Genomic DNA, 56,307 nt, shown 5'->3' on the forward strand with positions numbered 1-56,307 from the left:
CCATACCATATATTATTGATATGGACTACTTCTTGTACTACATCTCTGTTTGTTTATCTAAAGCTTTTCAAAGAACTTGCCTTCAAATCTTGTGTTGAAAACGGTTGCAAAGGTAAGTCATATTTTCGAAACCACCAAATTTTTCAGAAAAGTTTTTCAGAAAAATTTTTCAGCGGCGGTCCGAAGCGCGTCCCCCTCCGAGCTCACCCTTTCTCGCTCCCTTGCAGCATGCAAGGTAAGATACTCAGTGAAGCGCCTCCGGAAAGACATCCGGCTTACACTCTGTCATCAGAATTTCATTTCTTCAGTGCGTTTCCCTCTCGAAAGCGGTTGCAAAGGTACAGACTTTTCCGAAACCTGCAAGTGTTTTACAACACTTTTTTATAACATTTTTATCAATTTTTTTTCAACAGACTGATAGTCTGACGAATAAGAATAACTATTTTCCCTACTTCCCGTTTTCAAGGGACAGACCGTACACCTATATTTAATGGATTCCCTTCAAAAAAACGTCCGCACGTTCCAACCGAAACGTGCGGACGTTTTCATCCGAACGAACGTTCGTTTGAATGAAAACAAACGTTCGTTTTTCGAGCCCTACCAACAAGCTGGTTACCAGGCAGATGGGAATCAGTCGATATTCGTCAGTTCCGTCAGTTGCCCGGTCACCGAATCCATGATGAAACCGCGGACAATCAAATCCTGCGGAACCAGCGGATGATGTTTCACCAGGTGTACACTCTTACGTACCGCTTCTTCGGTATCGTTGAAGCCGCTCAACCAGGAACGGAGGTTGATGTCGCAATACTCCATCATGTCCAGGTGGTCCTGCGACACGCCCCGCTCACGCATGTGCTTCAGCATCAGTTCGCTGTCCATGTGCTGTACCCCGCAGTCGGTATGGCCGATAATCATGATTTCCTGCACGCCCAGCTCGTAGATGGCCACCAGCAGGCTGCGCACCACACTTCCAAACGGATGCATGACGGTACCGCCGGCGTTCTTGATGAGCTTCACATCGCCGTTCTTCAGGCCCAGTGCCGCGGGGAGCAGCTCTACCAGGCGGGTATCCATACAGGTTACGATTGCTATTTTCTTGTCCGGGTATTTGGTGGTGATGTATTTCTCATACCCTTTCTCTGCCACAAAGGCTTCATTGAATTTCAGTAGTTCGTCTATCATCTCAATCAGTTTTAATTAATGCCATCTGTCTTGCACGAAAGATGTTGTTCTCTGCCAACAAATTTACAACGGATTCTGTTTCTGCAAGCAAAAAATTATCTGTATTTTTGTGCAAATGACTCAAACGAATCAAACTATGGCAAAAGAACTCGAACTGAAGTACGGTTGTAACCCCAACCAGAAACCTGCCCGTATCTACATGCAGGAGGGAGAACTGCCCATCACCGTATTGAACGGACGCCCGGGATACATCAATTTCCTGGATGCCCTGAACGGATGGCAGTTGGTCAAGGAACTGAAAGAAGCCACCGGAATGCCGGCTGCCACTTCCTTCAAACACGTCAGCCCGGCAGGCGCCGCCATCGGCCTGGAACTGGACGAAACAATGAAACAGATTTATTTTGTGGGTGATTTGCCGCTTTCACCGCTGGCCAACGCCTACGTACGCGCCCGTGGAGCCGACCGCATGTCATCCTACGGCGATTTCATTGCCCTGAGCGACGTGTGCGACGAAGCCACGGCCCGTTTCATCAACCGCGAAGTTTCCGACGGGGTCATCGCGCCGGGATATACCGACGCAGCGCTGGAAATCCTGAAAGCCAAGCGGAAAGGTACCTACAACGTGATACAGATTGACCCGGACTACCGCCCGGCCCCCATCGAGCACAAGGACGTATTCGGCATCACCTTCGAGCAGGGACGCAACGAAATCAAACTGAACGGAGCGGAACTCTTCGAAAACATCCCGACCCAGAACAAGGACTTCCCCGAAGCGGCCCGCCGCGACCTGATGATTGCCCTGATTACCCTGAAATACACCCAGTCGAATTCCGTATGCTACGTAAAGGATGGACAGGCCATCGGCATCGGAGCCGGCCAGCAGAGCCGCATCCACTGTACCCGTCTGGCAGGAAACAAGGCCGACATCTGGTACCTGCGCCAGCACCCGAAGGTACTGAACCTGCCCTGGGTAGAGAAAATCCGCCGCGCCGACCGTGACAACACCATCGACGTATACATCAGTGACGACCACGACGACGTACTGGCCGACGGCGTATGGCAACAGTTCTTCACCGAGAAGCCGGAAGTGCTGACCCGCGAAGAGAAACGTGCCTGGCTGGACACACTGACCGGCGTATCGCTGGGCTCGGACGCCTTCTTCCCCTTCGGCGACAACATCGAACGCGCCCACAAGAGCGGTGTAACCTATATCGCACAGGCCGGCGGCTCGGTACGTGACGACCATGTCATCGCCACCTGCGACAAGTACGGTATCGCCATGGCGTTTACCGGCATCCGCCTGTTCCACCATTAACAGGCCCTATACAAACGAGACTCCCCCGGGAAAGGAAGCGGTTCCTTACCCGGGGGAGTCTTCGTACATGGCCTTCGGCCGCTACGCGATTCAGAACTTATATGCGCATGTCAGATAAAAGGCCAGGTTATACGGATGATGACCGGAAGCAATCTTGATGAAGCTGAAGTCACCGTCAAGACCTACCGTCCAACGGGGAAAGTCCATCGCTACCCCCGCCTGTACACCGGCATCCAGCCGGTCCAGTCCGTCGGTCTTGACACCGTTCAGGTTCGAGCTTCCGAAGGTATTCCACGAAGTCGTCATATCGTCCACCTCGTATTCCGTCTTTCCGTTCACGCCGTATGCCAGGTAAGGACCTGCCGTAAACACCATGTCAAACGAAGAGACAGTCCCTACATGGAACGCAGCCAGCAGCGGCATCTGGAAATAGTTCTGGTTGACCTGCACGTCCTGATTCAGGCGTTCGGCCTTGGCACCTTTCGATACCCACGACAGTCCGGTCTGGAAAGAGACCAGTCCACTCAAGGGGACATCGATGCCGATTCCTACTTTCGGGCTGAATATCGGATTGGTATGGTCGGAGCCTTTTCCCATCCAGGTACTCATACCCAAACCGAGTTCCATACTCCAGGTTACTTTTGTCTGTGCGGCGACAGTCAGCGTACACAGTACGCCCACCATCAGGAGAAGTAATTTTTTCATCATGTCTTTCTTTTTTCGTCATTTCAGACAAAAATAAGAAAAATCCGGCACATGCCTCTCTTTCTACCTGTTTTTTCGCAATGAAAAGAATAAATCAGAATTCATAATCGATTCCGATGGAAATGTTTTCTCCATCGAGGTCTACACCCAGTCCATTTTCACCCCGGAAATAATCGTCGCGGAATCCAGCAAAACCAATCTTGGAAATCAGACTGAAATGATTGTTCAACTTAATGGAAATACCCGGTTTCACACCAATCTCAAAACCATTATAGTTATCCATATCCTTTACCGCTGTAGTAGAAAAACCGAATCCCATATCAAGGAACAAACGGACAATCTTATTCTCGTAGAACGAAAAACGGGCATAAGGTGCCAAAGCAAACGAATTAAGGCTGGTGCCGTCTTCATATGAATGAGAAAAGACCAGCTCTCCTCCCACAGCCCATCTGCTGTTCAGATTATAACCGAACTCCGGAGCGATAGAAAACTTAGTACGGTCTGCGTCATCATTTCTCCAAAGGCTGATACCACCGCCCAGATACATCTCCTGTGCCTGTGCTGCCAATGCAGACACCAACATCACTAATACAAACAAAAACTTTCTCATAAAAACTAATTTAAAGATTAATATTAAAAATAAAATACACTTCTGTCATTTTCCCTTATGGCGATTCGCCCGCTGACGGCGGTATTCCGCTTTCATCTTGGCAGAACCCGAACCGTGAAGCCCCGTAATGTAGGTCTTCTTCTTGGCCTTGGTCTTTACTTTCTCTTCTTTCTTTCCGGCCGGCGAGGATTTGCTTCCCTTGAAGACAATCCCCTCGGTCATAATCTTTTCTATATCCATAAATCTATATCGGCTAATTGTTCGGAATCAATTGAAATACACGACTTCCACCTGACGGGCGGCGGCAAACTCCTTCAAGAGGTCGACCATGTACCGCACATCGGCTTCCAGCCCTTCCTTTCCACGGTAACTGTTCATGATGGCCAGCAGGTGAGTGGTGTCACCGGTCAGCTTGGTACGTTCGTTATCGCTGGTAGGAGTCCCTACCCCACCCACCGCATCGCGGTAGACAGGCATCCCTTCGATGTTCAGCTCCCCGCGTCCGATGCCTTCATACGGCTCGCCGGCCTTTCCGATGCCCAGCACCAGGCGGTCGCCCACAATCTTGTCGAGGTCAAACCCGCCGATGGAGTGTCCGCTGTAGATGGAGGCCAGATTAATCAGGTCCACCAGCGTATCGATCTGATACAGGGGAAGTCCGCGCAGGATGCGCCGGCACAGTGCCTCGGACGAGGGACGGTAGCGGCTGGGGTCCTTGCCACATTTCTTATAGGCCTGGCGGGTAGCCTGGATGGCAGGCATATCCTTGATGGAATCGACAGTATACCGCTGGCGGTAGAGTTCCGTAAACTCCTGGATGCGTTTCCACAACGGCTCGCTGTAGGCCGAATTCGTCACTTCGGCCAGTACGGCGGCTCCCTGGAACGAAGGCCAGGCGGCTTTCAGCTCCGGAGAGACTTCTAATGTAATCTTCTTCATACTTCGTTGGCGTTTAGAAAGGATGCATCAGCAGAATTCCCGACAGGATACGTCCGGAGCGGATACCTTGCCGGCGTGCGGAAAAGAACCTGTCGTTCTGCCGATAGGTACAGATACCGGCTACCGAGACCTGCGCCTCGGGAACCCCCTGTTCCAACAGCTGCAGGCGGTTGGCCTCCCACAAATCCAGGTGCCACTTCGAGTCCCGGCGTGCAATGCGCTCCATGGGGAAGCCGGCCTCGCAGAATGCCTGATAGACTTCATCGCCTACCTCGAAGGCGTCCAGCGAAATGCCGGGACCGATGCAGGCCACCACATCTTCGGGACGGGTGCCGTACACCTCTCCCATCTGCCGCAGGGTCTTACCGACAATCCGTGCCACGGTACCCCGCCATCCCGCATGAACGGCGGCCACCGCCCGCAGGCGCCGGTCGTAACAAAGCACCGGGATACAGTCGGCCGTAGAGATACACAGGCACTGCCCGGGAATACGGGTCATCAGGGCATCCACCCCTTCCAGCGCCTCCGTGCGGGCCGCATCGGGCAACTGCAGGAAAGCCTCATCCACGGTACGTACCTCTGTACCGTGTGTCTGGTGAGGGATGAGCAACGTTTCCGGCCGTTGCGGCAGCAGGCCGCACAAGAGTTCCCGGTTCCGGGCCACCGCCTCGTGACGGTCGCCGCAATAGCCGTTGCAGTTGAACGAGGCATACGCCCCTTCGCTGAACCCTCCATGCCGGGTGGTCGAGAAACAGAAGATGTCGGTGTAAGGTTGCATCGCCCCATACACCAACATCCGGTTATCTGCTGAAAAATGATTCATGATTATTTCTGGGGTTCGTCCTCCCAATCTTCTTCTTCGTATTCGTATTCGAAATCCTCGTCGTCCGCTTCGTCCTCGTATTCAAACTCGAAGTCCTCGTCTTCGCCCATATCCTGCAGTTCCTGCTGGAGCTCGGTCAGGTTCTTGGCACGATGGACAATCGCCTCCCGACGGACCGCTTCCAGTTGGTTGCTGTCCTTGTTGAGTTCCGTCCACAGGATGTCCTTCAGTTCGGATATGCCCAGTCCGGTAATGGAAGAGATGAATACATGCGGTATATCTTGAGGCAATGTAGGTTCCAGCATCGCAATCAGCTCCTCGTCCAGCATATCGCTCTTGGTGATAGCCAGCACCCGCTGCTTGTCGAGCATCTCCGGGTTGAAACGTGCCAGCTCGTTGAGCAGCACCTCGTATTCCTTGCGGATATCGTCCGTATCGCCCGGCACCATGAACAGCAGCAGCGAGTTACGTTCGATGTGGCGCAGGAAGCGCAGGCCCAGCCCCTTCCCTTCGCTGGCCCCTTCGATGATACCCGGGATGTCGGCCATCACGAAGGACTTCCCTTCGCGGTAAGAGACGATACCCAGATTCGGTTCCAGCGTAGTGAACGGATAGTTGGCAATCTTCGGACGGGCCGCCGACACCGTAGAAAGCAGCGTAGACTTTCCGGCATTGGGGAATCCCACCAGACCTACATCGGCCAATAGTTTCAGTTCCAAGATAACGGTCATCTCCTGCATGGGTTCGCCCGGCTGCGCAAAGCGGGGAGCCTGGCGGGTAGCCGTCCGGAAGTGCCAGTTGCCCAGTCCTCCGCGTCCCCCTTTCAAGAGGATGACCTCCTGTCCGTGTTCGGTAATGTCGCATACATACTCGCCGGTTTCGGCGTTGTAGGCCACCGTTCCGCACGGCACTTCAATGATTTTATCTGCACCGTCTTTTCCGAAGCTCTTGTTCTTCGAGCCGTTTCCTCCGTGTTCGGCGAACACGTGGCGTTCATACTTCAGGTGCAGCAATGTCCAGTAATTGCGGTTACCCCGCAAGATAACATGACCTCCTCTACCACCGTCGCCACCGTCAGGGCCTCCATTGGGCATGTATTTCTCACGACGCATGTGTACCGAGCCTCGGCCTCCTTTACCGGAGCGGCAGTAGATCTTTACATAATCAACAAAATTCGATTCAGCCATAATGCTAGTTCAATAATTACGTTCGTATCCCTACGAAACAAGTAAACGGTCGGTTTATATTTACGATAAAAGATAAAGAAGAATAAAGAACCTTATATCCGGACAGACAGAAGGCTCTCCATTCTTCGTATATATGATTCAATCAGAGTTTATCGATTGCAGTACAGATATCGGCAAAGATACCTTCCATGGTACCCAGACCATTGATGTGGCAATACTTGCCATCATTCTTGTACCAGTCAATCAACGGAGCTGTCTGTGAATGGTAAACGACCAGACGTTTCTTGATGGTTTCTTCATTATCGTCAGCACGTCCACATTCCTGACCACGCTTGATAAGACGGGTCATCAGTTCATCTTCCGGAACTTCCAGGTCAAGCATGACAGACACTTCCTGTCCGCGTTCCTTCAACATCGCCTTCAGCGCATCTGCCTGAGCGATGGTACGTGGGAAACCGTCGAAGATGACACCTTTACTGTCCTTAAAGCTATCGAATACACTAGCCAGAATGTCAATCATCAGGGCATCCGGAATCAGCTGTCCGTTATCGATGTAGCCTTTAGCTGTCTTACCCAGTTCGGTACCGTTCTTGATTTCGGCACGCAGCACGTCGCCTGTAGAGATGTGGTTCAATCCGTATTTCTCCACGATACGGGCACTCTGAGTTCCTTTTCCGGAGCCCGGTGCACCAAAAATTACAATATTCAACATTTTTACCTTAATTATTATATAGTGAGTATTAGTCTTCTACGATGTAGATATCCCGGAAATTACGTCCGTAACCGTCGTAATCGAGTCCGTAGCCAACGATGAAATCGTTCGGGATATTCATGGCCACATAATCAATCTTCAGGTCTACCTGCAGCTTGTCGGGTTTCACCAGCAGCGTAGCGATACGGATGTCCTTGGGATTCTTCGCGCGCAAGGTTTCAAGCAGCCGCTGCATGGTCAGGCCGGTATCGACAATGTCTTCTACAATGACGACGGTACGTCCGCTGATGTCGTCGTTCAGTCCTACCAGTTCCTTTACCCGGCCGGTAGTGGAAGTCCCTTCATACGAAGCCAGCTTCACGAAAGAGATTTCGCAGGGAATGGTCAGCCGTTTCATCAGATCGGCGGTAAACATGAATGACCCATTCAGGACGCTCACGAACAAGGGGTCGCTTCCGGAAAGGTCACGATTGATTTCATCGGCCACACGGGCAACCTCTGTCAGAATCTTCTCTTCCGGAATGAACGTGGTAAACCGTTTATCTTTAATCTGAATAGTATCCATAGATCTATGTTGTTAATAAATTGGTGCAAATTTACGAATAATCTGCCAAACCTCCACACGCTCACGACGGTTTTAAATATATTTTCTAAGGAAACATAAAGACAGTTCAATCCTTTTTTCGTACTTTTACCGTCAAATTAGCTAGTTGAGAGAACAATGAAAATATTAAGCTGCAAACAACAACGCGAAGCTGATGCCTATACCATCAGCCATGAATCCATACTATCCATCAACCTGATGGAAAAAGCGGCCAGCCTGATTACTGACGCCATCTGCCGGCGTTGGGACAAAGCCCGCCGCATGATTGTCTTTGCCGGTGCCGGAAACAACGGCGGCGACGCCCTGGCTGTGGCCCGCATGCTGTTCCTGAAACATTATCCGGTGGAAGTGGTCTTCTTCAACGTGACCGGAAAAATCTCCGAAGAATGTCTTACCAACATCCGCCGGCTGAAAGAATGCGGTTTCGCCAACTTTACGGAAGTGAGCTCCCAGTTCGACCCGCCGAAACTGACGCGCAACGACATCGTGATAGACGGCCTCTTCGGAGCCGGACTGAACAAGCCTCTGAGCGGCGGCTTCGCAGCAGTCGTACAATATATCAACGCGTCGCAGTCGACCGTGGTCTCCATCGACACCCCCTCGGGACTGATGGGCGAAGACAATACCTACAACGTACGCCAGAACATCATCCAGGCCGACCTGACCCTGACCATCCAGCTTCCGAAGCTGTCCTTCCTCTTCGCCGAGAACGAAGAATACGTGGGCGAATGGGAAGTGCTGGACATCGGCACCAGCCAGGAATTCATGAAGAACGTCACGACTCCCTACTACATCACCGAAGAGGCGGAAGTACGGAGCCTTATCCGTCCCTATAAGAAATTCGCCCACAAGGGCATGCGCGGACACGGACTCCTCATCGCCGGTTCATACGGCATGGGTGGAGCCGCAGTCATGGCAGCCCAGGCCTGCATGCGCTCCGGTATCGGACGCCTGACCGTCCACACACCTATCTGCAACCACAACCTGGTTCAGACCCTGGTTCCGCAGGCCACGGTGGAAGACGACCTGCACGAACGGTTCTTTGCCGAACCGACCGACCTGGACAACTACCAGGCCATAGCCATCGGTCCGGGACTGGGACAGGAGGAAATCACCGCCAAGACCACCATCGAACAGCTGGACAGCTGCTATGTACCGACGGTACTGGACGCCGACGCCCTGAACAACCTCAGCGTATACCGGAACTTCCTGAACCGCGTCCCGAAACAAGCCATCCTGACCCCACACGTCAAGGAGCTGGAACGCCTGGTAGGCCGGTGCAGCAACAGCTACGAACGCCTGAGCAAGGCCAAGGAACTGTCTTCCTACCTGCAGTGCTACATCGTACTGAAAGGAGCATGGACTACCATCATTACACCGGAAGGAAACTGTTACTTCAATCCGACCGGCAATCCGGGCATGGCCACCGGAGGAAGCGGAGATGTGCTGACCGGTATCCTGCTGGCCCTGCTGGCCCAAGGCTATCCGCAGGAAGCAGCCTGCCGCCTGGGAGTCTATGTACACGGACTGGCAGGCGACATCGCCCGCGAACGGCAGGGAGTCATCAGCATGAACGCCGCCGACATCATCGAGGCTCTGCCGGAAGCCTGGAAAAAACTAACCGAAACGAAATAAACCTCCGACCATGAAGAAAGGAATCATCGCGCTAAGCCTGCTGGCAGCTACGGCCGCCACTTATGCCCAAGACCCCTACATACCGGGGAAAGGAGAAGGAATCGCTTATTTCCTTCCGAAAACGGCATTGGAAGTACGTGTCATCGCCACCAAAGTAACGTATCAGCCGGGAGAGTTCTGCCAATACGCCAACCGTTTCCTGCGCCTGAACAACGTAACCGCCCAACCGGAAACCTATTGGAAAATCAAACAGATAGAAGTATGTTCAGTGGGAGTACCCGATTCGACCAAGGCCTATATCATGAAACTGAAGGACAAGGACCTGGCCTCGAACATGGAACTGACAGACGACGGCATCATCAAGGCCATCAACACCTCGGCCCCCGCCACGGAAGAGACTCCCTACAAGCTGGAAAAACCCCAGCGGCATCCCAACGCCCGGAAATACCTGACGGAAGAAATCCTGATGGCCGGCTCCACCGCCAAGATGGCTGAACTGACCGCCAGGGAAATCTTCAACATCCGCGAAAGCAAGAACCTGATTCTACGCGGGCAGGCCGAAAACATGCCGAAAGACGGCGCTTCCCTGCAACTGGTCATCGACAACCTGAACCAGCAGGAACAGGCCATGACGGAAATGTTTACCGGCATCAACGACCGTGAGGACCAGGTGTTCACCGTACGCCTGTCGCCGGAGGAAGGGCTGAAGGACCGGATTGCCTTCCGCTTCTCGGAAAAGCTGGGTATCCTGACCCCGGACGACCTGGCCGGAGAACCGATTTATGTGAACCTGACCAGCAAAACCGCCCTGGGCACCCAGGAAGAAGGAAAAGGGAAACAGCCGAAAGGAGTCCTCTACAACATTCCAGGGAAAGCCAACGTCAGCGTCAGCTTCGAAGGAAAGACGGTTTTCGAAGAGGAACTGCCTGTCACCCAACTGGGGTACACAGAAGTCCTGACCGACGGGCTCTTCGACAAGAAGGTCAACACCCGCGTCGTCTTCAATCCGAATACCGGCGCCATCGTGAAGATAGACAAGGACTGACAACAGTCCACCAGACATAAAAAAGGCAGCCGCGCCACAGTCCGGGTAAAACCTGCTGTAGCACGGTTGCCTTTCTGATATACAGCCACCGGCCGGTTCCGCCGGCCGCCGGCTGTGTACCGTCGGTTTATTTCTTCATGTTCGCCTCTTCCAGGCCGTAGTGCTTCTTGGCATCTTCCTGACGAAGCATCAGGGAAATGAGGATGGCACAAGCGCCGAACAGGGCAAAGATGGTCATCGGTACGGTGTAATTATAGCCTGTCACCACACCGGCTTCATTGTATTGGGTAGCAAAATCGTTGATAACCCATCCTATCAGCAGCGGAACCATGGCCAGACCGATGTTCTGGATGTAGAAGATGATGGCATAGGCCGAACCCAGCTGCTTCATCGGGATAATCTTCGGAACGGAAGGCCACATGGCGCTCGGTACAAGTGAAAAGGCAATACCCAGGATTACCATCACTACCACCGCAAACCACCAATAGTTCATCACCGGCAAGGCGAAGAGCACGTGTACCACCGTCAGCATGACCGAACCGATAATCATCAGGGTAGCTCCCCGACCGATACGGTCGTACAGGGTTCCGAAGACAGGGGTCAACAGGATGGTACCGAAAGGCAAGAGGGCCGGAATAAGCCCGGCAAAAGATTCCGGTACGTTATATTTGAAAATCATCAGCTTGGTAGCGAATTTCAGGAAAGGGAACACCCCGGCATAGAACATCAGGCACAACAGGGTAATCAGCCAGAAACCTTTGCTGCAGAAAATCAGCTTCAGGTCCGACATCTTGAAACCTTCTTCCTCGGCAGTTTCGCCGGCCTCCTGACGGGCAGCCTGTACGGAAGCGTCTTCCTTCTTGTCCATCACACAATATACCAGATAGCACAAGAAACCGATACACAAGGTAATGGCACCGAAAAGTACCGGATAGGAAACCTCGCCCATCATCCGGGCCACCGGCAGACTGACGCCCAGCGCTACAGCCGTTCCGATACGGGCCATCGCCACCTGAAGTCCCATGGCCAAAGCCAGTTCCTTACCGGCAAACCATTTGACAATGACCTTCGATACGGTAATACCACTGATTTCGCAGCCGACACCGAAAATGGAGAAGCCCAACGAAGCCACGACAACCTGCAGGTTCATACCCAGGAAAGTGGCATCGCCGAAGTCGCTGGCCAGCGCATACCATTTGATCAGCGCACCGGCAAACATCAGTCCGGAAGACAGGATACCGGTAAAACGGATACCCATCTTATCCAGAATCAGACCGCCGAAGAACAGCATCAGCAGAAAAACATTGATGTAACCATAGGAGCCGGAGAAGAATCCGTATTCCGTACTGGACCATCCTTCGCCCGAAGCAATGGTAGCCACCGTCTTCTCTACCACCTGCTGATTACCATCCACACAATCCAGGTATTGTACCTGGAGCCCTTTCTCCAGACTTTCTACCGTCAGCGAAGGCGAAGCCTCATCGGCAGCCAGCAGTTCCATCTTGGCCAACAACGAATCGGTAGGCATGGATGTATCGTCAGTAAAATGGGCCACACTTCCCCGGGTAGTCAGCAAATTTTCCAGCGGAGACATGACGTCCGTCAGGAAATAACCGCACATCATTGTAAAGGAAACAATGATGAGCGCCGTCCAGCGAGCGGCCTTCGAGTCACTCAATTTTTTCTGAATCTGTTCTTTCATTTTATACTAATTTAGATTAAATATTCAAAACCGCGTCAAAGATACGTTTTTTTATTGGCTTTTTATTTTCATAGCTCAAAATATATACTAATTTTGTGACAAAATGAAAAATAAGACAAGACCTAATCAATTCAGACAAAAAAACACCAGACCATGAAAAAGACAAAATTAAGAATCGTTACCGCACTGGTGGGAGGAAGCCTGCTGTTCTCCTCGTGCATCGGCTCATTCGGACTCTGGTCGAACCTGAAAGACTGGAACCAGGGCATCGGGAATAAGTTCGTCAATGAAGTAGTTTTTCTGGCATTTCACATCGTACCGGTATATGAAGTTGCTTACCTGGCAGACATCCTGGTACTGAACTCCATCGAATTCTGGTCGGGCTCGAACCCTGTAGCCGAACTGGGGTCCATCCGTACGATACACGGTGAAAAGGGCACCTACGCCATCCGCACCAATGAAGACGGTTACACCATCACGAAAGAAGGCGATGAAGGAAAAGAACTGAACCTGGTGTACAACGCAGAAAAGCGGACCTGGAATGCCGAAGCGGAAGGACAAAGCTTCGAACTCATCCGCATGAACGAAGACGGGACCATCAGCTACCAGCAACCGGACGGTTCCCTGAAAACCATCGTGCCGAACGCACAGGAAGTAGCCATTGCCCGCACACAGAGCGGAGAATCTCCTTTCCTCCGGTAAGGACTTCCTACAGACATCAACCATATTCCAAACCGTTCCAGCCTGAAACCTGGGACGGTTTTTCTTTTGCCGCCCCGGGAAGGGCTTTCCCGGAAGCCCCCTGCCTTCACCGTGAAACATCAGCCTTCACCGCAACTCTTTGTTCCACAGCGCGCCGGAGGCGATGTGAAAGCGTGAAGCCTTTATCCGGAAAACTTTCTGTAACAGCTATTCCCCACGTTTCACCAGACCGGGACGGGACTCCCGGCCACAGGGCATAAAAAAGAGGCTGCCCCGAACGAGGCAGCCTCCGCTTATCTTTCAGAATCTGTACGGCAGATTAGCACTGAGCCAATTTGTTTTCAGAGCCCAAAACGTTGATGATTTTGTGCTTGTACAGTTTTTCCATGTTGTCACGAGCCGGGCCCAGATACTTACGTGGGTCGAATTCAGCCGGTTTTTCAGCGAATACCTTACGGATAGCTGCAGTCATAGCCAGACGAGAGTCTGAGTCGATGTTGATCTTGCAAACAGCAGATTTAGCAGCCTTACGCAACTGTTCTTCCGGAATACCGATAGCAGCTTCCAGCTTACCACCGAACTTGTTGATAGTATCAACTTCTTCCTGAGGAACTGAAGAAGATCCGTGCAATACGATAGGGAATCCCGGCAATTTTTCCATTACAGCGTCCAATACAGCGAATTCCAATGGAGGAGGAACCAGACGACCTGTAGCCGGATCAACGTGGCACTGTTCCGGTTTGAACTTGTATGCACCGTGAGAAGTACCGATTGAGATAGCCAAAGAGTCGCAACCTGTACGAGTAGCGAAGTCGATTACTTCTTCCGGATTAGTATAAGTGTGGTGTTCTGCACTAACTTCATCTTCTACACCAGCCAATACGCCCAATTCACCTTCTACAGTTACATCGAACTGATGAGCGTAGTCAACTACCTTCTTAGTCAAAGCTACGTTTTCTTCGTAAGGCAGGTGAGAACCGTCGATCATTACTGAAGAGAAGCCCATGTCGATACAAGACTTACACAATTCGAATGAATCTCCGTGATCAAGGTGCAGAACGATTTCCGGATGAGCGCAGCCCAATTCCTTGGCATATTCTACAGCACCTTCGGCCATGTAACGCAACAGAGTCTGGTTTGCATAGTTACGGGCACCTTTAGAAACCTGCAGGATAACCGGCGATTTAGTTTCTACAGCAGCCTTAATGATAGCCTGCAACTGTTCCATGTTATTGAAGTTGAAAGCCGGAATAGCATAACCACCTTTGATAGCTCTAGCAAACATATCTCTTGTGTTCACCAAGCCTAATTCTTTGTAATTAACCATTGTTGTAAAATTTATTATAGTTAGTAATTAAATTCTTATGCAAAAGTAGCAATAATTGTGAGAACTTCCTATCTGCTTCCGAAAAAAAATAATACCGGAAAGGGTACAGCCGACAAATAGCGGAGTACAGCCGCCCCCGACCAGGCAGATGCAATGTGGATATTACAAAAGGGCATCCGTTTTTCATGGTCTCCCCTTACCTTTATCTAATATAAAAAGCCACGAACCGTCTGTATCATAAAAAATTATTGTTTTTCTTTTCAGTTTCAAATAAAAGGCGTATCTTTGCAACCCGAAACAGACCATTACACACGATTGGTGTTACCAGATATTGCCAATAATAACAATAAAAGTATATACTAAACATGAAAAAAGGTATTCATCCTGAAAACTACCGTCCGGTAGTATTTAAAGACATGTCAAACGGTGACATGTTCCTGTCTCGTTCAACTTGTGCTACTAAAGACACAATCGAATTCGAAGGCGAAACTTATCCGTTGGTAAAGCTGGAAATCTCTAGCAGCTCTCACCCGTTCTACACTGGTAAATCTAAGCTGGTCGATACAGCTGGACGTGTAGATAAGTTCATGAGCCGTTACGGTAACCGTCTGAAAAAGTAATTTTACCCGCAAAGTAAAAATAAAAGCGAGCGTTTTCTGCAGGAGACGCTCGCTTTTGTTTTGTCTGCAGGCCTGGTGCCCGATTGGCCAGAAACGGCCGGCCATCTAGGAAATGACCGCCCAGTTGACATGCTTTTTCCGGAGCTCCTTCAGCTGTTGCCATACCACGGCATTCTCCGGCTTGACGCCATCCGGGTCGTCATCCAGTAGCCGCTCGGCTATTTTACGCACGTATTGAAGCAACTGACCATCGCGGGCAATATCGGCAATCTTCAGGTCAAAGGCCACTCCGCTCTGCTGGGTTCCTTCCAGATCGCCGGGCCCCCGCAGCTTCAGATCGGCCTCCGCTATCTCGAAACCGTCATTGGTCTGTACCATGATTTCAATGCGCTTCCGGGTATCCTCGGTCAACTTATACCCAGTCACCAGCATGCAATAGGACTGGTCGGCTCCCCGACCGACACGTCCCCGCAACTGATGCAACTGCGACAATCCGAAGCGTTCGGCATTCTCGATGACCATGACCGAGGCATTAGGGACATTCACTCCCACCTCGATAACCGTCGTCGCCACCATAATCTGGGTTTCATTGCGCAAGAAACGTTGCATTTCCGCGTCTTTCTCGGCCGGCTTCATCTTGCCATGCACCTTGCTGACCTTGTATTCCGGGAACGCCTCGCAAATATGCAGGTAACCTTCTTCCAGGTTCTTGATGTCCATCTTCTCGCTTTCCTGAATAAGGGGATAGACAATATACACCTGACGTCCCTCCTGTATCTGCTTCCGGATAAAGGCATAAAGGGAGGCACGGCGGTTATCGAACTGATGAACGGTCTGAATCGGTTTGCGTCCGGGAGGAAGCTCGTCGATGACCGAGACATCCAAATCGCCATACAGGGTCATGGCTAACGTACGGGGAATCGGCGTAGCCGTCATGACCAGCACATGGGGCGGGCAAGTATTCTTTGCCCATAACTTGGCACGCTGGGCCACCCCGAAGCGGTGCTGCTCGTCAATGACCACGAGTCCCAGCGAAGCAAAGTTCACCGTATCTTCTATCACCGCGTGTGTACCGATCAGGATGTGTACCTCGCCGGTCAACAGGCCTTTCAGGACGGCTTCCCGGCGTTTCCCCTTCACGGTTCCCGTAAGCAGCTCCACCCGGACATCCATCCCTTCCAGGAAATGACGGACAGTTTCATAATGCTGGGTAGCCAGAATCTCGGTCGGGGCCATCATGCATGCCTGGTAACCGTTGTCCAAGGCTATCAGCATGGTCATCAGCGCGACCAAGGTCTTGCCACTCCCCACATCGCCTTGCAACAGGCGGTTCATCTGACGTCCGCTTCCCATATCCCGGCGCATCTCTTTGACGACGCGTTTCTGGGCTCCTGTCAGCTGGAAAGGAAGATGCTTGGAATAAAAGGTATTGAATATCTCGCCTACCCGGCTGAACACCAGCCCCTTGAATTTATTCCGCCGCTCTTTGGTGTAACGCAGGATATTCAACTGAACATAAAACAGTTCTTCGAACTTCAGCCGGTACTGCGCCTGCCGAAGCTGTTCCGGATTCTGCGGAAAATGGATGTAATAGAGCGCCTGGGTAAGCGGCATCAACCGGTACTTCTCCACCAGCGAAGGGCTAAGGGTCTCTTCCAGCACTTCATGCTGCAGCGCCCCGAACAGGTTCTTCATCAGCTTCGTCAAGGCATTAGAGTGCAGGTTGCTCCGCTTCATCCGTTCCGTCGTATTGTAATACGGCTGCAGGCCCATGGCAGAAAGCGTCAGTTCCGCCGCCGGGTCAATATCCGGATGGGCGATGTTGATGCGTCCGTTGAATACAGTCGGCTTTCCGAAAACGATGTATTCCTCGTTGGCCTTATACTTTCCGGTTATGAACTTCAAGCCTTGGAACCAGACCAGGTCCACGACACCGGTACCGTCGGAGAAATGACCGACCAGCCTCCGCTGCCGCCCCTCTCCCAACGTCTCGAAGCTCAGGACCTTTCCCCGCAACTGGATGTATGGCATGTTCCCGTCGATTTCACGGATGAGATACACCCGGCTTCTGTCTACGTACTTGTAAGGGAAATAATACAACAAGTCCTTGAAGGAATAGATTTCCAACTCCTTGTTCAGGATAGCCGCACGTTGCGGTCCTACCCCCTGCAGATACTTGATGTCTCGTGTAGTCAAATCGAACATATCCCTTCCATGAATTTTCCAATAGGTTTATAACAGATGCAGAAAACGTGTCGTCCGACGGGAGTTCCGCCTCGACGACACGTTCTGTATAGCTTGATCAAGCCAGCACTTCCGCCACCTTCAAGTCAAAAGGTGTAGTCAGTTTGATGTTTTCCCGATTTCCCGGAATGAGATGTACCGCATGTCCGGCAGCCTCCACCACCGAAGCATCGTCCGTAAACATCGGCGAATAGGGCTGAGCGTACGCCTGCTTCAACAGCGATACCGTAAAGACCTGCGGAGTCTGTACCAGGCGGTAACTGCTACGGGGTACTGTTTCACTCCCCGATTCCTCCAGCCTGCGCAGGGTTTCCACCACTTCCACCACCGGTATCACCGCCTCTTTCTGAGCAGCCTCCCGGTAGCAGTTACGGATAACTTCCTGTGAGACGAAGGGGCGGACACCGTCATGCACCCCTACCAGTCCTTCTTCATCCACCAGTGCCAGTCCGTTCCTTACGGAATGGAAACGGGTCTCCCCTCCATCGGCTATGCGATGAGGTAACGTAAAATGACAGGTGGAGCAGAGCTCTTTCCAGTAGGCCTGCTGATCGGCCGGAAGTACCAGAATCAGTTCCAACTGTGCATCGCAGGCATGGAAAGCCTCCAGCGTACGCATCAGCACCGGCTTCCCCTTTACAGGCAGGAACTGCTTCGGGATATCCCCTCCCATGCGGAGTCCTTTACCGCCAGCCACAACGATGACGTAATTCTTCATCAGGCAATCAGCATTCCTTTTTTCACTTCGGCCACCTTGTCAGCGCCGGCAAATTTCTCCAGAATGGCAAAGCCGAACATCCAGGCAGCTCCCGGACCTTTACCCAAGATGAAGTTATCGACAACTTCCACCAGGTTACCGGTATATTCAGCCCCCTCCAGGTATGTGTCGAAACCCGGATAGCAGGTAGCCTTCTTGCCTTTCAGCAGACCACGTTTGCCATATACCATCGGAGCGGCACAGATAGCGGCCAACGGTTTACCTGCTGCGGCAAAGCTCATAATCAGTTTGTCCAAGCCGGCATGTGCGTCCAGATTGGTTGCTCCAGGCAGTCCACCCGGCAGTACAATCATTTCCACCTCTGCTTCGTTCAGGTCCTCGAACAGCATGTCAGCCACGACAGGAACCTGATGTGAACTCGTTACCGTTTTGTTTCCGGTTACAGATACAGTCTTGACATTCAGACCTCCCCGACGCAAAATATCCAACGGGAACATGGTTTCCATTTCTTCGAAACCTTCGGCCAAAAAGATACAAATTGATTTCATAAGCTATTTCAGTTTAAAATAATACGTAATCGTTCCACTCTGATTGTTCACACCGTCCACTTCATTGAACCGGGCCCGGCGGGCAGCTTCTTCCGCCGCACGGCGCAACGCCGGATTCACGGTATTGGTGCGTTTGTTGATGCTTGTGCTGATTACCCGTCCGGAAGGGTCTACCACGATGGTTACCACGACACGCCCTTCATCCTGTACATTGTACACCGGTACGGGCAGTCCACCCGGTCCCAGCGAACGGCCGTTCAGGTCGAACGTACCATAGCCTCCGGTTCCGGAAGTCTTTCCGATAGCACTGTTTCCGGTCGGGCTTCCCTGGAAACCGCTACCAGAGGCAGCGTTTCCCTTACTACCCATCTTAGAACCCTTTCCGAAAGCACCGGCTATCTTGTTGGCCGCAGCCTCGGCAGCAGCCCGTTCGGCTTCGGCCCGTTTCTCGGCCTCCGTCTTTTCGGCCGGTTTCTCCACCGGTGTCTGAGGCTTCTGCGTCACCGTTTCCTTCTTCGGCTGTTCCTTTTTAGGCTTTTCCTGTTTCTTCGGCTGTTCTTTCTTCACTTGGATAGAAGGCTCATCCTCCTGTGTTATCATCGGTTGTTCAGGCGCAGGTTCGGTCATTTCCGGTTCGGAAGGTACCGCCGATTCCGGTTGGGGAAGTACATCCACCTCCGTCAATGTATAAGGGTCGGCATCACCCGCAGCCATCTCCGTATTTCCCAGCATAACAGGCACCCCACCCTCTTCCTGCGCGGCAGGACGCGAAAGGGTCAGCCAGAAAAGCAGCAGAAGTATAATAAGGTGTACTGCTACCGTTCCTACAATTCCTGTTATCTTACTCTTCTTCATGTCTTACCATCAGTTCTTGTCGGGACGGCGGGTAGCCAGCACCATTTTGAAATGATTCTCGTTGGCGATGTTCAGCACCCTGACAATCTCCCGGTAGGGAATCGACTCGTCCGCATACAGTGCCACATACATTTCCGGTTCCTTCTGCGCGCATTCCTGCAGAAAAGGTGTCAGTTCATCCATGGTCAACGGCATTTCGTCTTCATTGCCGAACGCCCCGTAGTAGTTCAAATCCTTGTCAATAATCACACGTGCCATCGGTTTGGCCGAAGTCTGTTCCGAGCCTTGCGGCAACAACACCTTGATGGCATTCGGTGAAACCATGGTAGAGGTTATCATAAAAAATATCAGCAGCAGAAATATGAGGTCGGTCATAGACGACATACTGAAGCTGGGCGATATTTTCTGTCTTCTCTTCAATGCCATACGCTCTCTTATTTATCTTTCGATTCGTTCAGCAGGTCCATGAAAGCCATGGTACGGGCTTCCATCTGGCTGACAACTTTATCCACACGATATACCAGGTGATTATAGGCAAACATGGCGGCAATACCGACCACCAATCCACCTACGGTAGTAATCATGGCCTCGTAAATACCGCTCGACAACAGTGTGATATCGATGTTATTTCCCGCATTGGCCATATTCCAGAAGGCACGGACCATACCGGTCACTGTCCCCAGGAAGCCTAACATCGGGGCACCGCTGGATACGGTCGCGATAATGGAAAGTCCGTTCTCCAGTTTGGCCACTTCAATGTTTCCCGTATTTTCAATGGCTGCCTGTACATCGGCTACTGGACGGTCCATACGCGAAATACCTTTTTCAATCATCCGGGCAGCCGGTGTATTGGTCATCCGGCAATAATTGATGGCCGATTTCACCTCACCGGTATTGATGTAATCGCGGATACGCTCCATGAACAAAGGGTCATCTTTGCCTGCCTTGCGGATGGTTATCGCCCGTTCAAAGAAGATATAACAGGCTATCACCGACATCAAGGCCAGCACAATCATAATCCATCCACCCTTACAGGCCATATCCCAGAGATTCATCTGAGGTTCACCCGAAATTTCGGTCAGTACCGGGTTCATGCCCGATACGGTATCGGCTACGCCCTGGGCAGCAGCCACTAACATAGTTGTCATCATCAGCAGAGGCAGTTTTTATATTCTTCAATGGTTTTCTTCAATCCCAGATACAGGGCATCACAAATCAAGGCATGACCGATAGACACTTCGTCTACCCATGGAATATTCTCGTGGAAATATCTCAGATTCTCCAGGCTCAGGTCATGACCGGCATTCAGTCCCATGCCAAGTTTGCGTGTAGCCTGTGCGGCTTCTATAAAAGGAGCGATGGCAGCTTCCGGATTTTTCGGATAAGCCGAAGCATACGGTTCCGTATACAGTTCCACCCGGTCGGCGCCGGCCTTTGCCGCATATTCAATCATCTCCACATCTGTACCCACGAAAATAGAAGTACGGATGCCGGCATTGCCGAACGTATCCATCAGTTCGGTCAGGAAACCCAGGTTGTCTTTCGTGTTCCATCCGGCATTCGACGTAATCTGGTCGGGAGCATCGGGGACGAGTGTCACCTGGTGAGGTTTCACCTTCAATACCAAATCGATGAATTCCTTCGACGGATATCCCTCGATGTTGAACTCTGTTTTCAACAAGGGACGGAGCGCGTAGACATCGGCATAGCGGATATGACGTTCATCCGGGCGCGGATGTACCGTAATCCCCTCAGCACCATAAGCCTCGCAGTCCAATGCCACTTTTTCCACGTCGGGATTATTCCCTCCGCGCGCATTGCGTAAGGTAGCTACCTTGTTTATATTCACACTTAATTTAGTCATATTGCATTAAAATTTATATCTTTGCGTCAACAACGTGCAAAGTTAGCAGGTTTTGTGAGAAACTTGTCACGTTATTGACAGAATTTATCGATAAAAAAAGCTATCAGACATGCAAAATACCTTACGTTTCGCACTTTTCGGGAATGCCTTTCAGGCTCATAAATCGGCCCACATTGCTCATCTGCTGGAGATTCTCCGCCGCAAGGAGGCACAAATCAGCATCAGCAGTGAATTCCATGATTTTCTGCGGCATCACACCCGGACAGACCTTGGCGGACTGGAGGTTTTCGAAGGGAATAATTTCTCGGCAGACATGGTCCTGAGCATCGGCGGCGACGGTACCTTCCTGAAAGCCGCCAGCCGGGTAGGCAACAAGGAGATTCCGATTCTGGGCATCAACACAGGGCGCCTGGGATTTCTGGCGGATATATCTCCCGACCAGATGGAAGAGACGTTCGAAGAAATCTACCGGGGAGAATACAAGGCGGAATCCCGACGGGTACTGAAACTGACGTGTAACGGACAGGTACTGAAAGGCTATCCGTACGGACTGAATGAAATAGCGATTCTGAAAAGAGACAGTTCCTCCATGATTACCATCCACGCCTACATCAACGGCGAACTGCTGAACGTCTATCAGGCGGACGGACTGGTCATCAGTACCCCGACAGGGTCTACGGCCTATTCACTGAGTGTCGGCGGCCCCATCCTGGTTCCCCAAAGCGGCACCATCAGCCTGACTGCCGTAGCCCCGCATTCGCTGAACGTACGTCCCATCGTCATCCGCGATGACTGGGAAATCACCCTCGATGTAGAGAGCCGGAGCCACAATTTCCTGATAGCGGTAGACGGACGCAGTGAGACCTGCCGCGAAGGGACCCGCCTGACTATCCGCCGGGGAGAATACTTCATCCGTATCGTAAAGCGTTGCCACCATTCTTTCTTCAACACCCTCCGCGACAAGATGATGTGGGGTGCGGATGCACGTTCAGCTTCCTCTGAATTTTAACTTCATTTCAGCCAGGTAGCCCGCTTCCACAGATACTCCATCGGGCCATGTGTATGACGTTCCAACCACCAGCGACAGAAAAAATACTGCAAAAAGAAGAGAAAGATACCCACCAGAAAACTGGCAGTTATCCCCAAATAACAGTGTAACCCAAATCCCCAGTTATAGAACAACATCGAACCGATGATGCTTTGTGTGATATAATTCGTCAGACTCATCTTGCCATAAGGAATAATCTGTAATAACAGACGATTCAGATTGGTCCGGTAAAAAGCCGAAATAACAGCCGAAACCAGCAACAACATGAAAGAGAATTTGGAGAGTGAAGTAATAATCAGCAGTAAAGGAGTACGCAAAGAAGGATTATCCACAAAAGCCGGAAGCATGTTCCCCAAGCCATATAACGGGAAGAAAGCTACAAGGGAGCCGCACAACACCTTATTCCATATCTTCAGATTCTCTTTCAGGAACAAACCTTTCCGACCAGCCAGATAGCCAAACAGGAAAAGAGCAGCGGTCTGGAATACCCGACCATTATCCCAGGCCCATGCCAGACTGAACAACTGTCCCTCCCACAGATTCACTTTAAGAGTCTGTAAGAATGTTCCATGCGCCTGAGCTTCGGAAGTAGCGCTCCAGAAACTTCCTGTAGGCAAAGTCGGAACCACAAACGAAGAATCGACACAGGCCCGAATGGTATAATAAAGAGGCAAAGGCTGAATCAACAACAGACAAGCCAGCCAGAAAATCACCTTATCCTTCAACCGACAAGTCAACGGCAAAATAAAACCTACCAACGAATATAACACCAACACCTCTCCCGTAAAAAAAGAAGCGTTCAGATTTCCAATCAGGAACAACAGGACAAGCCGCCAACAAAAACGAAGCCGGAAATCACGTCCACGCAAACGCTGGTTATCATATTGGATAAAAAAGCTGAATCCGAATAATAAGGCAAAAACAGCGTATGCCTTACCTCCCAGCAAGAAAAAAAGCCCATCCCAAATAGCCTTGTCTGAAAAAGCAAGCCAGACGCTACGTCCTGCCGTATCAGGATACGAATAAAAATTGAAATGTTCGATAGAATGCAGAAGAATAATCCCCATAACTGCCAGCCCACGCAATACGTCTACCACATCTACGCGTCCGTGTTTCTCCAGTGTTTTTTCCATAGTAAAAATAGATTCATATATAATTCATAATATTCATTCTCAGCCGTTTTCACCTCCCCTTCCGGCACATTGACTGAAATGTCTGTCAGAAAGCCATGAACAATCAAGAATGAAAAGACGGATGTGAACAAAATCTGAGACAAAGATAATAAATCAGCCAGAATATTCCGTACGCTTCGAGACTGTATCCTCTATAGTATGAAAAATGTTTCCACTCTGACCAAACAATCAGATTGTAATATTTTTTTATCGTACCAACAAACGGGCGGACAGGAAACAGAAAACATCTTCACATTTCGTCTCGAACATGAGAATGTATCATACAAAACGAACTCACGTTTTGACTAAAACGTGAAGACATTTTCCGAACAATTATAGTATACTGATAACCAGGCTATTCCTTCTAAAGGAATCTAGGAAATTTAAAGATATTCCGGGAGTCGGCTCAATTTCATACTGTTAGAACCTTTTACCAAAATAAAATACTTTTCCGGACGATGGGATTCCAAGTCAGCAATCACAGCATCCACATCGGCAAAATGCTCATAATGAGAAGTCGCAGCCGCGAACTCACTTCCTACCAGTAAAACACGTTCGAATCCACATCCATCCACAAAGTCTATTATTTTCCGGTGTTCTTCCAGGCTTCCCGTTCCCAACTCCTTCATATCACCCAAAATTACCATTTTATGAGCAGCCTCCAATTGGCAGAAATTCTTCAATGCAGCCATCATGCTGGTGGGGTTGGCATTGTAGGCATCTACAATCAGCCTGTTCCGACCAGTATCTACCAACTGAGAGCGGTTATTCTGAGGTACATAATCTGCCAAAGCCTGACAAACCTGTGTCGCACTAACTCCGAAATAAGTTCCGATAGCAGCTGCTGCCAGCGCATTATCCAAATTATACGAACCGATAAGGTGAGTCTGTACAGAATGAGTCTCACCGGCAGCCGTCCAGTCAAATGCCAAAAATGGAGAACAACCTGTTAACTGTCCGCTCACAAACAACCCTGGAGTCTGGCCATAACGTATGCACGCCAATCCTTGAGCAATGCCATTCAGGTACGGATTCTCATGATGCAGGAAAACGACAGAATCGTCTTTACCGCGTAAATAATCGTACAATTCTCCTTTGGTACGGATTACTCCCTCGAATGAGCCGAAACCTTCCAGGTGCGCTTTCCCTACATTAGTAATAATACCATAATCCGGTTCGGCTATGTGTACCAGTGCCTTGATCTCCCCCGGATGATTGGCCCCCATCTCTACCACAGCCAGTTCATGTTCCGATGTCAGACGGAGCAACGTCAGCGGTACACCGATGTGGTTATTGAGATTTCCCTGCGTATACAGCAGGTTATATTTCTGCTTCAGAACGGCAGATACCAGTTCCTTCGTCGTAGTCTTTCCGTTGGTTCCTGTGATACCGATGATACGGGTACCCAGTTTCCGGCGGTGATAGTTGGCCAATTGCTGCAAGGTCTTCAGGCAATCGTCCACCAACAGGATACGGCTGTCTGTTCCGGCATATTCCGGATTATCCACTACCGCATAGCGGCAACCCTGCGCCAACGCCTGTGCCGCAAACCGGTTTCCATCAAACGAAGCCCCCTTCAAGGCAATAAACAGGGAACCGGCCGGACAATTCCGGCTATCGGTCGTCACCCCCTGACATTCCAGAAAACATGCATACAAAGCTGAGATTTCCATTGTCTGTTCTTAACTGATTAGTTCTTTTGATTCATTTCCACTCCGACAACGGGCCGTCTCTATCCCCATCTTCAAAAGGCAGACAGTCCAAAGAGCAGACAAAGATAACTGAAAAATCATTCATGAAAGCGTAAAAAACAAATTATTGTATGTACATTTGCAGCGCCAAGAGGACCGTATCATGAAAAAGACATTCACCAAATACATCAATGTAAACGGACGACTGATGGACTTGTCGTACCCGCAAGTCATGGGGATTCTGAATCTCACTCCCGACTCTTTCTATGCAGACAGCCGGAAACAGAGCGAAGCGGAAATAATCGCCCGTGCCCGCCAGATTTGCGAAGAGGGAGGAAGCATCATCGACGTAGGCGCCTACTCTTCCCGCCCGAACGCGGAGCATATTGCTGCCGGAGAAGAGATGGAACGGCTACGGAAGGGATTGCAGATTATCCTGCGCGAGCAACCGGATGCGGTCATTTCGGTCGACACGTTCCGTGCCGATGTAGCGCGCATGTGTGTAGAAGAATATGGAGTAGCCCTTATCAACGACATTTCTGCCGGCGAAATGGATGCAGACATGTTCCCGACCGTTGCCCGGCTGGGGGTACCCTACATCCTGATGCACATGCAAGGCACTCCACAGACGATGCAGCAAGCCCCTCATTACGACAATCTGCTGAAAGAAATCCTTTTGTATTTCGCCCGGAAGGTACAACAGCTACGTGATTTGGGTGCCAAGGACCTGATTATCGACCCAGGGTTCGGATTCGGGAAAAACCTGGAACATAATTATGAACTGCTGGACAAGCTGGACGAATTCCAGATTTTCGAACTGCCCCTGCTGGTAGGAGTTTCACGGAAATCAATGATATATAAGTTATTAGGTGGAGGGCCGGAAGATGCGTTGAACGGTACGACCGTCATCAATACCCTGGCACTGGACAGGGGAGCGGATATTCTGCGCGTCCACGATGTGAAAGCAGCCACAGAAGCCGTACAGATTTATGCTGCCATGAAAGGACTGAAACCTACAGAAGACTAACCTGTTTACAAACTATAGACCATGACTTTTGACATCAACATTCTCAGTCTGAAAGACATACTCGACATCCTGCTGGTAGCGTTCCTACTCTACAAGACCTACAAGCTGATGAAATCATCAGGTTCCATCAATATCTTTATCGGCATCCTGGTATTTATCGTCATTTGGGTCATCGTCTCGCAGGTGCTGCAAATGCGTCTGTTAGGTTCTATTTTCGACAAACTGGTGAGTGTGGGAGTCATCGCCCTGATTGTACTGTTCCAGGATGAAATCCGCCATTTCCTGTTGACACTAGGTTCCCGCCATCGCAGCAGCAGCTTCTTCCGTTTTCTGAAAGGCAACAAGAAAGATACGACCGACAAGGAAGACATCATGCCGATTGTCATGGCCTGCCTGAACATGAGCAAAGGAAAGGTAGGTGCCTTGATTGTCATCGAACGGAGCTTACCGCTGGACGAGGTGGTCCGTACCGGAGACATCATCGACGCAAACATCAACCAGCGCCTCATCGAAAACATCTTCTTCAAGAACAGTCCGCTGCATGACGGTGCCATGGTCATCAGCAACAAACGCATAAAAGCCGCGGGATGTATCCTGCCGGTATCGCACAACCTGAATATCCCCAAAGAACTGGGGCTCCGCCACCGGGCTGCCCTGGGAATCTCACAAGAAACCGACGCCATGACCATCATCGTTTCCGAAGAGACAGGAGGTATCTCTATCGCTTACAAAGGAGAGTTTTACCTGAAACTGACCGCCGAAGAACTGGAGCGCATGCTGACCAACGACAGTGATTCGCAGAATTAATTCAGCATCAGATTCATGAATGGCCGTTCGTCTCTGAACAGGCTTTCCGTCAGTCCCGCAAGGGTATAAGGTTCGTAATCGATATGCTCATCGCGCCCTTTCCGGCAGGCTCCCTGTTCCAACAGATAAAAACCGTTGTTCTCCGGAATAGCCTCATCACCGGTCACTTCCAACGCCCAATACCGGTCGGGATAACGGACTGCATACAGCCGGAGGATTTCCTCCACACGAATCAGACGAGCCATTCCCAACGCATATCCTTCATCGGGACCGGCCGGCAATATCCGGCGCAAGGCACCCGCTTCGTAATACCGGAACAAAGCTTTCAGCATCCGACGTTCATCCGCTTCCGTATCGGCCAACAATTCCTTTACGGTAAGTTCGCCCTCCTGATACTTGCAGAAAACCAAGGCATGGATGTTTCCGCCCTCCTCGCCGACAAGCACCTCTCCCCCATCCAACCGATGGTCGGCCGCTATCACCTGCCAGTCTTCGGACGAATGCTGGATGCTGCAAGGCTGTTTATAACCTTGTTCACACGCAAAGTGAACAAGGTTTTCCGGCAAAGATTTTAACAAGTCTATTCTTCTGATTTCCAATGTAGATAAAGAGTTATCAACAGGTAGCGAACAGGCTGTTAATAACTTTTCCTGCTGCCTGAAACAAACCGCATAACCCGAACGGGCATAATACTGCTTCAGCCCCTCCTCGGCAGGTATCAACGTACTCAGACAGATTCCCTGCCGGTACATTTCACGGTGTGCTTCCGCCAATAACCGACGCATCAGACCGTGCTTCCGGTAAGACGGATGAGTACAGGCTCCCGATATATAAGCTACCGGAATCACTGTACCGAAACAAGTCAGGGAATAAGGCACCCGCTGAAGTGCGGCAACTACCCGTCCATCCATTTCTATCGCACTGTTTATCTCGTCCGTATAACGCATCCGGAAATACAGGTCGACAAAATCGTCCGTATCCTGGAAGCACAACTTCCATAACTGTTTGACCTGTTCACGCATACTCATAGCCATGTAACGATGTATTTCTCCAACAGAATTTCGGGCTGGTAAGAAAGTTTGGCTTTCCGTAACCCTTCCAAGCCCAAATCCTCCTCCCGGTTGATGTAAACATACTGTTCCGGCAGATGATTGGCAAATTCGTAATTAATCATGGCATAAGCCCCTTCGATGTCAGTATCGGCTTTCTCTACACAGGTATCAAAAGTCTCCTGATTGATAGCCCCTCCGAAAGTGAAGGCCACGATATCACCATTGACGTGCAGCACACCGCCTACCACATCCAGTTCCGACAAATGTGGCAGTACCTGTCCCATGAAACGGCGTTCGTCCTGCAAAGCCTCGTTCTCGGCACAATCATTTGCCTTACACCAGACGCTTTCCAGACGAAGACATTCGGGAACCAGTTCCGGAGTCAACGGTTTGTATTCATAGTCGGGATACATCGCCCGGAACCGGTTGATATGATTACGTTTAGGCTGGAACTTCTTTCCCCGCAACGTAGACAAATCGGTATGCAGGTATACATAATCGAAGAAATCACGGTCGGCCTCGAAAGAAAGCTGGTCCGGGTAAGCGGCTTTCAGCTCATCACACATATCCAGACAGACCCCCAACATACGGAAAGGTGCCTGCAACGCACGGGCATCTTCTCTAAGCGCTTCGATGACCGGGAGAATATCCCCTTCTCCCACAGGCATCATATAAACCGGTTCATCGTCCAGATAAAATCGGAACAGCAGGAAACCGTTCATCTCGGCAATCTGTGTACGGTAAAGGAAACGCCACCCGTACAGGTTCACAAACGACAAGTCACAGTTCCGACGTAGGCTAGTTAATGTATAACGCTGGACCCTTTCCTTATCTTCCAGTTCAATCGGTCTGAATGCAATCATATTAGTTTCTCGAATATATCATTAGTCAAATATCAATATAAGCCCAGCAAATGCAGGATGGTAGGAGTCAGCAAAGCTGTCAGAATGCCGTTCAAGGTCAGTCCCAAACTGGCATAAGCTCCGTATTTACCGCTCACTTCCATGGCCCGGCTGGTACCTACCGCATGCGAAGCGGTTCCCATAGACAGTCCCTGTGCAATAGGGCTTCCCACATGGCCTACCTGCAGTACCTTGAAGCCGCAAATGGCTCCGAACAGTCCCACGACAATCACTACGGCTGCCGTCAGCGAAGGAATTCCTCCTACCGCATTCGATACTTCCATGGCAATCGGTGTAGTTACCGACTTCGGTGCCAACGACATGATAACCTGCGGCGAGGCTCCCATCAGTTTGGCGATGACCGTAACGGCTACCAGTCCGACAATACAGCCAGCCAACTGAGAAACAATGATAGGCATCAATTGTTTCTTGATCATCCGTAATTGCAGGTATAAGGGGACTCCCAAAGCCACAACAGCCGGTTTCAACCAAAACTCGACCAGAGAACCGGCCTCGGAATATTTCTCATAAGACACGCCTGTGAATTTCAGGAAACAAATCAACAGGGCAATCGCTACCAGGATAGGATTCAACAGCACCCATCCGGTTTTCTTCTGAAATACCTTCGACAGAAAAAAGAAGCCAAACGTAATGGCCAGCAAAAAAAACTTATTTTCTAAAAAATCCATACTTACGAACCAATTGATGTACCCAACCTGTAACGACCAACACCAGTACGGTACTTACCAGTGTGGCAATGACTATCGGCCAAAACTCGGCGGTGATGATATCAAAATACAGCATCAGCGCCACTCCCGAAGGAACAAAAAAGAAACCCAGATTAGCAACCAGGAAATCGGACAAGCCTTGTACCCACTCCAGCTTAATCCAACCCAGTTTCAAGAAAAGGGTAAGCAGCAGCATGCCGATGATGCTGGAAGGCAAATGAATGCCCGTCAGATAAACAATCAGCTCACCCAAAGCCAAACATCCGAAAAGGATGGAACATTGACGAATCATACCTTAAAAAATTAATATTGAAAACGGGTGCAAAGTTACACTTTTGGAGATAACTCCGGATGAAAATCCTGTCAATTTATTTCACCCCTATTCAAACAGTTGTTTTTTGCATCTTTTAAAGCAAAAAAATCCGTTTTTGTAAACTTCATATTGCAAAAATGAGTACATTTGTAGCACAGAAAAAGGAGGTGCCCAGCCCCCTCTACATATTTTTACGATTCTATCGACAATTTTTAACAACAAGATAAACCAACATGGATTTAATTAGTCAAATCGTCGAACGCGCTAAAGCGAACAAACAGCGCATCGTTCTTCCGGAAGGAACAGAAGAACGTACCTTGAAAGCTGCCAATCAGATATTGACAGACGGTGTTGCAGACCTGATTCTCTTGGGTAATCCCGATGAAATCATGAACCTGGCCAAGGAATGGGGCTTGGGTAATATCCACAAAGCTACTATCATTGACCCGGAAAATCATCCGAAAAAAGAAGAATATGCACAGTTATTGTGCGAACTCCGTAAGAAGAAAGGCATGACAATCGAAGAAGCCCGCAAACTGGTTCTCGACCCGTTGTATCTGGGCTGTCTGATTATCAAGGCCGGCGACGCTGACGGACAGTTGGCCGGTGCACGGAACACAACAGGTAATGTATTGCGTCCTGCCCTGCAGATTATCAAGACTTCTCCGGGTATCACTTGTGTATCAGGTGCCATGCTGATGCTGACACACGCTCCTGAATGTGGTGATAACGGTGTTATCGTTATGGGTGACGTAGCTGTAACTCCGGTTCCCGATGCTTCACAGTTGGCACAGATTGCCGTATGTACAGCCCGCACAGCTCAGGCCGTAGCCGGAATCGACCCGCGTGTAGCCATGTTGAGTTTCTCTACCAAAGGCTCAGCCAAACACGAAGTGGTAGACAAAGTCGTAGAAGCATTGCGTATCGCCAAGGAAATGGATCCGGCCCTGAAGATAGACGGCGAAATGCAGGCCGATGCCGCTTTGGTTCCGAGAATCGGATCAAGCAAGGCTCCGGGTTCAGAAATCGCAGGTAAAGCCAACGTATTGGTAGTGCCTTGTCTGGAAGTAGGTAACATCTCTTACAAACTGGTAGAACGTCTGGGTCATGCTACTGCCATCGGTCCGATCCTGCAGGGTATCGCCCGTCCGGTGAACGACCTTTCACGCGGTTGCTGCATCGACGATGTATATAAGATGATTGCCATTACAGCCAACCAGGCCATCGCTGCTAAAGCACAAGAATAATCCATCTTGATGATTATTTTCAACCATAACAAAAGACACAAAGGATAAGCACCTGCAAGAGACGGGAGCATATCCTTTGTGCCTTTCCATTTTTATTATAAAAACACACATCAACCCATATGAAAATATTAGTACTCAACTGCGGTAGTTCATCCATCAAGTACAAAGTATTCGAGATGACTACAAAACAAGTCCTGGCTCAAGGAGGTATCGAAAAAATCGGTCTGCCTGGCTCATTCCTGAAACTTACTTTGCCAAACGGCGAAAAGAAAATCATCGAACGTGACATCCAGGAACACGATGCCGGTGTACAGTTCATCTTCGAAATCCTGACCAGCCCGGAATACGGTATCGTAAAGAGCCTGCATGAAATCAATGCGGTAGGACACCGTGTACTGCACGGAGGTAGCAAATTCAGCGCTTCTGTACTGATTGACCAGGACGTTATCAACGCTATCGAAGAATGCTGTGACCTGGGCCCGTTGCACAACCCGGCCAACCTGAAAGGTATCTATGCCGTTCAGAAGCTGTTGCCTGAACTGCCACAGATTGCCGTATTCGATACTGCTTTCCATCAGACTATGCCTGACTATGCTTACCTGTATGCACTTCCATACAGCTATTACGAGAAATATGGCATCCGTCGTTACGGTTTCCACGGAACTTCTCACCGTTACGTTTCCAAACGTGTATGTGAATACCTGAATATTCCGCAGGAAGGTACACGTATCATTACCTGCCACATCGGTAACGGTGCCTCTGTAGCCGCTATCAAAGACGGAAAATGTATCGATACCTCCATGGGATTGACCCCGTTGGAAGGTCTGATGATGGGTACCCGTTCAGGTGACATCGATGCAGGTGCACTGACTTACATCATGAAAAAAGAAGGCTTGAGCGCAGACGAACTTTCTACCCTGCTCAACAAGAAGAGCGGTGTGCTGGGTATCTTCGAGAAATCAAGCGACATGCGTGAACTGGAAGACGCTGTAGCCCGCAAAGAAGAACGTGCCATCCTGTGTGAAAACATGTACTTCTACCGCATCACCAAATACATCGGTGCCTATACAGCTGCCATGAACGGTGTAGACCTCATCGTATTTACCGGTGGTGTAGGTGAAAACCAGACAACTGCCCGCTCTGGCGTATGCAAGACCTTGGGTTATCTGGGTGTCAAGATAGACATGGAAAAGAATAAGGTACGTGGAAAAGAAGCAATCGTTTCTACAGATGACTCTAAAGTCAAAGTCCTGGTTATCCCGACCGACGAGGAACTGATGATTGCAATGGATACTGCCGATATCTTGAAGAACCGTCAATAAGACCAGACTTCCAAAGTTTCTATACTAAAAAATATGCCGCTCTCCCTCCAAGGAAAGCGGCATATTTTTTAATATAACGGAAACATCATTCTACGGAAGTCTCTCCCTCGATATATTGCTCCATAAACAGGTTTTCACCATCGAAAACAGCATAAGAAAATTCCGTAATCCAGTCGCCCAATATCATCATACGGGTAGAACGGCTCAGCATCAAATCGAGCATAATGTGCCGATGACCGAAAATAAAATAGTTGATGGTAGGGTGCTCCTTCAAGTATTCTTTCGTAAAGCAGACTAAAGGCTCCTTGTCTTCCCCCATATATTCCGGTTCACGCCCGTCTTTCCGTTTCAGTCTGCTGTGTTTGGCCCACTCCAGGCCCAATTCGACACTCCACCGCGGATGAAGGGCAGAAAACAGACACTGTAGGGTCCGGCTATGGAACATGGCCCGGAGGAACTTGAACTTACGGTCATCATCACCCAATCCGTCACCGTGAGCCAGGAAAAATTCTTTTCCATAAATCTCACAAGTAAGCGGTTCCCGATGAATAATGACCCCACACTCCTTTTCCAGGTAATCTCCGCACCAGATATCATGGTTGCCGATAAAGAAATGTATTTCCACCCCCAAATCGGTCAACTCCGAAAGCTTACCCAAGAAACGGGTATATCCTTTAGGCACCACCAACTTGAACTCATACCAGAAGTCGAACATATCGCCCAACAGATACACTGCCGAGGCATGGTGCTTGATACTGTCCAGGAAATTCACTAACCTGCGTTCCTGTGTACGTCTGTGCGGAATGGCCCGGGAACCCAAATGAGCATCCGACAGGAAATAGACATTCTTCATCGTTCCTTCCATAAGCCTTACTCTTTATAGGAAACCCAACTCCAGTTTGGCCTCCTCAGTCATCATATCCTTATCCCACTCCGGCTCAAACACCAGATTCACCTGTGCCGAAGTAACCCCCTCTACGGATTCCACCTTCTGACGGACATCCTCCATGATGAAATCAGCAGCAGGACAGTTGGGAGCTGTCAGAGTCATATCAATTACCAGTTCACCATCGTCCGCCAGATCAATCTTATAAATCAATCCCAAATCGTATACATTCACTGGAATCTCCGGGTCGTATACCGTTTTAAGCATATCGATGATGCCTTCTTCTATCTTCAGTTTCACATCGTTGTCCATAAATCGAACTATTTTTTGAATTACTTTGCAAATGTAATAAAAAAAGGCAGATAACAAAAGAAGGGGTCAGAGTCTTCCCTCATCGGCATAACTGTAATACGTACCGTCAGAGACTACGACATGATCCAGCAAACGGATATTCATCACTTTGGCAGACTGGAACAGGGCTTGAGTGAGCCTGTCATCATCCGCACTCGGCCGGACATTCCCGGAAGGATGATTATGGGTAAGTACCAGCGAAGTGGCTCGTTTCAACAAAGCCTCCCGCAAAATACAACGGATATCCACTTGGGTAGAAGCCCATCCTCCCTGACTGATTTTCACAGGCTCAATAACTTTCGAGGCCTGGTTGAGCAGCAAAACCCAGCATTCCTCGACCGCCAGGTCGCACATCAACGGATGAAAAAAAGCATAAATATCTTTCGAACAGCGTATCTGCTTCCGCTCGGAGGGTTCTTCGTCCTTGCGTCTTCTTCCCAATTCGGAAGCAGCCAGAATAGTAATAGCCTTGGCAGGACCAATGCCTTTGTACCGGCACAGTTCATCAACAGTCCGTTTCCCCAGTTCACCCAACCGGTTGTTACAATCCTCCAACACCTTCCGCATCAGTTCCACAGCCGAAGATTCCGCACTTCCTGAACCTATCAAGATAGCCAGAAGTTCAGCATTACTCAATACGGATGCCCCATGAAGCAACATTTTCTCACGCGGACGGTCCTCTTCCGCCCATTGGTTGATTGCCAGTTTCTTTGTCATGTCTACATACAGCAAGCCGGAATCCGGTTCGCCTGCAGACCGGACTCCTACTTATTTATAGAAATTCTTCTCAAAAGCAGAAAATTCATCTTTTCCCAGCACACAGCGTTTCCACCAGGCACGCAGAAAGCCTGTACCGTATCCTGTCAATTGAATAAACGCTGCCGCAACCGAAATTATCCCGATTTTCAGACTCTTATTCTGAACCGTAGCAGCCAATAAGATGATTAACGCAAAGGCAGCCAACAATAACAGGCTCCAGGGACAGGCCAACGAAGCCAACAGGACCAGCATTACACCGACAGTAAACACAGCCGGAAGCATGTGTACCAACTTCAACGACTCGGGATATTTCTTGTAAAGATTGATACGGGCAATTCCCGAATTATGTACTTGCTTAAAGAATTTCTTCAGATCCGTCCGGCGTTTATGCCAAACCCAAGCTCCCGGGAACAGCCGGCACCGGTATCCCCCTTTAAAGATACGGATACTGAAATCGATATCTTCGCCGAAACGCATTTTTGAGAAGCCACCCAAAGCCCGGTACACATCAGCCTTGATACCCATGTTGAAACTCCGTGGGTAAAACTTGTCCATCTTCTTTTTCCCTCCCCGGATACCGCCGGTAGTAAAAAACGAAGTCATGGCATAATTAATGGCCTTCTGGACATCGGAGAAAGATTCATGAGCCCGGTCAGGACCACCGAAAGCATCGGCCGGTTCCCGGTTCAGTTCTTCTTCTACAGCCTCCAGATAACCCGGCGGCAAGATACAATCCGAATCCAGGACTATCAGATATTCCCCGTTACTCCGTTCCGCTCCGTAATTACGGGTCTGCCCCGGTCCGGAGTTCGGTTTCGTGAAATAACGGACAGGCAGAAGCCGGGCATATTTCTCAATGACCGCTGTACACGGTACGGATGAACCGTCTTCTACAACAATCACCTCAAAATCTTTGAAACGCTGGTCGAGCAAACTCTGCAACAGTTCGTCCACCTCATTCGGACGGTTATAGACAGGAATAATCAAAGAATATTTCATAAGCGGATGTTTCTGTTTTATAAACACAAAGATACACCTTTCTTTTTTACCTACCGACTGACGGGAAGATTAATTACCGGAAATATCCGGGATAAGACTCCGGCCAACTGCCTAAAAAAACATTTTTTTCTTATTTTTCTGTTACAAATGATATAGCTTTACGTTTACCTTTCTGAAAACAAACAGTACCATCCACAACAAAACATGAGCAAAGAGACACTGACATCCACTTTTACCGAACTGAGAAAAAGCTTCTTCAGGCTGGCCATGCGGTTTCTTTCCAACCAGGAGGATGCGGATGATACCCTACAGGAAGCCTTCTTCCGGCTATGGAAACATGCCGACCGGATAGACACCCCGGAAGAAGCAGAGGCTCTGACCATTGTAACTGTAAAGAACCTGTGCATCGATACATTGAGGAAAAAGAGCCACCTGCATACCGTTGAACTGGACGAAGGCAGAGACGATGCCGTCGCCGAATCGGCAACAGACACCCTGGAAAGGGAAGAACGCTTCAAGGCTGTAGAACGTATCATCGAACAAAGACTGACACCCCTTCAACGACAGATTCTGCACATGAAGGAGTACGAAGGAAAGGAATATGACGAAATAGCCGCCAAACTAGGCATGCAACCTCCGGCGGTTCGCATGCAACTATCAAGGGCCAGAAAAGAAATCAGAGAATGTTACTTAAAACAAATGGAACGATGAAACAAGACGAACGAACACTGCAACAATGGAAAGATTTGGCTGCACGCTATTTCGAAGCGGAGACGAGTCCTGCTGAGGAACAAGAGTTGGCTTACTTCCTGACTACTCCTGCCTCACAGGACAGAGAGTTCGATGAAATCCGGGCAGTCATGGGTTACCTGGCTACCGGACGGATGTACCATCGGAAACGGAAATCTTCCGCCTTCCGGTATGCTGCGGCTGCCGCTGTCATCGGTCTATTACTGACAACCACCGTCTGGCAACTGGCCCAAAACAGAAATGTCTGTGTAGCCTACATCTACGGAGAGCGCTGTACCGATACGGAAACCGTACTGACAGAAGCCCTGAAATCCATCGAAAAAGTACGGCAAGAGCCGCAGGAGGAAACGATTCTTCAAGAGCAGCTTTCAGACATTTTCCAGACACTGGAAGAAAACGATACTTTAACCATAACCGATACCCCACACTTATGATACGACAAACAATCCTATCAGGAATACTTCTTCTTCTCGCACTTCCGCTAGCAGCCCAACAGGGAATGCATGTGGAAGAACTCTTCGATGGCCGGTTCAAAAAAGACCATCGGGCCGTAGAAGTCCTCATTAAAGGGAAGGAACTGAAAAAATATCATCTGACACTGTTCCGGAGCCTTACAATCAGCAATGCCCCCGAGGTCTTCGAAAAGATGGAGGCCTTGGTCAGAAAAGATGCCGTCCATGCAGTAGACAAGGAAGTAGGAACCATCAGCAACCGTCTATACTACGGCTTCTACTGTTTCCCGGCTCAGAACGATACTTTCCGTTACTTGTTTTACCGGAATACGGCCGCAAAACCTGGTTCCGAAAAACAGCCGGAAGCTACCCTGGTATATATGGAGGGTAAAGTAACCTTGGAAGAGCTCAAACAAATGTTTCAATGAATGACAAACAATCAAAACTTCACGATATGAAAAGAATGATTTTACTGGCAACAGCCTTTTTGGCTACAACCGGGATGTATGCCGCACAAACAGATTCACTGACAGTCACAAACACAGTACAAATTGAAGCACCCAACCGGGTAACACTCACACAGTCGGACAATCAGCTGACTATCGACATTGAAGGAGAAAAAGGGAATCCGGAATTCCGTTATACCCGCCAGGTAAACATCTCCTCTTCAGAGCCTGTAGTCACCAAAGAAAGAAACAGCAATTGGGATTTCAACATACCTTTCCGCAAGCAAAAAAAATCCAGCCGATACAAACAGAACGAATTCGTAATAAAAGACTTCAAACTCGGACTGTCAAAAGTCATGAACGCCCCTGCCCAGCTTGATGCCAATATGGCCTCATCCTGGGAAATCACCACACCGTCACTGGGATGGGCCTATTATCCCTGGCATTCAAACACTTCGTTCTCCATCGGACTAGCCTGCAGCTGGCGGAACTACCGGATGACCGGGAAGAACCGTTTCATCAAAGAAGGGAGCGAAATTGTCCTGGGCAGCTATCCGGAAGGAGCAGACATCGAGTTCTCGCGCATCAAAGTATTCAGCTGGTCGGTTCCACTGATGTTTAGCCATGAATTCGAAAATAAACTCGGCTTCAGCCTGGGAGCCATCGTCAACTTCAACACCCATGCCAGTCTAAAGACCCGTTATAACCTAGGGGATGAGAAGGTCAAGTTGACCGACAACAACATCCACCAGACTCCCGTAACAGTCGATTTCCAGGCGTCAATAAGCTGTAAGGCTGTAGGTATCTACGTAAAATACAGCCCCTGCAATATCCTCGACACCTCATACGGTCCTAAATTCTCGGCTCTTTCTGCCGGAATCATCCTGTTCTAAGAGATATTAAAAAGACAGCCATCCTTACTTTGGGGCAAGGATGGCTGTCTTTTTTATTGGATGTATCTAGGATTATGCTTTCACACGACCTACGTAAGAACCGTCACGAGTATCTACTTCGATGATTTCATCCTGGTTGATGAACAACGGAACACGTACAGTAGCACCTGTTTCTACAGTAGCAGGTTTCGTAGCGTTGGTAGCTGTATCACCCTTCAGACCCGGTTCTGTGTAAGTAACTTTCAACTGAACCTTTACCGGCAATTCAGCGAACAGGATAGTTTCTGTAGAAGCGTCAGAAACTACATCGATAACCATTTCTTCTTTCAGGAAGTCAACACCTTCAATCAAGTCATGAGCGATAGGTACCTGTTCGTAAGTTTCCTGGTTCATGAAGATATAGTCATCACCTTCCTTATATAAATACTGGTAAGGACGACGTTCTACACGTACATCTTCCAATTTCTCACCGATATTAAAACGACGTTCCAACACGTAACCGTCTACAACATCTTTCAGTTTTGTACGCATGAATGTGTTACCTTTACCCGGTTTTACATGCAGAAAGTCGATACAGAAATACAGCTTACCGTCCATACGGATAGCAGTTCCGATTTTAATGTCTTGAGCGTTAATCATAAGTTGAATACTTTTATTTATGTTATTTTATGGATTTGTTCCCTTGAAAACCGGATGCAAAATTAATCTAAATCGGGAAAAAACGCAAAAAGATTTGTCTAAAAATGATTTAGCGCTTGGTTTATTTAAAAAAAGTCACTAATTTTGCAGCCCGAACGCATGGAATAATAACATAAATAGTATATACGAAAATGAAAAGAACATTCCAACCCTCTAACAGAAAGAGAAGAAACAAACACGGTTTCCGTGAAAGAATGGCTACCGCTAACGGTCGCCGAGTATTGGCTGCACGTCGTGCCAAAGGTCGTAAAAAACTGACAATCTCTGACGAGTACAACGGAGTGAAAGCTTAAAACCGTGCTTGAAGGAAAAGATTCAAGAAAAGCCGTAGAATGCTGAGAGAGCATTTTACGGCTTTTTCTTCTTTATCGGCCGGCCGGCTACGCAAAAACTCTAAGGCACGATATAGCTGTGTTCGGATTAAAAATTGTATCTTTGCCCCGAATATTATACCGATACATCATAATATATAATATGGTTACACTGAAAGACTTTTTTTCATTCAAGAACAACCGCTTCTTCTGGCTGAACCTCATCGCCATGGTGGTAGTGATTACTGCAATCATCGTCGGAACTCTCTTCTGGCTGGACAATTATACGCATCACAACCAGTCATACCTGGTTCCTAACGTGAAGAACCAGACACTGCCCGAAGCAGAACAGGCACTGACGACCCAGAAACTGAAAGGAATCGTCATCGATTCTTCTTATGTAAAAGGAATGCCTTCAGGTATCATTCTGGAACAGACACCAGCCGCAGGTTCACGCGTCAAGGAAGGGCGTACTGTCTACCTGACCATCACTACAAACGACGTACCGCTGGTAAAGATACCAGACCTGATAGACAACAGTTCACTCCGACAGGCTGAAGCCAAACTGAAAGCCATCGGTTTCAAACTGACCGAACCGGAATACGTATCAGGCGAACAGGACTGGGTATATGGTATCAAGTACCGTGGAAGAAGTCTGAGAGCCGGTGACAAAGTGCCTTACGAGGCCTTGCTGACCCTTTCTGTAGGAAATACGGCCATCAGAGATTCACTGAGTACGGATTCACTCAACCTGGATATAGACTTGGGCACCTCGGATGATGAACCTCAGGTAGACGATTCATGGTTTTAACTTCACCCACTGAGCGCAGTAATATGGCAGAAGAATACATCGAAGAACTGGAGAACGACATCCTGGAAGACATCGAACCTTTGAACGACCCTGCTACCCTGTACGAACATTTCCGGGTAGTGGTAGACAAAGGACAGTCACCGGTACGCATCGACAAATACCTGTTTGAAAGACTTGTCAATTCCTCACGCAACCGCATCCAACAGGCAGCGGATGCAGGATTTGTCATGGCCAACGGGAAACCGGTAAAGAGCAGCTACAAAGTCAAGCCGCAGGATGTACTGACCGTCATGATGGACCGTCCGCGTTACGAGAATGACATCATTCCGGAAGATATTCCACTGAATATAGTATACGAAGACGAGGATTTGATGGTCATCAACAAGCCTGCCGGACTGGTCGTACACCCGGGATGCGGCAATTACCACGGAACCTTGGTGAACGCCATCGCCTGGCACCTGCGCGACGTACCGACCTACAACCCCAACGACCCGCAGGTAGGACTGGTGCACCGTATCGACAAGGATACTTCCGGACTACTGGTGGTAGCCAAAACCCCCGACGCCAAAACCAGCCTGGGCCTGCAGTTCTATAACAAGACTACCAAACGGGAATACAACGCCCTGGTATGGGGCATCATCGACGAGGATGAAGGCACCGTCACCGGAAACATCGGACGAAACCCGAAAGACCGGATGCAGATGGCAGTCATGTCCGACCCTACCCAAGGGAAACACGCCGTAACACATTATCAGGTGCTGGAACGTCTGGGCTATGTTACCTTGGTAAAATGTGTACTCGAAACCGGACGTACCCACCAGATACGCGTACACATGAAATACATCGGCCACACCCTGTTCAACGACGAACGGTACGGCGGCCATGAAATATTGAAAGGAACGCATTTTAGTAAATACAAACAATTTGTAAACAACTGTTTCGACATTTGTCCCCGACAAGCGCTTCACGCCAAGACGTTGGGCTTCGTGCATCCACGCACCGGAGAAGAGATGTTCTTCACTTCCGAACTGCCCGAAGACATGACCTGCCTGCTGGAGAAATGGAGAACATATATCAGTAACAGAGAAGAATTATGAAACGTACCATTGCTATCATAGCAGGAGGAGACTCTTCGGAACACGAAGTCTCCATGAAAAGTGCAGAGGGTATCTACTCGTTCATCGACAAGGAAAAATACAACCTCTACATCGTAGAACTGACCAAGAAATATTGGGAGGCTCTTTTGCCGGACGGAACACGTACACCGGTAGACAAGAACGATTTCAGTTTCCAGGACAACGGGAACAAGATTATCCCCGATTTCGCATACATCACCATCCATGGGACTCCGGGTGAAAACGGTATCCTGCAAGGGTATTTCGAACTGCTGGGTATCCCCTATTCTACCTGCGATGTACTGGTATCGGCCATGACCTTCAGCAAGTTCACCCTGAACCAGTACCTGAAAGGATTCGGCATCCGTGTAGCGGAATCCATGCTGGTCAACAAACGTCACGGCATCAGCGACGAAGATGTGGTAGAGAAAATAGGTCTGCCCTGCTTCATCAAGCCCAACGCCAGCGGTTCCAGCTTCGGAGTGACCAAGGTAAAGACCCGCGAACAGATACAGCCGGCACTCGAAGCCGCTTTCCAGGAATCGGACGACGTCATGATTGAAGCTTTCATGGACGGTATCGAACTGGCAAACGGCTGTTACAAGACTGCAGAGAAATCAGTGGTCTTCCCGATAACCGAAGTGGTCAGCCAGAACGAGTTCTTCGATTACAATGCGAAGTATAAAGGCGAAGTAACCGAAATCACTCCGGCCCGCCTCAGCCCGGAACTGACCGACCGGGTACAGAAACTCACTTCGGCCATCTATGACATCCTGGGCTGCCGGGGTATCATCCGGGTAGATTACATCATCACCGAAGGCGAGAAAATCAACATGCTGGAAATCAATACGACTCCGGGAATGACAGCTACCAGCTTCATTCCGCAACAGGTAAAAGCTGCCGGTCTGGACATCAAAGACGTCATGACCGACATCATCGAGAGTCACTTCTGATAAACAGATTACCGCGTCAACGGTAACAGGCGCAGAGCCTTGGAAATCCTTTCCTACGGCTCTGCGTTTTTTTTATCCGATAAGGAGTATCCGGATAAGGAAGCACTTTTACGGGCACTCCTTGCAACATCAGAAAAAAGTTTCTATATTTGGACAAACTAAGCAAAAATAAGATTCCTATGAATATACCTGCTGAATTTGATGAAATCCGTCCATACGAACCCGAAGAACTTCCACAGATTTTCGAGGAACTGATAGCAGATCCCGCCTTCCAGGCCGTAGTCTCTTCCGTTCTGCCGAATATCCCTTTGGAAAAGATATTCGCCACACTCCGTCAGTGTAAGACCAACCTGGATGTCCAGAAAAATATCTTCTATTCCTTACTGCACGGAATCATAGACAAGCACAGCGACGGATTCGACCTGGACGCTTCCGCCATACCGGACAAACAGGCTTCCCATACATTCATTTCAAACCATCGCGATATTGTACTCGACCCGGGCTTCCTTTCCGTAGGCCTGCTGGACAACAGTTTTCCCACGACAGTAGAAATTGCCATCGGCGATAACCTGCTCATTTATCCCTGGATCAAGAAACTGGTACGGATCAACAAATCCTTCATCGTACAGCGTACCCTCAGCATGCGTCAGATGCTGGAATCGTCTGCCCGCATGTCACGCTACATCCATTTCGCCATCACAGAAAAGAAAGAGAACGTTTGGATTGCACAGCGCGAAGGACGTGCAAAGGATTCGGACGACCGCACCCAGGAAAGTGTCCTGAAAATGCTCGCCATGGGAGGCGGCGGACACATCATCGACCGGTTGAAAGAACTGAACATCGCCCCGGTATCAATCTCTTATGAATACGACCCGTGCGATTTCCTGAAAGCACAGGAAATGCAGCAGAAGCGGGACATTCCGGAATTCAAGAAGAGCCAGGAAGACGACCTTCGGAACATGCAGACGGGTATCTTCGGTTACAAAGGACACGTTCATTTCCACGTGACCGCCTGCATCAACGAAGAACTGGAACAGCTGCGGAACCTGCCGAAAACCGAAATATTCACTCGCATCGCCCAACTGATAGACCGGAGAATCCATGCCAACTACCGGTTATACCCAGGAAACTATATCGCCTGCGATGAACTGGAAGGAAACAACCGCTATGCCGACAAGTATACAGCTGCCGACAAGGAGCGTTTCGAGACTTACCTGCAGCAGAAACTGGCCTTGATTCAGCTACCGGACAAGGACGAAGCGTTCTTGCGCAACCGGATACTGACCATGTATGCCAACCCAGTCATCAACCACCGGAAAGCGACGGAAGAATGAACCGGTTACTTGCCTATACTTTCTTGACAATTCTCCTGCTTTTATGCGGAAGCTGCCAAGAAGACGATTATGTCTATCCGGATGTACTGACTGAACTGGCAGAAGCGCAGACGAATGATAAAGGTACATTGACCTACCTGCTCACAGATAAAGGAGACAAATACCGGGTATTGGAACGGGAAGGACTGGAAGGGCTGACTCCTGATTCCATTTACCGTGCCTTGTGTGTTTACCAGGTGACCGATACACAGGGGAAAACGGTGCAGCTCTATTCCGCCCAAAAGGTTCTGTCCATGCTTCCGAAACCGGCTTCCGCCTTTACGGACGGAGTACGGACAGACCCGTTGGACATCCAGAGCATCTGGTTGTCAGGGAGGTACCTGAACATGGTACTGCTTCCGATGGCCAAAGACAAGAGCCACATCTATCACTTTGTGGAAAACGGTCTGACCCAGCGTACTGAAGGAGGCAACCAGCTGGAACTGACCCTCTATCATGACCAGAACGGCGACTACGAGGCATTTACCCGAAAGACCTATCTTTCGATACCGCTTTGGGAATACGGTGACAAGTTAGGTACCGGCGACCGGATAATCCTGCACATACGGACTTATCAAGAAGGAGAAACCACCCGAGAATTTATGATACCCTAATCCATAACCCATTGAAACAACTTATGATTAAAACCTTATATTTCATGTTTTTCGTGTGTATCGCTCTCATCGGACTGATGGCCTGCACACCCAAGCAACAAGACAAGTTCAAGAATCTGTCTGCCGACGAATTTGAAGATTACCTTCAGAAAGACTCTATCCAGCTGGTCGATGTGCGGACCGTTGCCGAATATACGGAAGGACACATCCCAGGCAGCCTCAACATCAATGTACTGGACGAACAGTTTGCTGCCAACGTAGACGAACTGCTGGACAAGAACCATTCTGTAGCCGTATATTGCAAAAGCGGCCGACGCAGCCGGAATGCCGCCCGTATCCTGACCAAAAAAGGGTTTCACGTAGTCAATCTGGACAAAGGATTCGAGAACTGGAAAGAGTTGGACAAACCCATTGAGAAATAAGACATTAACAACGCCCAAAAACGAACGGACATTTCAAGTGAAACATGCGCACGTTTTACTTGAAATGTCCGTTCGTTTGTATGAAAACGTCCGTTCATTTTTTCCTCACTTCCGGCCTGCCTCCAGAAGAAAAGCGGCAAATGCAACAGCAGCCTTCTTCCGGTATGTACCCTGCGGCCAGAAAAGATATCCCTGCGAAGTCAGCCTATCGGCACACAGTATCGGTATCTGTACCAGACCGGCTTCATTCGAAACAGCCGCCTGTGTCAGGACTGTAGCCCAATAACCTCCCTTTAAGATATGCAGAATAGTATGCACATCATTAATCTCCATCCCCACCGTAAATGTCAACTGATGCTTCAGGCATAATTCCTCTATTTTTTTCCGAGTGGCGAACCCACGTTCCGGCAGAATAAGCGGAGTCTCCGATAACCGTTTCAATGTGATGGAAGAAAGAGTAGAAAGCGGATGAGACTCGTGTACAATAAAATAAAGCCTCGACTGAAAAAGAGGTACGCGCTCAAATCCGTCGCAGATTCCTTCAGGCTGGAAAGAAAGCAGGATATCCAATCCGTTATTTTCCAGCAGATGCAACAGCTCCTCGGATGTACCGAACGTAATCCGCAAGCGTATATTGGGATAAACCTTCGTAAAAGGCTCCAGCGCAGAAACCAACACCGGCCCCATGCTATAAGTCACCCCCACATGAAGGTTACCTATCTTTATCCCCTTCAAGTCCCGCAGAATCTGCTTGCCGTCTTCTGCGTCCTGCAAAGCCTTATTGGCATACGGCAAAAAGGCAAGCCCAGCCTCCGTAGGAACAATACGTTTACCGATACGGTCGAAAAGCAGCACCTCCAGTTCATCCTCCAACTGTTTGATCTGCTGAGACAAGGTACTCTGCGAAATATACAATGCCCGCGCAGCCTCCGAAAAGTTCTGCAGCTCACAGGCAGCCTTAAAATACTTCAATTGCCGTAATTCCATATCCGTTATCGGTTTTACCTATATTCCTTATCGAAAAAATGATTTTTACAAATATAGAGAAATATTCTTTACGGGATTACATTTGTTACAAAATAACATAACAAACAAAATGTCCGGTCAGATACCGCTACCGGCAGAAGAAAGGGAAACGACATGAAAGCAACGGTTTTGTATTACAGTCACAAAGGAAAGACAGCATTTCTTGCCCGGGAAATAGCCATGTACTTATGGAGCAAAGGACTGGATGTCAGTCTCAGTTCCATCTCTGACTTCAACGCGGAGAAATTGTCCGGTTCAGATTTTCTGATTTCCGGCTGCTGGACATGCGGCTGGTTCATCATCGGCCAGCATCCTCATAAACAATGGAGAAAATCCAGTAAGGAGCTTTCCGAAAAAATTCCGCATCATCGTACCCTGTTCTTCACCACTTACCGGTTCCGGACCGGAAGCATGCTGTATTTCATGAAGAAAGTGATGCGGATTCCGACCGCTGCATCCGTACCTTTCCTGAAATCGAAAAACGGCCTGCTCACTCCGGAAGATAAAAGGACATTAGACCGGCTGATAGCCGTTCCGGCCTGATAATATTCACTCTAAACATACAGCTTATGATGGAAAACAAGAAACTTACCAGCGCTTCAGGCGCACCCGTCGCCGACAATCACAATGTTGCGACAGCAGGGAAAAGAGGTCCGATGCTCTTGCAGGATGTATGGTTTCTAGAGAAACTGGCACATTTCGACCGCGAAGTAATCCCCGAACGACGCATGCACGCCAAAGGTTCGGGAGCCTTCGGCAAATTTACGGTAACACACGATATCACTCCCTACACCAAAGCTTCTATCTTCTCGCAAATAGGGAAAGAAACGGAAGTGTTTGTCCGCTTCTCGACGGTGGCAGGTGAACGTGGTGCTGCCGATGCGGAACGCGATATCCGCGGATTCGCCATCAAATTCTATACCGATGAAGGGAACTGGGACCTGGTGGGCAACAATACACCGGTCTTCTTCCTCCGCGACCCGCTTAAATTCCCGGATTTGAACCATGCCGTGAAACGCGACCCAAGAACGAACATGCGCAGTGCCCGCAACAACTGGGATTTCTGGACACTGCTGCCGGAAGCCTTGCATCAGGTTACCATTACGATGAGTGACCGGGGAATTCCGGCCTCCTACCGCCACATGCACGGCTACGGAAGCCACACCTTCTCGTTCATCAACGCCGAAGGGAAACGTACCTGGGTAAAATTCCACCTGCATACCCAGCAGGGAATCAAGAACCTGACCGACCAGGAAGCGGAAGCCATCATTGCCAAAGACCGTGAAAGCCACCAGCGCGACCTGTACGAAAGCATCGAACGCGGTGATTTCCCACGATGGACCATGTATATACAGCTCATGACGGAAGAAGAAGCCAAGAACTGTCCGTTCAACCCGTTCGACCTGACCAAAGTCTGGTCGCAGAAACAGTATCCGCTGATGGAAGTCGGTGTGCTGGAACTGAACCGGAATCCGGAAAACTACTTCGCAGATGTAGAGCAGGCTGCCTTCAATCCGGCGAATGTAGTTCCGGGAATCGGCTTCTCGCCAGACCGTATGCTACAAGGCCGACTCTTCTCTTACGGTGATGCACAACGCTACCGTCTGGGAGTCAACCATTATCAGATTCCTGTAAACCGAAGCCGTTGTCCGTTCCTGAACATGTATCATCGTGACGGACAGATGCGGGTAGACGGAAACCACGGCTCTACACTGGCATACGAGCCGAACAGCTACGGAGAATGGCAACACCAGACCGAATACAAAGAACCGCCTCTGGAGCTGGACGGCGCAGCCTATCAGTGGGATTTCCGCGAAGACGATGCCGACTATTACTCACAGGCAGGCGACCTGTTCCGACTGATGTCACCGGAACAGCAGCAGGTTCTCTTTGAAAATACGGCCCGCTCCATGGGAGATATTCCGGAAGAAATCAAGCTCCGGCACATCCGGAACTGTATGAAGGCCGACGAGAACTATGGAAAAGGAGTAGCCCGGGCTCTCCACATTGACTGGAACAAAGTAATCCATTCGAACGAATGATTTATAACCGGTGCCGGATGAGGACATCCGGCATCTTTTACCCAATTACACTCAACATGAAGAAAATTATTTGCATCTATGCAGCCCTTATCGGGCTATCGTCTACATCATTGGCACAAGCCCAAAAACCGACAGGCCAACAAGTACAGATTATCGAAAACGGACTCCGCTTCTGCGAAAGTACATATCCTTACGAAGGCGGTATTCTGATTGCAAACTTCGGAACACAAGAACTGAACCCATTAAATACAGAAGGGAAAGGATATATCCTTCATTACAATAAAGAAGGTAAACTCCAACCCTTCATCACCGCCGACGGCAATCTGTCAGCGCCTAAAGGCATGTTCATCCGTGAAAGCCACCTGTTTGTCTGCGACGTGAACAAGATTGTGGTTTATGATTTGAACCGCCTGGAAGCTGCTCCTCAGATTCTGTCTTTCCCGGAAGGACATCTGTTTGTCAATGACCTGGCTGCTATAGGGAATACCCTATATGCCTCCGTAACCAACACTGACAAGATTTTCAGCATCGACATCAGCGATGTACGGAAAGCAGGACAGCCTGTAGAATGGTTGACTATCCCGGGACCCAACGGATTGCTGGCCGACAACAACCAACTGTATGTAGCATCCTATCCGGCCGATGGAAATACTCAAGACAAACATACCATCTATCGGGTGACAAATCTGGCACAACCCCAATCGGAGAAAGTGATTGAAATTCCGGGGCAATACGACGGCATTGCATTCTCTACCGACAAGGCCTCGCTCTACATCACCAACTGGTCGCCTGCCGGATTGAGCAAGATCGACCTGAAAACCGGAAAGACGGTTCCTGTGTCTATCCAACTGGACAAAGCCCTGATGGGTCCTGCCGACATAACGGTTGCCAATCATCGGATTTATATACCAGACCTTCCCAATAGCCGGGTAGTGATGGTCAAGGAACAATAAACGGACAGAACCGAACATCCTTTTTTGTGTTAAACAAGAAAAGGCAGAATCACCAAGGAAATTATCCAAGGAGATTCTGCCTTGCCTGTTCTATTCTCTTAAAACGATAACTTACAGACTTTGCAACATACGTTTCAATACGACTGTAGCCGAGATTTCACGGTTAGCGGCTTCCGGAATTACCAACGAAGTCGGCGCTTCAATCACATCGTCCGTAACAATCATATTCCGTCGAACCGGCAGACAGTGCATAAAGAATGCGTTGTTCGTAACAGCCATGTGTGCCGCATCAACTGTCCAGCTCATATCTTTATTCAGAATCTTTCCGTAATCGGCCGGATTTGTCACACCCGGACAAGCCCAGTTCTTGGCATAGATGAAATCGGCTCCTTCGAAGGCTTTCATCTGATTATATTCCACTTTAGCTCCACGCACGAATTTCGGGTCCAGCTCATAACCTTCCGGATGAGTGATGACAAAGTCCACATCGGCTTCATTCATAAAGTCGGCAAAGGAGTTCGGAACAGCCTGAGGCAGTGCACGCGGATGAGGAGCCCATGTCAGAACAACTTTCGGACGTTCTTTCTTCTTATATTCTTCGATTGTAATCAAATCGGCGAATGCCTGCAGCGGATGGCAGGTAGCCGCTTCCATTGAGAATACCGGTTTACCGGAGTACTGGATGAACTGATTCAGAATCTTCTCGGTATAATCGTCTTCACGGCTCTCGAAACGGGCAAACGAACGGACACCGATAATGTCACAATATGACGCCATTACCGGAATAGCCTCCAGCAAATGTTCACTCTTATCACCGTCCATGATTACGCCACGTTCGGTCTCCAGCTTCCAGGCACCCTGGTTCACATCCAATACAATGACATCCATACCCAGGTTACGGGCTGCTTTCTGTGTACTCAGACGGGTACGCAAACTATTGTTGAAGAAAATCAGCAAACAAGTCTTGTGCTTACCGAGATTCTCGTATTTATAACGGTCTTTTTTAATCTCAAAGGCTTCGGCCAAAGCTGTTTTCAAGTCGCCCAGGTCGAATACATTGGTATAAGTTTTCATAGGTTATATGTATATTAATTTGTTTCGACGCGCAAATATAACATAAAAATACAAGATTGAAGAAAAATCAAAGGGCTTCTTGCATAAACTTACCGGTTACGGACGGATTTGCCCATTCCCTTCTATCAACCATTTGTAAGTAGTGATCTCCTGCAGTCCCATCGGACCACGGGCATGCAGTTTCTGGGTACTGATACCTATTTCGGCTCCCAAACCGAACTGTGCACCGTCTGTAAACGAAGTTGGCGCATTGGTATAGACACAGGCCGCATCGACCGCACGGCAGAAATAAGTCGCAGCCGCTTCATCCTCTGTAACGATACACTCACTGTGCTTCGAACTGTAGCGGTAAATATGTGTTATGGCCTCTTCCAGATTGGCAACTGTCTTGACAGCCATCTTATAGTCCAGAAATTCTGTTCCGAAACTTTCGGCTGTAGCTGGAGCAAGCAACTCGGACGGATAATGACCTTCCAAAGCCTGATAAGCAGCCTCATCGGCATAAAGAATGACCCGACTGGAAGCCAAGGGCGCACAAAGCGCGGCCAAGTCCGACAGGCGGGAAGCATGTATCAACAGGCAATCGAGAGCGTTGCAGACACTGACCCGACGTGTCTTGGCATTATTCACAATGGCTTTACCCTTATCCAGGTCGCCCGAAGCATCGAAATACGTATGACAGATTCCGGCCCCCGTTTCAATCACCGGGATGGTCGCTTCTTTCCGAACATAATTAATCAGCCCACTGCTTCCCCGGGGAATGACCAAATCTACATACCCCTCAGCATGCAGAAGAGCCGTTGTAGCTTCACGGTCGGCAGGAAGCAGTTCCACTACATGCGGGTCCATACCGAAACGGTCCAGTACATCATGAATAATCCGGACTATCGCACGGTTGGAAGAATCAGCATCACTTCCTCCTTTCAAGATGCAAGCGCTGCCACTCTTCAGGCAAAGCGAAAAGACATCGAAGCTCACATTCGGACGCGCCTCATAAATGATACCGATAACTCCGAACGGGACACTGATTTTCCGGAGATGCAGCCCGTTGGGACGTACCCTGTCATCGAGTACCCGTCCGAGCGGAGAAGGTAAAGAAGCTACGTTCCGCATATCCTGGGCGATACCAGCCAAACGTTCCTTCGTCAGTTTCAAGCGGTCATATTTCGGATTCGAAGGGTCCATCCGTTCCAAATCTGCCAGATTGGCCTCCAGAATCTCATCGGTACGGAGCAGAGCCTCATCGGCTACAGCCAATAAGATGTTGTTCACTGTCTGCTCATCTGTCAGAGCCAACTTACGTGAAGCAAGCCGTACAGCCTGAAAAGTTTCATTCAGATTCATTTTCTTGCATATTAGATTATACTTTCATGCAAAAGTAGGAAAATCAGTGATATTCTATATAGGGATAAGCGTAAAATAATGAAATTTGTTCGTGAGAAGGGCTGAGATTGTATAAATTTCGTCATCCAACTAACAATTTATCCGAAAAAATTGTTATCTTTGAAATAACAAACCAAGAGATAGTCAACCCGATTTATTCACCTTTAACATCACAGACTATGGAAGAAAACGTATTCGAATCATTAGTAGAAGTTTTCCGAGGCAATCTTTGGGAAGCCGAATTGATTAAAGGCCTGTTGGAATCAGCCGGAGTAGAATCCATGATTAAGGACGAAACACTGTCGGCAGTCACTTCTCCTTATGCCAACATGGGAGGCAATGTCCTTGTTCTGGTGAATAAGGAGGAGGAAGTTTATGCCAAAGAAGTAGTAGCAAGAAGAAGTGTATGAAAACCAGAATTCCCGTAGCTGTAGCAGCCTGCCTGCTTTCATTATCTACCCTTACCGCTCAGGAGTTAAAGGACACCACATGGTCGTCGTACGGAGTTTCGTTCCGGGCTCCGTCAGACATCACCGTAGAAGACGATTCGGAAGAAGGATACATCGTCAGTAACGATACTTATTACATCACTGTCCAGCTGTTGGACGGCGAAGGTTTCAAGCGGAACGAACTGGGTGATGAATTGAAAAACATCGCCAACGATGACCAGGTCAGCGACCAGTCTGCTGTCCAGTCGTTCGAAACCCCGCAATTCTACGGAGCCCAAATTGAAGGGAACTGTGAAGGAGAAGCCTGTCTGTACAGTTACCTCCTGTCCAAAGATAACAGCTGCGGATTCTATGTTTCCATCCTTTACAAACAAAAAGGAGACACTGTTCCGGAAACAATTCTGAAAAGCTTCAAACTGGAAGACTGATTTTACCGGTCTGTCCATACCGACCGTTATAACAGCCGTAATATACACGCTGTTACAACGGTTTTCTTTTTATCGGCACAAACGACACCGCATCAATAAGCCGGAAATCCAGGACAAGAGATTTCAAAGATTCTTTAAAATACAGGCAATAATTCGCACATTCGTTTAAATATTCGTATCTTCGGACAATTTTAAACCTAATACACATGGCAAATTATTCATACTTCTTTAAAAAAGCTATCGGAAAAGGTCTGCTACTTCTATTAGGAACAGTCATTCTGATAAGTCTGACCTCCCAGTCCATCCGTTCCGATGACAACCAACCTACCGGAGATTCTGAATTCGACTATAGCTGTATCGATATTCCGTCAAGCATGGAGTTCTGCGGTACAACGATTGACCTGACCCGCTTCGACCGTCGGGAGCGCATGGACAGAGAACTGTTGGCATTCCGATACATGCACAGCACATCCCTACAGATTATCAAACGGGCCAACCGATACTTCCCCATTATTGAACCTATCCTACAAGCCAACGGGATACCAGATGACTTCAAATACCTGATGGCCATTGAAAGTAATGTCAATCCGTTGGCACGCTCGGTAGCCGGTGCTGCAGGCCTTTGGCAGCTGATGCCGGGTACTGCCCGCGATTTCGACCTGGAGGTAGGCAATCATGTAGACGAACGTTACCACATAGAAAAATCTACCCAGGCAGCCTGCAAGTACCTGAAACAGGCTTACAACCGTTTCCATAATTGGGAAACAGTAGCCGCTTCCTACAATGCCGGACAAGGCCGGATATCTCAACAGCTGGAGAAACAGTATGTTGATAATGCCCTTGATCTGCAACTGGTGGAAGAAACGGCCCGTTATACATACCGTATCCTGGCAGCCAAGCTCCTGCTTACTGCCCCCCAGAAATTCGGATTCTATCTGAAGGCATCCGATCTTTATCCCCCGATTCCATACCGGACAATCACGGTGACAGAATCCATCGATGACCTTCCTCGTTTCGCCAAAAGCCAGAACATCAATTATGCTTTGTTGCGTAACCTGAATCCCTGGATACGTTCTACCTCCCTACCCTGTCATGGAAATAAGAAATACACATTGAAAATACCTGATAAGGAAGGAATGGTCTACAACCCCAGAGTCATCATGCCACATGACCCGAACTGGGTAACCCAATGAACAGACAACAATCATTTATTACAATAAACCTCTATGTTTCATCGACTATGAAAAAACTATTAGTAGTAGGGTTGCTTGGCGCGGCATTGACGCCAAGCTATGCACAGACTTTCAAGGAATGGCAAGACCCGGGAATCAATGCTGTAAACCGTGCACCGATGCACACTAATTTCTTCGCATACGAGAATGCGGATGCTGCCGGCAAAGCAGTCAAGGAAGAATCGCAGAACTTCATGAGTCTGAACGGTACCTGGAAGTTCTTCTGGGTAAAAGACGCCGATGCACGTCCGACAGACTTCTGGAAAACCGGCTTCAACGACAAAGGTTGGGACAACCTGCAGGTTCCGGCCGTATGGGAACTGAACGGTTATGGCGACCCGATTTATGTCAATGTAGGATATGCCTGGAGAAACCAATACAAGAACAATCCGCCGTACGTTCCTACTGTCAACAACCACGTAGGTTCCTATCGCCGCGAAATAATGGTACCTGCTGACTGGAAAGGAAAAGACATCATCGCACATTTCGGCGCGGTAAGTTCAAACATGTATCTGTGGGTAAACGGCAAATTTGTAGGCTACAGCGAAGACAGCAAGCTGGAAGCTGAATTCGACCTGACTCCGTATCTGAAACCGGGCCAGCAGAATCTGATTGCTTTCCAGGTGTTCCGGTGGTGCGATGGCAGTTACTTGGAAGATCAGGATTTCTTCCGCTATACCGGTGTAGCCCGTGACTGTTACCTCTATACACGCAACAAAACCCGCATCGACGACATCCGCGTCACTCCGGACCTGGACGGACAATACAAGAACGGCTCTTTGGACATCGAACTGAACCTGAAAGGCAAAAGCACAGTGACACTAGAGCTGCGTGATGCCAGCAATCAGTCTATAGCTTCTACTGAGATTCAAGGGAACGGCAAAGTCAACACAACCCTTGAGGTAGAAAATCCTCAAAAATGGTCAGCCGAGACTCCATATCTCTACACCCTGTACGCTACCCTGAAACAAGGAGGGAAAGCTACAGAAGTAGTTCCGGTAAAGGTCGGATTCCGTAAAATTGAGCTGAAGAACGCACAGATTCTGGTAAATGGCCAACCGGTTCTTTTCAAAGGTGCCGACCGCCACGAAATGGATCCGGACGGCGGTTATGTAGTGTCACGTGAACGCATGATTCAGGATATCCAGATCATGAAACAGTTCAACCTTAACGCCGTACGCACCTGCCATTATCCGGATGATAACTTCTGGTATGAGCTGTGCGACAAATATGGCATCTATGTGGTAGCCGAAGCCAACATCGAATCTCACGGAATGGGCTATCAGGAAGAGACTCTGGCAAAAAATCCATCTTACAAGAAAGCTCACCTGGAACGTAACCAACGGAACGTACAACGCGGTTTCAACCATCCGAGCATCATCTTTTGGTCATTGGGTAACGAAGCCGGATATGGTCCTAACTTCGAAGCAGCTTATGACTGGATCAAGGCCGAAGACCCTAGCCGTGCCGTACAGTACGAACAGGCCGGACAGACCGGGAAAACAGACATCTTCTGCCCGATGTACTATGATTACAACGGATGTATCGAATACTGCAAGGATGACAGCAAACAGCTTCCTCTCATCCAATGTGAGTACGCTCATGCAATGGGTAACTCTGAAGGTGGTTTCAAGGAATATTGGGACATCATCCGCAAGTATCCGAAATATCAGGGAGGATTCATCTGGGATTTCGTAGACCAATCCTGCCGTTGGACAGGCAAGAACGGTAAGATGATTTATGCCTACGGCGGCGATTTCAACCGCTTCGATGCCAGTGACAACAACTTCTGCGACAACGGTCTTATCAGCCCGGACCGTGTACCCAATCCGCACATGTACGAAGTAGGTTACTTCTACCAGAATATCTGGACAACCGCCAAAGACTTGTCCAAAGGTGAAATCAATGTATACAACGAAAACTTCTTCCGCGACCTGTCGGCATACGCTTTGGAATGGGAATTGCTGAAGAACGGTAAAGTCATGCGTAGCGGACGGGTGGAAGATGTAAAGGTAGCTCCACAACAGACAGCTACCCTCACCCTGGATTTAGGAAAGACCTGTCAATGTGCAGAGTGGTTACTGAACGTAAAATTCATTCAGAAGAACCGCGAAGGTGTCATTCCTGCCGGACATGTAGTAGCCAAGAACCAGTTGGTAGTCAATCCATACAAGGCAAAAGACATGAATCTGGAGAATCAGGCTGAAAGCAATCAAGCCATTGCTACCCCAACAGCCAATGACGACAACTACAATTATCTGGTCATCTCCGGAAACGGTTTCAACGTAGAGTTCAACAAACAGACCGGTTTCATCAGTCGTTACGATGTAAACGGATTAAGCATGATAAAGGAAGGTGAAGCACTGACTCCGAACTTCTGGCGCGCCCCGACAGACAATGACTTCGGTGCAGGCTTGCAAAAGAGATACGCAGCCTGGAAGAACCCGGAAATGAAGCTGACTTCACTCAAACACGAAGAAAGCAACCAACAGCAAGTCGTTACAGCTACTTATGACATGCCAGGCGTATCCGCTCAATTGAATCTGACCTATGTCATTAATAATGCAGGTGCTGTGAAGGTCACTCAAAAGTTGATTGCCGACAAGAACGCCAAGGTTGCCAACATGTTCCGCTTCGGAATGCAATTAGTAATGCCGAAATCATTCGAAAACATCAGCTACTACGGACGTGGCCCGGTAGAAAACTACAGCGACCGTAACCACTGTACCGATTTGGGTATCTATAATCAGTCTGTCAGCGAACAGTTCTATCCGTACATCCGTCCACAGGAAAACGGAAACAAGACTGACATCCGCTGGTGGAAACAGACCAATGCCACTGGCAAAGGGTTGATGTTCGTTGCCGATGCACCTTTCTCAGCCTCTGCACTTCACTATACAATCGCGTCTTTGGATGATGGTATGGACAAAAAACAGAGTCATTCCAACGAAGTGGAAGAAGCGGACCTGACGAATGTCCTGATTGATAAAGCACAAATGGGATTAGGCTGCGTAAACAGCTGGGGAGCTCTGCCGGAACAAGCTTATATGCTGCCTTATGGCGATTACGAATTTACATTCATCATGACTCCTATCAGCAATAGCATGACAATCGAATAAGTCAAAGGAAAACCACTATTTTCTCTAAAAGCTCCTTTCTGTGAAACATCAGGAAGGAGCTTTTTTACATTATACCTCACGTTGAGTCTAAATAATAAATCCCTCAGGTTTATACGTTGAT

60 protein-coding genes are annotated in these 56,307 nt (G+C 49.1%); 28 read left to right on the forward strand and 32 right to left on the reverse strand.

What is annotated here, in order from left to right; genetic code table 11:
* Positions 1-630 precede the first annotated feature (630 nt).
* Positions 631-1,182 (reverse strand): beta-class carbonic anhydrase, encoded by a 552-nt coding sequence (locus tag C510_RS0112275; protein ID WP_018711637.1) that lies wholly within the window; start codon positions 1,180-1,182, stop codon positions 631-633.
* A gap of 115 nt (positions 1,183-1,297) precedes the next feature.
* Here C510_RS0112275 and C510_RS0112280 point away from each other — a divergent pair, with 115 nt between their 5' ends.
* Complete coding sequence (locus C510_RS0112280) at positions 1,298-2,497, forward strand: phosphoribosylaminoimidazolecarboxamide formyltransferase (RefSeq protein ID WP_081621845.1); 1,200 nt, start codon at positions 1,298-1,300, stop codon at positions 2,495-2,497.
* Positions 2,498-2,587: 90 nt separating this feature from the next.
* Here the strand turns inward: C510_RS0112280 and C510_RS0112285 are convergent, their stop codons facing one another.
* The 8 genes from C510_RS0112285 to hpt form a co-directional block, all read right to left on the reverse strand.
* Entirely contained in the window at positions 2,588-3,205 is a 618-nt protein-coding gene (locus C510_RS0112285; RefSeq protein ID WP_018711639.1) for a porin family protein, read from the reverse strand.
* A gap of 91 nt (positions 3,206-3,296) precedes the next feature.
* Complete coding sequence (locus C510_RS0112290; RefSeq protein WP_022340623.1) at positions 3,297-3,812, reverse strand: outer membrane beta-barrel protein; 516 nt, start codon at positions 3,810-3,812, stop codon at positions 3,297-3,299.
* 45 nt (positions 3,813-3,857) lie between these two features.
* Positions 3,858-4,052, reverse strand: coding sequence for a hypothetical protein (locus C510_RS0112295; protein ID WP_018711641.1), 195 nt, complete (start codon positions 4,050-4,052; stop codon positions 3,858-3,860).
* Positions 4,053-4,079: 27 nt separating this feature from the next.
* Positions 4,080-4,751, reverse strand: a complete 672-nt coding sequence (locus C510_RS0112300) for a B3/B4 domain-containing protein (protein WP_018711642.1) — start codon at positions 4,749-4,751, stop codon at positions 4,080-4,082.
* A gap of 13 nt (positions 4,752-4,764) precedes the next feature.
* Complete coding sequence (gene pgeF, locus C510_RS0112305) at positions 4,765-5,574, reverse strand: peptidoglycan editing factor PgeF (RefSeq protein WP_018711643.1); 810 nt, start codon at positions 5,572-5,574, stop codon at positions 4,765-4,767.
* Positions 5,575-5,576: 2 nt separating this feature from the next.
* On the reverse strand, positions 5,577-6,761 hold the full coding sequence (gene obgE, locus C510_RS0112310) for a GTPase ObgE (protein WP_018711644.1): 1,185 nt from the start codon (positions 6,759-6,761) through the stop codon (positions 5,577-5,579).
* A 142-nt stretch (positions 6,762-6,903) separates the two neighbouring features.
* The gene (locus tag C510_RS0112315) at positions 6,904-7,473 is read right to left on the reverse strand and encodes an adenylate kinase (RefSeq protein WP_018711645.1); all 570 of its coding nucleotides are present in this window, start codon (positions 7,471-7,473) and stop codon (positions 6,904-6,906) included.
* 28 nt (positions 7,474-7,501) lie between these two features.
* The gene (gene hpt, locus C510_RS0112320; RefSeq protein ID WP_018711646.1) at positions 7,502-8,038 is read right to left on the reverse strand and encodes a hypoxanthine phosphoribosyltransferase; all 537 of its coding nucleotides are present in this window, start codon (positions 8,036-8,038) and stop codon (positions 7,502-7,504) included.
* Between the two features lie 156 nt (positions 8,039-8,194).
* Between hpt and C510_RS0112325 the strand changes: the two genes are divergently transcribed.
* On the forward strand, positions 8,195-9,712 hold the full coding sequence (locus C510_RS0112325) for a bifunctional ADP-dependent NAD(P)H-hydrate dehydratase/NAD(P)H-hydrate epimerase (protein WP_018711647.1): 1,518 nt from the start codon (positions 8,195-8,197) through the stop codon (positions 9,710-9,712).
* Positions 9,713-9,722: 10 nt separating this feature from the next.
* Positions 9,723-10,757 carry a DUF4831 family protein gene (locus C510_RS0112330; RefSeq protein WP_018711648.1) on the forward strand — a complete coding sequence of 345 codons (1,035 nt, stop codon included), beginning with the start codon at positions 9,723-9,725 and terminating at the stop codon, positions 10,755-10,757.
* A 127-nt stretch (positions 10,758-10,884) separates the two neighbouring features.
* Here C510_RS0112330 and C510_RS0112335 read toward each other — a convergent pair whose 3' ends face one another.
* A complete protein-coding gene (locus tag C510_RS0112335) occupies positions 10,885-12,459 on the reverse strand; it encodes an MFS transporter (protein WP_018711649.1) in 1,575 nt (524 codons plus the stop codon).
* 153 nt (positions 12,460-12,612) lie between these two features.
* Here C510_RS0112335 and C510_RS0112340 point away from each other — a divergent pair, with 153 nt between their 5' ends.
* Positions 12,613-13,161, forward strand: a complete 549-nt coding sequence (locus C510_RS0112340; RefSeq protein WP_018711650.1) for a DUF3332 domain-containing protein — start codon at positions 12,613-12,615, stop codon at positions 13,159-13,161.
* A 319-nt stretch (positions 13,162-13,480) separates the two neighbouring features.
* Here the strand turns inward: C510_RS0112340 and C510_RS0112345 are convergent, their stop codons facing one another.
* Positions 13,481-14,488 carry a class II fructose-bisphosphate aldolase gene (locus C510_RS0112345; protein WP_022340627.1) on the reverse strand — a complete coding sequence of 336 codons (1,008 nt, stop codon included), beginning with the start codon at positions 14,486-14,488 and terminating at the stop codon, positions 13,481-13,483.
* A 365-nt stretch (positions 14,489-14,853) separates the two neighbouring features.
* Between C510_RS0112345 and C510_RS0112350 the strand changes: the two genes are divergently transcribed.
* Positions 14,854-15,108: a type B 50S ribosomal protein L31 gene (locus C510_RS0112350; RefSeq protein ID WP_018711652.1), complete on the forward strand. Its 255-nt coding sequence runs from the start codon at positions 14,854-14,856 to the stop codon at positions 15,106-15,108.
* A gap of 105 nt (positions 15,109-15,213) precedes the next feature.
* On the opposite strand, the gene recG is transcribed toward C510_RS0112350, so the two are convergent.
* From recG to C510_RS0112385, 7 genes are all read right to left on the reverse strand, one after another.
* Entirely contained in the window at positions 15,214-17,313 is a 2,100-nt protein-coding gene (recG, locus tag C510_RS0112355) for an ATP-dependent DNA helicase RecG (protein ID WP_018711653.1), read from the reverse strand.
* 97 nt (positions 17,314-17,410) lie between these two features.
* On the reverse strand, positions 17,411-18,070 hold the full coding sequence (locus C510_RS0112360) for a 2-C-methyl-D-erythritol 4-phosphate cytidylyltransferase (protein ID WP_018711654.1): 660 nt from the start codon (positions 18,068-18,070) through the stop codon (positions 17,411-17,413).
* Complete coding sequence (locus C510_RS0112365) at positions 18,070-18,618, reverse strand: DJ-1 family glyoxalase III (protein ID WP_018711655.1); 549 nt, start codon at positions 18,616-18,618, stop codon at positions 18,070-18,072. The genes C510_RS0112360 and C510_RS0112365 overlap by 1 nt, the downstream gene beginning before the upstream one ends.
* 3 nt (positions 18,619-18,621) lie before the next feature.
* On the reverse strand, positions 18,622-19,473 hold the full coding sequence (locus tag C510_RS0112370; protein WP_018711656.1) for a TonB family protein: 852 nt from the start codon (positions 19,471-19,473) through the stop codon (positions 18,622-18,624).
* 9 nt (positions 19,474-19,482) lie between these two features.
* Positions 19,483-19,899, reverse strand: a complete 417-nt coding sequence (locus C510_RS0112375) for an ExbD/TolR family protein (protein WP_025892775.1) — start codon at positions 19,897-19,899, stop codon at positions 19,483-19,485.
* Positions 19,900-19,907: 8 nt separating this feature from the next.
* Positions 19,908-20,624 carry a MotA/TolQ/ExbB proton channel family protein gene (locus C510_RS0112380; protein WP_018711658.1) on the reverse strand — a complete coding sequence of 239 codons (717 nt, stop codon included), beginning with the start codon at positions 20,622-20,624 and terminating at the stop codon, positions 19,908-19,910.
* Positions 20,624-21,337, reverse strand: a complete 714-nt coding sequence (locus C510_RS0112385) for a pyridoxine 5'-phosphate synthase (RefSeq protein ID WP_018711659.1) — start codon at positions 21,335-21,337, stop codon at positions 20,624-20,626. The genes C510_RS0112380 and C510_RS0112385 overlap by 1 nt, the downstream gene beginning before the upstream one ends.
* Before the next feature lie 109 nt (positions 21,338-21,446).
* Between C510_RS0112385 and C510_RS0112390 the strand changes: the two genes are divergently transcribed.
* Complete coding sequence (locus C510_RS0112390; protein WP_018711660.1) at positions 21,447-22,346, forward strand: NAD kinase; 900 nt, start codon at positions 21,447-21,449, stop codon at positions 22,344-22,346.
* Between the two features lie 2 nt (positions 22,347-22,348).
* Here C510_RS0112390 and C510_RS0112395 read toward each other — a convergent pair whose 3' ends face one another.
* Together C510_RS0112395 and C510_RS0112400 are read right to left on the reverse strand one after the other, a co-directional pair.
* The gene (locus C510_RS0112395) at positions 22,349-23,518 is read right to left on the reverse strand and encodes a DUF418 domain-containing protein (RefSeq protein ID WP_018711661.1); all 1,170 of its coding nucleotides are present in this window, start codon (positions 23,516-23,518) and stop codon (positions 22,349-22,351) included.
* A gap of 422 nt (positions 23,519-23,940) precedes the next feature.
* Positions 23,941-25,230, reverse strand: a complete 1,290-nt coding sequence (locus C510_RS0112400) for a UDP-N-acetylmuramoyl-tripeptide--D-alanyl-D-alanine ligase (protein WP_018711662.1) — start codon at positions 25,228-25,230, stop codon at positions 23,941-23,943.
* A 181-nt stretch (positions 25,231-25,411) separates the two neighbouring features.
* Here C510_RS0112400 and folP point away from each other — a divergent pair, with 181 nt between their 5' ends.
* Together folP and cdaA are read left to right on the forward strand one after the other, a co-directional pair.
* The gene (gene folP, locus C510_RS0112405; protein WP_025892769.1) at positions 25,412-26,275 is read left to right on the forward strand and encodes a dihydropteroate synthase; all 864 of its coding nucleotides are present in this window, start codon (positions 25,412-25,414) and stop codon (positions 26,273-26,275) included.
* Positions 26,276-26,296: 21 nt separating this feature from the next.
* Positions 26,297-27,082, forward strand: coding sequence for a diadenylate cyclase CdaA (gene cdaA, locus C510_RS0112410; protein WP_018711664.1), 786 nt, complete (start codon positions 26,297-26,299; stop codon positions 27,080-27,082).
* Here cdaA and C510_RS0112415 read toward each other — a convergent pair.
* From C510_RS0112415 to C510_RS0112430, 4 genes are read right to left on the reverse strand one after another with little or no spacing between them, the layout of a single operon-like run.
* A complete protein-coding gene (locus tag C510_RS0112415; protein ID WP_018711665.1) occupies positions 27,079-28,116 on the reverse strand; it encodes a GNAT family N-acetyltransferase in 1,038 nt (345 codons plus the stop codon). The two genes, cdaA and C510_RS0112415, sit on opposite strands and share 4 nt — an antisense overlap.
* Entirely contained in the window at positions 28,107-28,997 is an 891-nt protein-coding gene (locus tag C510_RS0112420; protein WP_018711666.1) for a DUF2156 domain-containing protein, read from the reverse strand. The genes C510_RS0112415 and C510_RS0112420 overlap by 10 nt, the downstream gene beginning before the upstream one ends.
* Before the next feature lie 32 nt (positions 28,998-29,029).
* Positions 29,030-29,725, reverse strand: a complete 696-nt coding sequence (locus tag C510_RS0112425) for an LrgB family protein (protein WP_022340638.1) — start codon at positions 29,723-29,725, stop codon at positions 29,030-29,032.
* Complete coding sequence (locus C510_RS0112430) at positions 29,706-30,056, reverse strand: CidA/LrgA family protein (RefSeq protein WP_018711668.1); 351 nt, start codon at positions 30,054-30,056, stop codon at positions 29,706-29,708. The genes C510_RS0112425 and C510_RS0112430 overlap by 20 nt, the downstream gene beginning before the upstream one ends.
* A 254-nt stretch (positions 30,057-30,310) precedes the next feature.
* Here C510_RS0112430 and pta point away from each other — a divergent pair, with 254 nt between their 5' ends.
* Both pta and C510_RS0112440 read left to right on the forward strand, forming a co-directional pair.
* Positions 30,311-31,324, forward strand: a complete 1,014-nt coding sequence (gene pta / locus C510_RS0112435) for a phosphate acetyltransferase (protein WP_018711669.1) — start codon at positions 30,311-30,313, stop codon at positions 31,322-31,324.
* 119 nt (positions 31,325-31,443) lie between these two features.
* Positions 31,444-32,646, forward strand: coding sequence for an acetate kinase (locus C510_RS0112440; RefSeq protein WP_018711670.1), 1,203 nt, complete (start codon positions 31,444-31,446; stop codon positions 32,644-32,646).
* An 85-nt stretch (positions 32,647-32,731) separates the two neighbouring features.
* On the opposite strand, the gene C510_RS0112445 is transcribed toward C510_RS0112440, so the two are convergent.
* From C510_RS0112445 to C510_RS0112460, 4 genes are all read right to left on the reverse strand, one after another.
* A complete protein-coding gene (locus C510_RS0112445; protein WP_025892764.1) occupies positions 32,732-33,499 on the reverse strand; it encodes a UDP-2,3-diacylglucosamine diphosphatase in 768 nt (255 codons plus the stop codon).
* A gap of 24 nt (positions 33,500-33,523) precedes the next feature.
* Complete coding sequence (locus tag C510_RS0112450) at positions 33,524-33,844, reverse strand: iron-sulfur cluster assembly protein (RefSeq protein WP_018711672.1); 321 nt, start codon at positions 33,842-33,844, stop codon at positions 33,524-33,526.
* Positions 33,845-33,910: 66 nt separating this feature from the next.
* Complete coding sequence (gene radC, locus C510_RS0112455) at positions 33,911-34,600, reverse strand: RadC family protein (protein WP_022340640.1); 690 nt, start codon at positions 34,598-34,600, stop codon at positions 33,911-33,913.
* 51 nt (positions 34,601-34,651) lie between these two features.
* The gene (locus C510_RS0112460) at positions 34,652-35,641 is read right to left on the reverse strand and encodes a glycosyltransferase family 2 protein (RefSeq protein ID WP_018711674.1); all 990 of its coding nucleotides are present in this window, start codon (positions 35,639-35,641) and stop codon (positions 34,652-34,654) included.
* A gap of 204 nt (positions 35,642-35,845) precedes the next feature.
* On the opposite strand from C510_RS0112460, the gene C510_RS0112465 reads away from it, so the two are divergent.
* The 4 genes from C510_RS0112465 to C510_RS0112480 are packed head-to-tail and all read left to right on the forward strand — an operon-like array spanning position 35,846 to position 38,182.
* Complete coding sequence (locus tag C510_RS0112465; protein ID WP_018711675.1) at positions 35,846-36,352, forward strand: RNA polymerase sigma factor; 507 nt, start codon at positions 35,846-35,848, stop codon at positions 36,350-36,352.
* The gene (locus C510_RS0112470; RefSeq protein WP_018711676.1) at positions 36,349-36,825 is read left to right on the forward strand and encodes a hypothetical protein; all 477 of its coding nucleotides are present in this window, start codon (positions 36,349-36,351) and stop codon (positions 36,823-36,825) included. The genes C510_RS0112465 and C510_RS0112470 overlap by 4 nt, the downstream gene beginning before the upstream one ends.
* Positions 36,822-37,271 (forward strand): DUF6108 family protein, encoded by a 450-nt coding sequence (locus C510_RS0112475; RefSeq protein ID WP_022340644.1) that lies wholly within the window; start codon positions 36,822-36,824, stop codon positions 37,269-37,271. Before C510_RS0112470 ends, C510_RS0112475 begins: the two co-directional genes overlap by 4 nt.
* Before the next feature lie 26 nt (positions 37,272-37,297).
* Positions 37,298-38,182 (forward strand): hypothetical protein, encoded by an 885-nt coding sequence (locus C510_RS0112480; RefSeq protein WP_022340645.1) that lies wholly within the window; start codon positions 37,298-37,300, stop codon positions 38,180-38,182.
* Between the two features lie 72 nt (positions 38,183-38,254).
* Here C510_RS0112480 and efp read toward each other — a convergent pair whose 3' ends face one another.
* Entirely contained in the window at positions 38,255-38,821 is a 567-nt protein-coding gene (gene efp / locus C510_RS0112485) for an elongation factor P (protein ID WP_018711679.1), read from the reverse strand.
* A gap of 191 nt (positions 38,822-39,012) precedes the next feature.
* On the opposite strand from efp, the gene rpmH reads away from it, so the two are divergent.
* From rpmH to C510_RS0112520, 7 genes are all read left to right on the forward strand, one after another.
* A complete protein-coding gene (rpmH, locus tag C510_RS17190; protein WP_022130338.1) occupies positions 39,013-39,174 on the forward strand; it encodes a 50S ribosomal protein L34 in 162 nt (53 codons plus the stop codon).
* Positions 39,175-39,355: 181 nt separating this feature from the next.
* Positions 39,356-40,003 (forward strand): PASTA domain-containing protein, encoded by a 648-nt coding sequence (locus tag C510_RS0112495; RefSeq protein WP_018711681.1) that lies wholly within the window; start codon positions 39,356-39,358, stop codon positions 40,001-40,003.
* A 23-nt stretch (positions 40,004-40,026) separates the two neighbouring features.
* Positions 40,027-41,100, forward strand: a complete 1,074-nt coding sequence (locus C510_RS0112500; protein WP_018711682.1) for an RluA family pseudouridine synthase — start codon at positions 40,027-40,029, stop codon at positions 41,098-41,100.
* Positions 41,097-42,071, forward strand: coding sequence for a D-alanine--D-alanine ligase (locus C510_RS0112505; protein ID WP_018711683.1), 975 nt, complete (start codon positions 41,097-41,099; stop codon positions 42,069-42,071). Before C510_RS0112500 ends, C510_RS0112505 begins: the two co-directional genes overlap by 4 nt.
* A gap of 179 nt (positions 42,072-42,250) precedes the next feature.
* Positions 42,251-43,405 carry a hypothetical protein gene (locus C510_RS0112510; RefSeq protein ID WP_025892757.1) on the forward strand — a complete coding sequence of 385 codons (1,155 nt, stop codon included), beginning with the start codon at positions 42,251-42,253 and terminating at the stop codon, positions 43,403-43,405.
* Complete coding sequence (locus C510_RS0112515; protein WP_018711685.1) at positions 43,402-44,058, forward strand: NigD1/NigD2 family lipoprotein; 657 nt, start codon at positions 43,402-43,404, stop codon at positions 44,056-44,058. The genes C510_RS0112510 and C510_RS0112515 overlap by 4 nt, the downstream gene beginning before the upstream one ends.
* Positions 44,059-44,081: 23 nt before the next feature.
* Entirely contained in the window at positions 44,082-44,480 is a 399-nt protein-coding gene (locus C510_RS0112520) for a rhodanese-like domain-containing protein (RefSeq protein WP_018711686.1), read from the forward strand.
* Positions 44,481-44,585: 105 nt separating this feature from the next.
* Here C510_RS0112520 and C510_RS0112525 read toward each other — a convergent pair whose 3' ends face one another.
* Positions 44,586-45,467, reverse strand: a complete 882-nt coding sequence (locus tag C510_RS0112525) for a LysR substrate-binding domain-containing protein (RefSeq protein ID WP_018711687.1) — start codon at positions 45,465-45,467, stop codon at positions 44,586-44,588.
* A 153-nt stretch (positions 45,468-45,620) separates the two neighbouring features.
* On the opposite strand from C510_RS0112525, the gene C510_RS0112530 reads away from it, so the two are divergent.
* From C510_RS0112530 to C510_RS0112540, 3 genes are read left to right on the forward strand one after another with little or no spacing between them, the layout of a single operon-like run.
* Positions 45,621-46,049, forward strand: coding sequence for a flavodoxin family protein (locus C510_RS0112530; protein WP_018711688.1), 429 nt, complete (start codon positions 45,621-45,623; stop codon positions 46,047-46,049).
* Positions 46,050-46,078: 29 nt separating this feature from the next.
* Entirely contained in the window at positions 46,079-47,548 is a 1,470-nt protein-coding gene (locus tag C510_RS0112535; protein ID WP_025892754.1) for a catalase, read from the forward strand.
* Between the two features lie 56 nt (positions 47,549-47,604).
* A complete protein-coding gene (locus tag C510_RS0112540) occupies positions 47,605-48,501 on the forward strand; it encodes a YncE family protein (protein WP_026320222.1) in 897 nt (298 codons plus the stop codon).
* A 111-nt stretch (positions 48,502-48,612) separates the two neighbouring features.
* On the opposite strand, the gene C510_RS0112545 is transcribed toward C510_RS0112540, so the two are convergent.
* Positions 48,613-49,575 carry a Rossmann-fold NAD(P)-binding domain-containing protein gene (locus C510_RS0112545; RefSeq protein ID WP_018711691.1) on the reverse strand — a complete coding sequence of 321 codons (963 nt, stop codon included), beginning with the start codon at positions 49,573-49,575 and terminating at the stop codon, positions 48,613-48,615.
* 96 nt (positions 49,576-49,671) lie between these two features.
* A complete protein-coding gene (locus tag C510_RS0112550) occupies positions 49,672-50,919 on the reverse strand; it encodes a glutamate-5-semialdehyde dehydrogenase (protein WP_018711692.1) in 1,248 nt (415 codons plus the stop codon).
* A gap of 218 nt (positions 50,920-51,137) precedes the next feature.
* Here C510_RS0112550 and C510_RS0112555 point away from each other — a divergent pair, with 218 nt between their 5' ends.
* The 4 genes from C510_RS0112555 (at position 51,138) to lacZ (ending at position 56,186) form a co-directional block, all read left to right on the forward strand.
* A complete protein-coding gene (locus C510_RS0112555) occupies positions 51,138-51,368 on the forward strand; it encodes a DUF2007-related protein (protein WP_018711693.1) in 231 nt (76 codons plus the stop codon).
* Positions 51,365-51,835 (forward strand): amidohydrolase family protein, encoded by a 471-nt coding sequence (locus C510_RS0112560; RefSeq protein WP_018711694.1) that lies wholly within the window; start codon positions 51,365-51,367, stop codon positions 51,833-51,835. The genes C510_RS0112555 and C510_RS0112560 overlap by 4 nt, the downstream gene beginning before the upstream one ends.
* 206 nt (positions 51,836-52,041) lie before the next feature.
* Entirely contained in the window at positions 52,042-53,028 is a 987-nt protein-coding gene (locus C510_RS0112565) for a lytic transglycosylase domain-containing protein (protein ID WP_018711695.1), read from the forward strand.
* Between the two features lie 47 nt (positions 53,029-53,075).
* Positions 53,076-56,186 carry a beta-galactosidase, LacZ type gene (gene lacZ, locus C510_RS0112570; protein WP_025892752.1) on the forward strand — a complete coding sequence of 1,037 codons (3,111 nt, stop codon included), beginning with the start codon at positions 53,076-53,078 and terminating at the stop codon, positions 56,184-56,186.
* Positions 56,187-56,307: the final 121 nt, after the last annotated feature.

Origin of the sequence: Phocaeicola barnesiae DSM 18169 = JCM 13652 (genome assembly GCF_000374585.1) — a bacterium.
In the GTDB taxonomy this organism is placed as follows: Bacteria; Bacteroidota; Bacteroidia; order Bacteroidales; family Bacteroidaceae; genus Phocaeicola; species Phocaeicola barnesiae.

Excerpts from the sequence above, each read along its gene's own strand:
- C510_RS0112275 (WP_018711637.1), bottom strand. The coding sequence starts at position 1,182 with ATGATAGACGAACTACTGAAATTCAATGAAGCCTTTGTGGCAGAGAAA.
- C510_RS0112560 (WP_018711694.1), top strand. The coding sequence starts at position 51,365 with ATGAAAACCAGAATTCCCGTAGCTGTAGCAGCCTGCCTGCTTTCATTA.
- C510_RS0112445 (WP_025892764.1), bottom strand. The coding sequence starts at position 33,499 with ATGAAGAATGTCTATTTCCTGTCGGATGCTCATTTGGGTTCCCGGGCC.
- C510_RS0112335 (WP_018711649.1), bottom strand. The coding sequence starts at position 12,459 with ATGAAAGAACAGATTCAGAAAAAATTGAGTGACTCGAAGGCCGCTCGC.
- C510_RS0112540 (WP_026320222.1), top strand. The coding sequence starts at position 47,605 with ATGAAGAAAATTATTTGCATCTATGCAGCCCTTATCGGGCTATCGTCT.
- C510_RS0112515 (WP_018711685.1), top strand. The coding sequence starts at position 43,402 with ATGAACCGGTTACTTGCCTATACTTTCTTGACAATTCTCCTGCTTTTA.
- C510_RS0112530 (WP_018711688.1), top strand. The coding sequence starts at position 45,621 with ATGAAAGCAACGGTTTTGTATTACAGTCACAAAGGAAAGACAGCATTT.
- C510_RS0112470 (WP_018711676.1), top strand. The coding sequence starts at position 36,349 with ATGAAACAAGACGAACGAACACTGCAACAATGGAAAGATTTGGCTGCA.
- C510_RS0112340 (WP_018711650.1), top strand. The coding sequence starts at position 12,613 with ATGAAAAAGACAAAATTAAGAATCGTTACCGCACTGGTGGGAGGAAGC.
- recG (WP_018711653.1), bottom strand. The coding sequence starts at position 17,313 with ATGTTCGATTTGACTACACGAGACATCAAGTATCTGCAGGGGGTAGGA.
- C510_RS0112390 (WP_018711660.1), top strand. The coding sequence starts at position 21,447 with ATGCAAAATACCTTACGTTTCGCACTTTTCGGGAATGCCTTTCAGGCT.
- pgeF (WP_018711643.1), bottom strand. The coding sequence starts at position 5,574 with ATGAATCATTTTTCAGCAGATAACCGGATGTTGGTGTATGGGGCGATG.
- cdaA (WP_018711664.1), top strand. The coding sequence starts at position 26,297 with ATGACTTTTGACATCAACATTCTCAGTCTGAAAGACATACTCGACATC.
- efp (WP_018711679.1), bottom strand. The coding sequence starts at position 38,821 with ATGATTAACGCTCAAGACATTAAAATCGGAACTGCTATCCGTATGGAC.
- C510_RS0112480 (WP_022340645.1), top strand. The coding sequence starts at position 37,298 with ATGAAAAGAATGATTTTACTGGCAACAGCCTTTTTGGCTACAACCGGG.
- hpt (WP_018711646.1), bottom strand. The coding sequence starts at position 8,038 with ATGGATACTATTCAGATTAAAGATAAACGGTTTACCACGTTCATTCCG.
- C510_RS0112400 (WP_018711662.1), bottom strand. The coding sequence starts at position 25,230 with ATGGAAATCTCAGCTTTGTATGCATGTTTTCTGGAATGTCAGGGGGTG.
- C510_RS0112505 (WP_018711683.1), top strand. The coding sequence starts at position 41,097 with ATGAAACGTACCATTGCTATCATAGCAGGAGGAGACTCTTCGGAACAC.
- C510_RS0112385 (WP_018711659.1), bottom strand. The coding sequence starts at position 21,337 with ATGACTAAATTAAGTGTGAATATAAACAAGGTAGCTACCTTACGCAAT.
- rpmH (WP_022130338.1), top strand. The coding sequence starts at position 39,013 with ATGAAAAGAACATTCCAACCCTCTAACAGAAAGAGAAGAAACAAACAC.
- C510_RS0112380 (WP_018711658.1), bottom strand. The coding sequence starts at position 20,624 with ATGATGACAACTATGTTAGTGGCTGCTGCCCAGGGCGTAGCCGATACC.
- C510_RS0112290 (WP_022340623.1), bottom strand. The coding sequence starts at position 3,812 with ATGAGAAAGTTTTTGTTTGTATTAGTGATGTTGGTGTCTGCATTGGCA.
- C510_RS0112565 (WP_018711695.1), top strand. The coding sequence starts at position 52,042 with ATGGCAAATTATTCATACTTCTTTAAAAAAGCTATCGGAAAAGGTCTG.
- pta (WP_018711669.1), top strand. The coding sequence starts at position 30,311 with ATGGATTTAATTAGTCAAATCGTCGAACGCGCTAAAGCGAACAAACAG.
- C510_RS0112395 (WP_018711661.1), bottom strand. The coding sequence starts at position 23,518 with ATGGAAAAAACACTGGAGAAACACGGACGCGTAGATGTGGTAGACGTA.
- C510_RS0112520 (WP_018711686.1), top strand. The coding sequence starts at position 44,082 with ATGATTAAAACCTTATATTTCATGTTTTTCGTGTGTATCGCTCTCATC.
- C510_RS0112375 (WP_025892775.1), bottom strand. The coding sequence starts at position 19,899 with ATGGCATTGAAGAGAAGACAGAAAATATCGCCCAGCTTCAGTATGTCG.
- C510_RS0112370 (WP_018711656.1), bottom strand. The coding sequence starts at position 19,473 with ATGAAGAAGAGTAAGATAACAGGAATTGTAGGAACGGTAGCAGTACAC.
- C510_RS0112300 (WP_018711642.1), bottom strand. The coding sequence starts at position 4,751 with ATGAAGAAGATTACATTAGAAGTCTCTCCGGAGCTGAAAGCCGCCTGG.
- C510_RS0112350 (WP_018711652.1), top strand. The coding sequence starts at position 14,854 with ATGAAAAAAGGTATTCATCCTGAAAACTACCGTCCGGTAGTATTTAAA.
- C510_RS0112430 (WP_018711668.1), bottom strand. The coding sequence starts at position 30,056 with ATGATTCGTCAATGTTCCATCCTTTTCGGATGTTTGGCTTTGGGTGAG.
- obgE (WP_018711644.1), bottom strand. The coding sequence starts at position 6,761 with ATGGCTGAATCGAATTTTGTTGATTATGTAAAGATCTACTGCCGCTCC.
- C510_RS0112550 (WP_018711692.1), bottom strand. The coding sequence starts at position 50,919 with ATGAATCTGAATGAAACTTTTCAGGCTGTACGGCTTGCTTCACGTAAG.
- C510_RS0112330 (WP_018711648.1), top strand. The coding sequence starts at position 9,723 with ATGAAGAAAGGAATCATCGCGCTAAGCCTGCTGGCAGCTACGGCCGCC.
- C510_RS0112425 (WP_022340638.1), bottom strand. The coding sequence starts at position 29,725 with ATGGATTTTTTAGAAAATAAGTTTTTTTTGCTGGCCATTACGTTTGGC.
- C510_RS0112475 (WP_022340644.1), top strand. The coding sequence starts at position 36,822 with ATGATACGACAAACAATCCTATCAGGAATACTTCTTCTTCTCGCACTT.
- C510_RS0112545 (WP_018711691.1), bottom strand. The coding sequence starts at position 49,575 with ATGAAAACTTATACCAATGTATTCGACCTGGGCGACTTGAAAACAGCT.
- C510_RS0112360 (WP_018711654.1), bottom strand. The coding sequence starts at position 18,070 with ATGAAGAATTACGTCATCGTTGTGGCTGGCGGTAAAGGACTCCGCATG.
- C510_RS0112420 (WP_018711666.1), bottom strand. The coding sequence starts at position 28,997 with ATGATTGCATTCAGACCGATTGAACTGGAAGATAAGGAAAGGGTCCAG.
- C510_RS0112345 (WP_022340627.1), bottom strand. The coding sequence starts at position 14,488 with ATGGTTAATTACAAAGAATTAGGCTTGGTGAACACAAGAGATATGTTT.
- C510_RS0112500 (WP_018711682.1), top strand. The coding sequence starts at position 40,027 with ATGGCAGAAGAATACATCGAAGAACTGGAGAACGACATCCTGGAAGAC.
- radC (WP_022340640.1), bottom strand. The coding sequence starts at position 34,600 with ATGACAAAGAAACTGGCAATCAACCAATGGGCGGAAGAGGACCGTCCG.
- C510_RS0112325 (WP_018711647.1), top strand. The coding sequence starts at position 8,195 with ATGAAAATATTAAGCTGCAAACAACAACGCGAAGCTGATGCCTATACC.
- C510_RS0112525 (WP_018711687.1), bottom strand. The coding sequence starts at position 45,467 with ATGGAATTACGGCAATTGAAGTATTTTAAGGCTGCCTGTGAGCTGCAG.
- C510_RS0112295 (WP_018711641.1), bottom strand. The coding sequence starts at position 4,052 with ATGGATATAGAAAAGATTATGACCGAGGGGATTGTCTTCAAGGGAAGC.
- C510_RS0112460 (WP_018711674.1), bottom strand. The coding sequence starts at position 35,641 with ATGAAATATTCTTTGATTATTCCTGTCTATAACCGTCCGAATGAGGTG.
- C510_RS0112280 (WP_081621845.1), top strand. The coding sequence starts at position 1,298 with ATGACTCAAACGAATCAAACTATGGCAAAAGAACTCGAACTGAAGTAC.
- C510_RS0112285 (WP_018711639.1), bottom strand. The coding sequence starts at position 3,205 with ATGATGAAAAAATTACTTCTCCTGATGGTGGGCGTACTGTGTACGCTG.
- C510_RS0112415 (WP_018711665.1), bottom strand. The coding sequence starts at position 28,116 with ATGGCTATGAGTATGCGTGAACAGGTCAAACAGTTATGGAAGTTGTGC.
- C510_RS0112465 (WP_018711675.1), top strand. The coding sequence starts at position 35,846 with ATGAGCAAAGAGACACTGACATCCACTTTTACCGAACTGAGAAAAAGC.
- lacZ (WP_025892752.1), top strand. The coding sequence starts at position 53,076 with ATGAAAAAACTATTAGTAGTAGGGTTGCTTGGCGCGGCATTGACGCCA.
- C510_RS0112440 (WP_018711670.1), top strand. The coding sequence starts at position 31,444 with ATGAAAATATTAGTACTCAACTGCGGTAGTTCATCCATCAAGTACAAA.
- C510_RS0112315 (WP_018711645.1), bottom strand. The coding sequence starts at position 7,473 with ATGTTGAATATTGTAATTTTTGGTGCACCGGGCTCCGGAAAAGGAACT.
- C510_RS0112495 (WP_018711681.1), top strand. The coding sequence starts at position 39,356 with ATGGTTACACTGAAAGACTTTTTTTCATTCAAGAACAACCGCTTCTTC.
- folP (WP_025892769.1), top strand. The coding sequence starts at position 25,412 with ATGAAAAAGACATTCACCAAATACATCAATGTAAACGGACGACTGATG.
- C510_RS0112555 (WP_018711693.1), top strand. The coding sequence starts at position 51,138 with ATGGAAGAAAACGTATTCGAATCATTAGTAGAAGTTTTCCGAGGCAAT.
- C510_RS0112450 (WP_018711672.1), bottom strand. The coding sequence starts at position 33,844 with ATGGACAACGATGTGAAACTGAAGATAGAAGAAGGCATCATCGATATG.
- C510_RS0112510 (WP_025892757.1), top strand. The coding sequence starts at position 42,251 with ATGAATATACCTGCTGAATTTGATGAAATCCGTCCATACGAACCCGAA.
- C510_RS0112365 (WP_018711655.1), bottom strand. The coding sequence starts at position 18,618 with ATGAAATCAATTTGTATCTTTTTGGCCGAAGGTTTCGAAGAAATGGAA.
- C510_RS0112535 (WP_025892754.1), top strand. The coding sequence starts at position 46,079 with ATGGAAAACAAGAAACTTACCAGCGCTTCAGGCGCACCCGTCGCCGAC.